Origin of the sequence: Paucibacter sp. KBW04, assembly GCF_003852425.1 — a bacterium.
Lineage (GTDB): Bacteria > Pseudomonadota > Gammaproteobacteria > Burkholderiales > Burkholderiaceae_C > Paucibacter_A.
Window position 1 is genome coordinate 1 of sequence record NZ_QAJN01000021.1, and the last position, 54,353, is coordinate 54,353.

A 54,353-nucleotide genomic window follows, 5' to 3' on the forward strand; every position below is an offset into this window, starting at 1 on the left:
TCGTCAGGCTAATATCAAAGTCAAAACCCCTAGCTCGCAAGAGTTGGGGGTTTTTGCATTGGGGATTCGAATTTGGATGCCTCTGGCTTACGGTCTTGAGTCGGGGCTTAAATTCCAGCGGCCTAATTCTTCATAACGGTGCTTGCCGGTGTGGCTGTGGATCAGGCTGAAGTGTTGGACTAGGAAGCGGATCGGGCGAATTGCCTCTTCCGCGACGCGGTGATGACGGCTGTAAAGCAGAGTCATATGCGGAGTTCCGCGAGGATGGTTTGAAAAGCCATGTTGAATCAGAGCCCGCACCAAGTCGCAGCGGAAGTTGGTGAAGGGGCTTTCTCGTTTTGTGTCGCTGAGTACAAAGGCGCCGTTGCGCTGAAGGCTCAAGGCGTGATCGAGTTCGACTTCAAAGCTCTGGGCTTGAACTCGGGCCGCAACTTGGACTGCAGTTTCAATATGTTCGTCTGGGATGAGATCGGCATAGTTACCCAGCATGTGCAAGGTGATGTGTAGGCGCTCGGCTTCGATCAACCCTTCGGTCAATCGATGCTGCTGACGCAGGCCTTCCGCCCGCAGATGAATACGCTCGGCCTCCTCCGCAGCTGGGAAGATGGCGAAGAACAATTTGTGTTTGAAGCCCTGCGTTCCCTGTGGCTTGACGACAGGCGGCATGGCTCGTGGTGCCTCTGGGGCAAAGCCAGGCAGATTGAGCTGCGTGGGCATGGTTTTGTGCTTCGCTTGAGGATCAGTGGGCGGAGAGCTCCATTTCCGGGCTCATCTTCAATGCACCGTGATGGGCCAATTCTGTCAGTAATTCTTTTGTCCAGGCTTGTGCGTCGACTTGAGCAAAGTAGGCGCGCCACATGGCCAGGTGCACCGGGGTTTTGAGCAGCGATTCCACAAAATTGGCCTGCGGCTGTGGGCCCACTTCCAGCAAGCGAAACATGATCAAGGCCTTGGCCGCATGGCGGGCGTGGCGCTCGGGGTTTTGTCTGAAATAGTCCAGCTTCTTGCGCGCTCTTTGCAAGGCACCGGCAAGATCGCTGAACGCCGGGCCGTGGCCAGGGACGACCAAGCGTACTGGCAGCGTGTCGATCAGATTGAGGCTGGCCTCGACCTCGGCAAATCCCCGCTCGGTCTCCAAGCCCTCACCCGTGATGGCGGGGAACACGATGCCGAAGCCATGTTCCCAGAGGGCATCGGCCGAGACCAGGATGCCGGATTCGGGCTCAAACAAGATGATGGAATGTGGGTCATGTCCCGGGGCGGCCAGCACCTGCCATTGGCGCCCACCTTGCTTAATGAGTGTGCCTGGCCGGAGGACATGGTCGGGCTTGAAACGTGGGCAGCTTTGGCCGGTGGACTCGTAGCTGAGTGTCTGTTGATCCCATGCCAGGGCCGCATCAAATTCTCCCGGCGGGATGGCGATCTCGCAGCCAAAATGCTGGCTCAGCAAGGCGTTGCCGCCACAGTGGTCGGAATGCAGGTGAGTGTTGACTATCAGTCGCAAGCTCGGCATTCGCTGGGAGATCAAGGCATGTCGAACCAAGGCCAGGGTTTGCGCTTGATGGCTGCCGTAGCCGCTGTCCACCAGGACAGCGCCTTGGTTCTCGTCATGCAGCAGCAGGGAGTTGGAGGACAACCAGCCGCGCTCCAGCAGAGTGATGTCAGGTGGAAGCAAGCCCGCTTGGCTTGCGCTTGGAAGGTGGTTCATTCGGCTCAGCTGCTACGCAACTCGCGCCGCAAGATCTTGCCCACATTGCTCTTGGGTAACTCGTCGCGGAACTCGATGTACTTGGGGCGTTTGTAGGCGGTCAGCTGATCATGGCAGTAAGCACTGAGGTCTTCCTCGGCCAGGGCGGGGTCGCTTTTCACCACGAAGAGCTTGACGGCCTCGCCGGAGCGGGCGTCGGGCACGCCCACCGCCGCGCATTCCAGGACGCCCGGGTGCAGGCTGACGACCTGTTCGATCTCGGTGGGGTAGACGTTGAAGCCCGAGACCAGAATCATGTCTTTCTTGCGGTCGACGATGCGCACATAGCCTTGGGCGTCCATGATTCCGATGTCGCCGCTCTTAAAAAAACCGTCCGCGTCCATCACCAGGTCGGTCTCATCCGGTCGGTTCCAGTAGCCCGCCATCACCTGGGGGCCGCGAATGCAGATTTCGCCCCGCTCGCCCAGGGCCACATCATGGCCATCGTCATCGCGGATGGCGATCTCGGTCGAGGGCATGGGCAAGCCGATGGAGCCATTGAAGGTCTTCAGATCCAAGCGGTTGATGGTGGCCACCGGCGAGGTTTCAGACAGGCCATACCCTTCCACCACCGGGCAGCCGGTGATGCGCAGCCACTTCTCGGCCGTGGCCTGCTGCACGGCCATGCCGCCGCCGTTGGAGATCAGCAGTTCACTGAAATCCAAACGTGCAAACTGAGCGTCATTGGCCAGGGCGTTGAACAAGGTGTTCACGGCCGGGAAGATATGGACCTTGTGGCTTTGCAGGGTGCGGACGAAACCCGGGATGTCCCGCGGGTTAGGGATCAGCAGATTCATCATGCCCAGCCGGGCGCCGAGCATATAGCAGGCCGTCAGAGCGAAGATGTGATACAGGGGCAGGGCGCAGACGGTGGTCAGGGGCTTGTCGCCCAGGTCTTTGAGCGTGGGCGCGAACCAGGCTTCGCTTTGCAAGATATTCGCCACCACATTGCTGTGCAACAGTGTGGCCCCTTTGGAGACGCCGGTGGTGCCGCCGGTGTACTGCAGGAAGGCGACGTCCTTGGGCCCCAGCGCCACCTTCTTGAAGCTGAGGTCGCGTCCCTTTTCTACGGCCTTGTTGAAGCGGGTGACGCTGCGGCCGCCGTCCAGGGGCAGGCGGAACTCCGGCACCATCTTCTTCACATGGCGAACGGCGAAGTTCACCAGCGGGCCGCGCCACCAGCTCAGTTGATCGCCTAGCGAGGCCAGCACGACGTGGCGGACCTGAGTCTGCGCAATGACCTCTGCCAAGGTAGCGGCGAAGTTCTCCAGCACGATGATGGCTTCGGCGCCCGAGTCCTTCAACTGATGGGCCAACTCGCGTGGGGTGTAGAGCGGATTGGCGTTGACCACGATGAAGCCCGCTCGCAGGATGGCGGCAATCGCCACCATGTACTGCAAGACATTGGGCATCATGATGGCCACCCGCGCCCCCTTGGCCAGACCTTGGTTTTGCAGCCAGGCGCCCAGGGCCCGGGACTGCTCATCAACCTGGCCAAAGCTCAGTCGTTGGCCCATGCATTCCGCTGCATCTCTTGCTGCGTACTTGTGGAAGGATTCTTCCAACAAGTCCACCAAAGAGCCATAAACCTTGACGTCGATTTCAGCGGCCACGCCAGGCGGGTAGCTCTGCAACCAGGGTTTGGATGCCGAGCTCCTCGTTTGCGGACTTGCCTTGGCTTCAGCCAGGATCGCTTCAGTGTGCTGCACCATGCCTCCGATCAATTGCTTGTTCAGTCAATGGCGAAGCCATCTGCGGGCATGGTGGCCGGGCAGGCCTGGTGATGGCTAGGGTAATTGCCCTAGGGGTTCGTCACCTGCGGGACAGGGTGTGCTCGCCAATCTGGCCAAGGCCTCCGGCGCGAACAAGGCTTGTGCGAGCTGCGTCTCGCGCTGCTGAATCGTCTGCAGAAACTCCTGCGCACCCTTCATCGCCTTGAAGGTGTCGAAGCCGGTTTCGAGGAAGTTTTGTAACTCCGGCAGGCCGGCCGCCGTGGCCGGGCCCCGCATCATGCGCAGGGCTTGGCGCAGCAGGGGCTTGCGGGTCAGGTGTTCCAGCGATGCGCCGACATCCAGCGTTAGTTCGATCTGTCGCATGCGGCCCTCGGCCTCGCCGCAGGCCTGCCAGGCTTGTGCGTAATGCAGTGGGTTCAGCAACTCACTGCCTAGCAGCTGGGCCATGCGGGTATCCAGCTTTTCGGACAGGGCGTGCAGATGGGCCAGCTTGGCGACCGTGCTCACCACCTCGCTAGGGAAGATGCGAACCAAGGCCGGCACCACGCGGGCAAATTGCGCGTCGCGGCGGCTGAAATCGCCGGGCCCGTACAACTCCTGTAAGAAGAAGCGGGTGGCTTGAGCGTAGCGGGCGTTGGCCAGCAGGTCGGCATAGGTCTTGGAAAAGCGTTGCTGCTGGTAGCGTTTCAGGGCCTCCACCCGTGCCGCCAGCAAGGGCTGGCACTCACGCAGGCTGCGCTGCCGCTCGACCTCTTGCAGCTGGGTCAATATGCCGTCGGCAGAAACGTCTAAATCCATGGCATTGGCGTCAAAGTGATCAATCCATTGTGCCCGGCCCTTCTACACTGCCCGCATGAACGCGTGGATGCTTAGAGTGCAGCTCTTGCTGCGGGTGCTTCTCAGTGGGGCTTTGCTTGCTCATTTCTGGCTGCAGGGCCGGCCGGGTCTGGGCGGCTTGCTGGCCTTGCTGCTGTTTTTCGCCTATCCCATTTTGCTGCTGCCCAACTTCATGGCTCTGCGCTGGATCAACGCCGGCACGGGCTACTTGCCGCGGTGGTCTCAACTCATGCGCGCCTGGTGGCGGGAGGTGCCGGTCAGCGAACAGGTGCTGTCCTGGCAGCTGCCTTTTGCCGAGCATGCGGTGCCCGACTTCCTCCCCTCAAACGCTGCGCCTCGGCACGGTGTCTTGCTGGTGCATGGTTTTGCCTGCAACCGCGGTCTGTGGGCGCCCTGGATGCGTCGTTTGCAGGCGGAGGGCCATCCCTGCATGGCGCTGAGCCTGGAGCCGCTGTTCGGTTCCATCGACCACTATGCGGATCCCATCGAGGCCGCCGTTCAGCGCCTCAATGCTGCTTGTGGCGGCCGTCCTCCCATCCTGGTGGGGCACAGCATGGGCGGCATGGCGATTCGGGCCTGGTGTCGGCGTTACGGTGCGCCGGGCCGGGTGCGGCGTGTGATGACCTTGGGCACACCGCATGGTGGCACCTTGCTGGCCCAATTCTCGCCAGCGACCAACGCCCGTCAGATGCGGCCGGGCAGCCGCTGGCTGCGCGAGCTGGCCGCGCAGGAGGCTGCCGACTTTGGCGCTCAGTTTGATTGTTACTTAAGCCGCTGTGACCAGATGGTGTGCCCGGCCCAGACGGCCGTGCTGCCGGGATCAAAAGCCATCGAGTTGCCGTCCATCGGCCACTTGGCCATGGTGTTTGAGCCCCGGGTCTTGAGTGATCTCTTGCAGCATTTGCGCGAGGCCGACGCGCCATAAAAAAACGCCCTGAGCGCGGCGCGCGGCAGGGCGTTGATTGAGAAGCCGAGCGAGGGCTTAGGCCTTCTCGTCCTCCTTCAAAACACCGCGGCGGATCTGGTCCAGCTCGATGCTTTCGAACAAGGCTTTGAAATTGCCTTCGCCAAAGCCCTCGTTGCCTTTGCGCTGGATCAGCTCGAAGAAGATGGGGCCGATCACTTCCTTGGTGAAGATCTGCAGCAGCAATTCATTCGGGGCGTCCAGATGGGCGGCGCCGTCGATCAGGATGCGCAGGCGGCGCAGCTCGTCCACCGGCTCGCCGTGGCCGGGCAGGCGCTTGTCGATCAGGTCGAAATAGGTGTCGATGGTGTCTTGGAACACCACGCCCGTGGCCTTCATGCCTTCAACGGTGCTGTAGATGTGGTCGGTGCCCAGGGCCACGTGCTGGATGCCCTCGCCGCTGTACAGATGCAGGTACTCGGCGATCTGGCTCTTGTCGTCGCTGCTCTCGTTGATGGGGATGCGGATCTTGCCGCAGGGGCTGGTCATGGCCTTGCTCTTCAGGCCGGTCAGCTTGCCTTCGATGTCGAAGTAGCGCACCTCGCGGAAGTTGAACAGGCGCTCGTAGAACTCGGCCCACTCCTTCATACGACCGCGGAAGACGTTGTGCGTCAGGTGGTCGATATAGGTCAGGCCGTGGCCCACCGGGTTGGCATCCACGGCCTTACCGTCGGCGCCCAGCAAGGGCACGAAGTCCACGTCATAGATGCTGATATTGCCGATGGCGCCTTGCGGGGCCTCGTCCTTGCCCTGCCAGCGGTCCACAAAGTAGATCAGCGAGTCGCCGATGCCCTTGATGGCCGGGATGTTCAGCTCCATTGGGCCGGCCTTGTTGTCAAAGCCCCAGGCACCCAGTTCCAGGGCGCGCTTGTAGGCCTGAGCGGCGTCCTTGACGCGGAAGGCGATGGCGCAGATCGAGGGGCCATGCAGGCGCGCGAAGCGTTGAGCGAAGGAGTCGGCCTCGGCGTTGATGATGAAGTTCACACCGCCTTGGCGATAGAGCGTCACGTTCTTGTGGCGGTGCTTGGCCACGGCGGAAAAACCCATGGTTTCAAACAGCTTGCCCAGTTCGGCGGGGTTGGGGGCGGCGAATTCGATGAACTCGAAACCGTCGGTGCCCATGGGGTTGTCCCAAGGTGTGAATGGCATGTCTTGTCTCCGTTGGAAGTCTTGCGATAGGTCAAGACTGTAGAGCTTTGGGGGCGCAGGATTCATGCGATCTCTGGCGCCAGCCTGCGTGGCCGCGCAGGAATCCTGCGAGAATCTTTGCTATGGGAAGTGAAACACAGCTCGATACCATTGATCGGCGCATTTTGAGGGCGTTGCAGATAGATGGCCGCGTGACCTACGACGCGCTGGCCGCTCAGGTCAATCTCTCGGCCTCGGCCGTGCTGCGGCGGGTGCGGCGCTTGGAGGAGTCGGGCGTCATTTCGGCCTATGTGGCCCTGGTGCCGGCCGAGCAGGTCGGCCTGGGCCTGACGGCTTACATCAATGTGCGGCTGGAAAAGCACACCGAGAGCCACAAGCGCAACCCCATGGACTTGTTCCGCGTCGCCGTGCAGACTTGGCCCGAGGTGGTCGAGTGCGCGGCTCTGACGGGGGAGATGGACTATCTGCTGCGGGTGGTGGTGCAGGACATGGCCCACTACGCCCGCTTCATCACCGAGACCCTGCTCAAACACCCCAGCGTGCAGGACTGCAAGACCAGCTTTGTGCTGGAGCGGCTGAAGAACACGACGGCCGTGCCGGTCTAGATTCCGGTGTAAAGGCTAGCGCTTGCGCAGCACCACGGCCAACTCGGCCCAGCCACGCTCATGGCCTTGGGCCGTATAGGGCGGCGCGGGCCAATCCCATAATTCGGAGGGAAACAGCGCGCGCATGGCGTTGATGTCGCAGTGGTAGGGCGGGCCTTCGACCACACCCTGCTCGGCGCTCTCGCGCCGCGCCTGCATGAACAAGGCCAGCAGCAGGCCACCGGGTTTGAGCCAGCGGTGAATCTGCTGGGCATAGCGTTGCCAGTGATCGGGGTGCAAGGCGCACAAGCAGGTCTGCTCGTAGACGATGTCTTGGGGCGCGGGGCTTTGCCACTGCAGCACATCGGCCAGCTCGACCCGGCCGGGCAGAGCGCCCAGATTGGCGCGCGCCAGCTCGACGGCTGCCGGCGTGTAGTCCAGCCCCAGGGCAGCGATGCCCGCTTGGCCCAGCGCCACCAACTCATGGCCGCGCCCGCAGCCGGGCACCAACACCTGGGCCTGCGGCGGAATCAGGCCTGCCGCCAGCCAGAGCTGCAATTGCGGGTGGGCGCTGCCGCGGTCCCAGGGCGTTTGCCCGGACGTGAATTTCTCTTGCCAGAACTGGGTGCTGGGGCCGGCCATGTTTGCCTCGGTCAATAGCGTTGAAGTGCGCAAGTGTCGCCGCTATGCCTCAGGTCTGCAGGCGGCGCAGCACATCGCGCAGGCTCAAGAGATTGTTCACCACATAAGGCATATCGTTCAGCCCATCGAGAAAGCCGCGCATATAGGCGATCAAGGCATAGGCCGCGCCGGCGCTGAAGGCGGGCGAGTGGGTGAAGTCCCAGAGCATCAGGGCCAGGGCCGCCACGCTGGCGCCCTCGGTGATGGCCCAAACACCGGCCTGGCCGTCCGAAAGCGCCACCCGCCAACGCCGCAGCAGGGCGAAGTGTCGGTTCAGGCGCGGCGCTTGCGCGCTGGCCAGGGCATCGACCTCACGCTCGATCTGGCCGTTCAAAGCGCGTTGCAGGCGGGCTGCCTTGCGGCCGTTCCAGTAGTTGGCCGCGCCCATGGGCAGCAAGACGCAGGCCGCGATCCAGCCCGCCTCTCTGTCATAGCCAAACACCATCACCAGGGAACCGATCACCGCCAGCAGGTTTTGCGCGATGGCCGGCAACTCGTCTTCGAAGAAGTCCACCACCTCGCGCGCCAGGCCCACACGGCCGGCGACGCGGCTGAGACTCTCGCCGCGTTCCGACTGATCCATGGCCGTGTGCTGCGCCAGCTCGGCGTAGATGCCGGTGAACACGCGGGTGTCGTAGCACTGGCGGGCCCAGCCGAGGAAGAGCTGGGCGAGCCAGACCACAAGCAGGGTCAGCAAACCCCAGGGGGAGCGTGCCAGCAGCTCGTCGATGGCCAGGCCGGTGAGCGCGGGCAGGGCGAGCAGACAGGCCTTCTCGGCCACGGTCAGGCCATAGCTCAGGCTGATGCTGCCGCGATGGGCGCGGAAAATTTGACTCGGTCGCATGGCAAGTTCTGGGGTGAATGCCGGGCCTGGGCAAAGAGCCAGGCGGGCTGGCGCTGGCCTGGCCGATGTGGGGCCAGAGCCAAGCGCTTTGAGGGATGGGCGGCGGAGCGGGTGAAACGCGAGCTCAGTCGAATTCGTGCAGCAGGGTCAGGGTGGCCTCGGTGCTCAGATTGAGCAGCTCAGCGATCTCGCTCACATCGTCCGGGATGGCTTCATCGTCCCAGCCATCCGCCGTGTGGCGGGCCAGACGCACGGCCAGATTGACGCAACGCACCTGCGGGTCATGGGCGCGCTTGTCATCGGTGATGTGTTGAAGCAGTTCGGGCAGATGCCATTCCGCCATCAAGGCCTGCTCCAGATCGCTCAGCTCGATATTGAGCACGGCGCGCTGCACCTCGGCGCTGCGCAGCTGGCGGTCGGCCATCTGCCGCTTGCGGATCTCTTGCGCCAGCTCGGGCGCATGTACCCACAGCAGCATCTCGGCAAAGTCATGCAACAAGGCCGCGCTGTGAATCACCGGCGCATCCGGGTCCAGGCGATGGACGGCAAAGCCCAAGGCCAGGCGCGAGGCACGCTCGGCGCGTCGCAGCACCCGCTGCAGGCCTTGCAAGGCCCAGGGCTGGGCGGCCAGCTTGTCCTCCACGATGGGCTGCGGGCCGAACTCGCGAAAGAAGGGGGTGATGCCCATCAGGACCAGGGCGGCGATGACGGTCTCGGCATCGGTCTGCAATCGGGCCGAGCGATGCGTCGCACGCTGATGGGCGACATGGGCCAAAACCTTCAAACTCATCAGCGGGTCGCTGGCGATCATCTCGCCCAGATTGTTGGCGTCGGCCGCATCTTCGTTGGCACGCAGCAGCTCCAGCTTGTCCGCGGTTTCGCCCAGCACGGGAATTTCGGCCCTGGCGAACAAGGCTACCCAGGCGGCCAGATCGGGCAGAGGCGCGCTCAGGGCGAGGTTGGGCGAAGAACGGGCAGGTGAGGACGTCATGGCGGCGGAAATGGATCGTGAAGGCCTGGCGCTGAGCAGGCTGGGCGCATGGATGTTCATAGCTTCGCTCAGCTGGGCGGGCCTGGTCGACGAAAAAGCTTGGTGGAAGTTGGGCAATCCAGGCCTCCTGTTCGGCTGGGGCCCTGCCGCCGCTTCAGTGGGCGGCAGGGCCAGGACATCACAGGCGCTTGACGCCGGGCAAGGTGCCAAACAAATGGCCGTCCACATACAAAGCGCCTTCGGGCGCAGCGGCCTCACCGTAGAACTCCAGCTCGGGCCGACGACCGCGGCGCCCGTGCCGCAGACTCAAGCGGCAGGCCAAACGGGTCAATGCAGCGCTGGCCCACAGCAGGCTGCGCACCAGACGCAAACGCCACGCTTCGTGGCTCAGTTCACAGGCCTCGGCGCTGTCATGAGCGCCGTGCAAGTCTCTCACTCTCAACATGATCTTTCTCCTTTGCGGCGCGGCCTGGCTGGGCAGACAGGCGCCGCTACATCAGGGCCCGCCGTCTGGCGAGCCCAAGGTTTGAATTTGCTTTTGCAGATCGCGCTGGGCGCTCTGTCGCTGCTTGCCCTTGGTCTGCAGTCCGCCGTGGCGGCCGGCCAGGCGCATCAGCGCGGGGGCGACCAGGGGATTGCGAGGTTTGAGCAAGCGCTGGGCTTGGGGGCGAGGCGAGACGAATTGAGGCATAAAACAACTCCTGGCACGAGGTGCCTGTGCGGTTTGGGCAATGCGGCAGCGCGACTGCGGCGCGGCAGCGGAAACAAGTGCGAAAACACGGGGCGAGAAACGGGCCAGCACTCGCTTGGCAAGGCCTGCCTGGAGTACTTGTCGTTCAAGCCCGAGGGGCTAAGGGAACAGCGTCTGCTCAAGCTGCGCCGGGGACAAAAATGCAGCGGCTGGGCGGACGGTCAAGCCCCGATCAGCGCAAGGCTGCAGGGGCGGTGGTGCAGGGGGAGAAACCTCGTTGCGACGAGTCTCGTCACAACTTGCGCAGATGATAAACAATTGTTTATCAAGCGCAAGTTGTTTTTATCCAAAAAGATAAAGAATGCCAGAAGTTGGCATTCCGGGCTGAGGCTCAGCGCTTCTTGGGTTTGAGTGGTGCGATGCCTTGCTGCAAGCGCCGCCATTCGTCCAGTTCGGCCGCGCCGCCGGGGGCGGCCTTCGGTGCAGGCGCCGGGCCCGGTCGCGCCACAGCCCCGATTTTCACGGGGTTCTCGGCCTTGCCGGTCTTGGCTGCGGTGCTGGCGCTGCTGGGCGCAGGGGGGGCTGTGGCTGCTGCAGTGGGCGGGGTCAGCACCTCACCCAGCAGGTCCAGCAGACGGGTGCGGGCGCGCTGAGGGTGGCGGCGGTAGTAGGTAAGCACCAGGCCGACGATAAAGCGTTCATCATCATCTTGCGGCACGCTGGGATTGCTGTCGGCCGCCGCGGCAAGCTCGGCGCCCTTGCCCGAAGGGTCGGCGCCATGCGGCTGGTCCATCCAGTAAGGCGGCTTGTGAAACAGCTGCTCGAACTGTCGCGCCAGGCGCTCGCCGATCTGGCGTGAGCGGCTCTTGATCTGGCTCCAATAGCTGGGCTGGATTTGCAAACGCTCGGCAAAGCGCCGCTCCAGCCCACGCAAGGTGGCGGGATCGGGGTGCTTGACGGAGGCGGCGACGAATTCTTCAAACAGGAGCATCGCGTTGTCCAGACGGACTTGGGCGACGTCCACAGGCGCGGATGACATGGGCGAATGATAAAGCCTTGTTGATCCGCCCCTTTCTCAGGTCCTGGGCTTGGCCCTACTTCATGGGAATGGGCGTGGCCCGGTCCACCGGCACGGCCGTCACGCTGTTCTGGGGCGAACCTTCAATGACCCGATCGGAATAGGTCAGGTAGACCAGGGTGTTGCGCTTGAGATCCACCATGCGAACCACGCGCAGGCGTTTGAACACCAGGGATGCGCGCTCATTGAACACCTCTTCCTGCTGGGGCAGGGGCTTGTTGAAGCTGATAGGGCCGGTCTGGCGGCAGGCGATGGAGGCCTCAGACTTGTCCTCGGCCAGGCCGAATGCGCCCTTGATGCCGCCGGTCTTGGCGCGGGAGACATAGCAGCTGACGCCCTGCACCTTGGGGTCGTCATGGGCGTCGACCACGATTTTGTGGTCGGGGCCAATCAGCTTGAAGACGGTGTCGACCTCACCCACCGCATCGGCGCTGGCGTTGCTGCACAAGAGCAGGGGCAGGGCGATCAGAGTCAGAGTCTTTTTCATGCGTAGCGTCCGAGGCTGGAACAAGAAGCGCCAGTATCAGCCAGACGGGCCTGCCCCGCCGCCGCTTGCCTTTATGCTTGCACCATGATCAAAAAACTGCCCACCGCCTTGCCCGTCTGGACTCTTATTGCCCCGGTGCTTGCCGCAGGGCTCTTGCTGGGTATGGGAGGGGCCAGTTTGTCGGCTTGGGCCTTGGGCCTGGTGTCGGCGGCCTTGATCGCGGCGGTGCTGGCCGCCGTCCACCACGCCGAGGTGGTGGCGCATCGGGTGGGCGAGCCGCTGGGCTCTTTGTTGCTGGCGGTGGCGGTGACGGTGATCGAGGTGGCGCTGATCGTGTCTCTGATGCTGGCCGGCGGCGAGGGCACCAATGCCCTGGCGCGCGACACGGTGTTCTCGGCCATCATGATTGTCTGCAACGGCATCGTCGGCCTGTGCATCTTGCTGGGCGGCGTGCGCTACAAAGAGGTGGCCTTCAAGGTTGAGGGCACCAGCCCCGCCCTGGCCGTGCTGGTGGCACTCAGCGTGCTGACGCTGGTGCTGCCTAGCTTCACGACCAGCTCACCCGGTCCGACGTTCTCGAACGCGCAACTGGCCTTTGCCGGTGTGGCTTCGCTGCTGCTTTACGGCGTCTTCGTGTTCGTGCAGACCGTGCGCCATCGCGACTACTTCCTGCCCGCCGATGGCGCGGACGACGACGCCCATGCGCCGCCGCCGTCCACGGCCGTGGCCTTGATCAGCCTGGTCTTGCTGATGATTTGCCTGGTGGGCGTGGTGGGCCTGGCCAAATTGCTAGCGCCCTCCATCGAGGCCGGCGTGCGCCAAGCCGGCGCCCCTCTGGCGGTGGTGGGCGTGATCATCGCCTTGCTGGTGTTGCTGCCCGAAACCCTGGCGGCCGTGCGCGCGGCCATGGCCAATCGCCTGCAAACCAGCCTGAACTTGGCCCTGGGCTCAGGCATCGCCAGCATTGGCCTGACCGTTCCCGCCGTGGCCCTGCTGTCGCTTTTCCTGCCCACTTCCCTGGTGCTGGGCCTCTCAAACACCCATATGGTCTTGCTGATGCTGACCTTTGGGGTCGGCACCCTGACCTTGGGCACGGGCCGGGCCACCGTGCTGCATGGCGCGGTGCACCTGGTTTTGTTCGCCGTTTTCCTCTTTTTGGCCGTGGTTCCCTAACTGTTTATTTGTGCGTCTTGGCCGTCCCCAGATAGGTCTCGATCACCCGCGGGTCACGGGCCAGCTCGGCGGCCGGGCCTTGCAGGCCGATCTCGCCGGTCTCCAGCACATAGCCGTAGTCGGCCACCTCCAGCGCGGCGCGGGCGTTCTGCTCGATCAAGAGGATGGCCACACCGGTATCGCGTAGGCGCGAGACGATGCGGAAGATCTCTTTGACGATCAGCGGCGCCAAGCCCAGCGAGGGCTCGTCCAGCATCAAGACTTTGGGCTGGGCCATCAGAGCCCGACCCACGGCCAGCATCTGGCGCTCGCCGCCCGACAAGGTGCCCGAGAGTTGCTCGCGCCGCTCCTTCAGGCGCGGGAAGAGGGCGTAGACCTTTTCCAGGCCCTCGCGCCAATCGCGCTGGCCCAGGCGCATGGGCCGGTAGCCGCCGAGGACCAGGTTGTCCTCCACACTCATGGTGGTGAAGAGCTCGCGCTTCTCAGGCACCAGGGCCAGGCCCTTCATCACCCGCTCCTCCAGCCCTAAGCGGCTGATGTCCTCGCCCGCCAGTTTGATCTGGCCTTTGGCTGGCAAGACACCCATCAAGGCATTCAGCGTCGTGCTCTTGCCCGCGCCATTGGGGCCGATGACGGTCACGACCGAACCTTCGGGCAGGCGCAGGCTTAGATTGCTCAGCACCTCGGCACGGCCGTAGCCGGCGTGCAGGCCTTGGACTTCCAGTAAAAGATTGCTAGTCATGCTTCAGTGCTCCGTCCCGAGGTAGGCGGCCCGCACGATGGGGCTGGCCTGGATCACCTCCGGCGTGCCCTCGATCAGCTTGGTGCCGAATTCCATCACGACGATGCGGTCGGTCAGGCCCATCACAAACTCCATATCGTGTTCCACCAGCAGCACGCTCATGCCTTCCTGGCGCAGCTGGCGCAAGACATCACCCAGCGCCTGCTTTTCCTTGTGGCGCAGGCCGGCGGCAGGCTCGTCCAGCAGCAGCAGGGCCGGGTCGGTACACAGGGCACGGGCGATCTCCATCAGGCGCTGCGGGCCCAGGGCCAAATTGCCGGCCAGCTCGAACATCTGCTCACCCATGCCTATGCGTTGCAGCTGGCGCTCGGCCTCGGCAAACAGGCGCTTTTCTTCCTCGCGGTCCAGGCGTAGCAGGGCTTGCACCGTGTCCTTGCTGCTGCGCAGATAGCCGCCCAGGGCGACGTTTTCCAGCACCGTCATATCGGCAATCATCTTCACATGCTGGAAGGTGCGCGACATTCCGCTGCGGGCGATCTCCCGCGAGGGCTTGCCGCCTATGGCCTGGCCACGGAAGGAGACATTGCCGCTGCTCAGGGGCAGCACGCCGGAAATCAGATTGAAGGTGGTGGACTTGCCCGCGCCATTGGGGCCGATCAGGCCGATGATCTCGCCGACATGGATCTGGAAGGACACATCGTTCACCGCCACCAGGCCGCCAAACTGCTTGCGCACCTTGTCCACATCCAGCAGCAGCTCCTTGGGGGCGGGCTTGGGGCGGGCGGCCAGGGGCGCGGCGTCTTGCCAGTCGCGCTGGCGTGGTTCGGCTGGGAACCAGCGTGCCAGGGCCGCGGTGGCATAGGGCCAGATGCCTTTGGGCGCGTACTTGATGATGAGCACCAGCACGATGCCCAGCACGATGATTTCGAAATTGCCGCTGCTGCCCAGCAAGGCGGGCAGGATTTCCTTCAGTTGGTCTTCGATGATCTTGAACACGCCCGCGCCCACAAACGCGCCCCACACCGTGCCTACGCCGCCGACCACGGCCATGAAGAGGTACTCGATGCCCATCTTCAGACCGAAGGGGCTGGGGTTGACGGTGCGTTGCAGGTGGGCAAACAGCCAGCCCGAGACCGAGGCCAGCAGGGCTGCCAGCACAAAGATCACCACCTTGTAGCGGAAGGTCGAGACGCCCATGGCCTCGGCCATGGTGGTGGCGCCGTTGAGGGCGCGAATGGCGCGGCCGGGGCGGGAATCGAGCAGATTGCGCAAGCCCCAGGCCGCCAGCAGTGCGATCACCCAGATCAGGTAGTAGATGGCCCGACCGTCCTGCAAGCTGATGCCCAAAAAGTAGATGGGCGGCAGACCCTGGATGCCGTCGTACTTGCCCAGGAACTCCATATTCGCCATGGTGTAGTTCAGGCTCAGCGCCCAGGCGATGGTGGCCAGGGGCAGGTAATGGCCCGACATGCGCAAGGTCAGCAAGGCCAACATCAGGGCGACCACGGCGGTGATGGCCAGCCCGACGAGCAGGCCCAGCCAGGGCGAGAGCGCGTAATGGGTACAGAGCACAGCCGTGGTGTAAGCGCCCAGGCCCACGAAGGCGGCTTGGCCGAAGGAGGTGAGGCCGCCGACGCCGGTCAAGAGCACCAGGCCGGCGCTGACCAGGGCAAACAGGCCGATGTAGTTGAGCTGGGTGATCCAGAACTCGGGCACCGGCAGCAAGGGCAGGGCGAACAGCAGGACCAGGCCCGCCAGGGGGGCGATTTTTCTCAGGTTCATATCAATTGAGTACCCAGTCAGTTGGGGACAGACCTTGCTGAGTACAGCAAGGTCTGTCCCGCAAGTCTTAAGATTCTTCTGAATGCGGGTTGCGCAGCGAGCGCCACAGCAGCACGGGCAGGATGGAGGTGAACACGATCACCTCCTTGAAGGAGCTGGCCCAGAAGGAGCTGAAGGACTCCAACAGACCCACCAGCACGGCGCCCAGCGCGGCACCGGGATAGCTGGCCAGGCCTGCAAAGACGGCGGCCACAAAGCCCTTGAGGCCGATCAGAAAACCGCTGTCGTAAAAGATGGTGGTGGTGGGGCTGATCAAGACGCCCGATAGCGCGCCGATGAAGGCTGCCATGGTGAAGGACAGACGCCCGGCCGAGCTGCTGGAGATGCCCATCAGGCGCGCACCCAGCTGGTTCACCGCCGTGGCCCGCAAGGCCTTGCCGTAAAGGCTGCGCTCGAAGAACAACCACAGCATGACGATCAAGGCCAGGGAGCTGAGGATGATGATCAGGGTCTGGCCCGAGATCAGCAGGGGGCCCAGATTGAAGCTGGCGTCCCAGAAGCTGGGGTTGCGCGAGCCCTCGGCGCCGAAGAACACCAGACCCAGGCCGGTCAGGGCGAAGTGCACGCCCACCGAGACGATCAAGAGCACCAGCACCGAGGCATCGGCCAGGGACTCATAAGCCAGGCGATAAAGCAGGGGGCCCATGGCGGTGACGATGGCCAGGGTCAGCAGCACCTGCAAGACCAGGGGCAGTTGTTGCGGCGCCGCCCACAGTGCGAGGCCGCCAATCAGCGCGGGGGCGATGGCCGCACGCAGCACGCGAGCCAGCACATGGCTCACAGGCTTGCCGGCGCGCAGGCCGGCCACCAGATCCAGCAGGGCGACCAGGGCCGTCATGCTCAACAGGAAGGTGATGGTGCCGGGCGTCTTGCCCATTTGCAGGCCGGCCAGGGTCAGGGCGCCAAAGGCCACGAACTCGCCCTGGGGAATGAAGATGATGCGTGTCACAGCGAACACGAGCACCGTGGCCAGGGCCAAGAGCGCATAGATCGCGCCATTGGTCAGACCGTCGAGCATCAGGATGCTGGCGATTGAGAAATCCATGGAAAGACCTGTCTCCGGGTAATTTTCAGCGTTTGACCCACTCTAATCAAAAACTTGAGTAGTCCTCTTGGTGCAGCGCCGCATTGACAAAACACAAAACTTCCGCCCGACCGGTCGGGCGAAAATACTTTTGGCCTTGTTTGCTCCGGCGCTCTCGGCCCCTGCTCACGCCGCCCTTGGGTCTGGAAGGCGGGTGCTAAGCTTGCTCTCCCTATGTCCGGACACGCCCCCACCCTAGAGCTCGAAGGCTCCCTCGCCCGCATCACCCTGCGCCGCCCGCGCCTGGCGAATCGCCTGGAAATCGAAGACTTGCAGACCCTGCGCGAGCAGCTCCGCCAAATCAACGCCAGCCCCGAGATCCGCGTGCTGCTGCTGCAGGGCGAAGGGCGGCATTTCTGCAGCGGCTTCAATATCGGCGCCGTGCCCGGGGTCGACGCGGGCGCCTTGTTCGAGGCCTTGTCGGATGACTGGGAGGCGGCGCGCCCCATCACCGTGGTCGCCATCCAGGGCGGCGTCTACGGCGGAGCCACCGATCTGGCCCTGGCTTGTGACTTCCGCCTGGGCCTCGCCCGCAGCGAGATGTTTGTGCCCGCCGCCCGACTTGGGCTGCATTTCTACCGCGGCGGCTTGCAGCGCTATGTCAGTCGCCTGGGCCTGCAACAGGCCAAGCGGGTGCTGCTGGCGGGCGAGACCCTGCGTGGCCCCGAGATGCTGGCTTGTGGATTCTTGGACCGCATGCTGGAGGAGCCCGCCGAACTGGAGGCGGCCACCCAGCAGTTGCTAGATCAATTGCTGGCCATGGCGCCGCTGGCCCTACTGGGCATGAAGAAACACCTTAACGCCATCGCCCGGGGGGACTTGGACCGCCAGGCCTTGCAGGCCGATATTGCGCAGGCCAATGCCTCGGCCGATCTGGCCGAGGGCGTGGCCGCCTGGAGTGAGCGTCGAACCCCCCGGTTTATGGGGCGATAAGCGCTATTTGAGGGGGTTTTGGGGGCGGCATCAGGGAATCCCCTGTCATGTCAGGCCTCAAGTCGCCCAAAGCCGTTCCCGACGCAAGCCCAGAACGTGGGAAAATAGAGGAGTTGGCACATGCGTCAGTGCCCCAGTCGAGGAAAGCTGGGTCACTGATCGTTTTGGCACTCTCATTAACTCACTATCAGGACCAACGTGGCCAAGGACAGTACTAAAACGACCATCGAAGCCGATGGTCTGCGCTACCGCTCTAAAGCACCGGGCTCGCCTTTTGCAGCGACCTCATCCTTTGGTGCAGCAACCATGTCGTGCTTTTTGTGCGGCAAACATCGTCCGCGTGCGATGCTCAAGTCCAAGAAGCTCTTGGGCAAGTCTCAACCCGTTTGCGCCCCTTCCTGCAAGGAACTGGACGAACAACTGGCCAAGCCTTGATTCAGCAACCCTGAATTGAGCATTCCAGCAAAGCAGGCCAGCGCGTGAGCGTTCTGGCCTGTTTTTTTGTGCCCCTGAGCCGCTTCAGTTCTGCCTGAAGCAGCGGCCACACACCGAGCGGTAGCGCGCATTGCCGCCGATCTCGACCTGCTGCCCCTCGGTCACCTTGCGGTTGCTGGCATCCACCCGCATATTCATTGTCGCCTTGCGGCCGCAGTCGCAGATGGTTTTCATCTCGTCCATCTCGTCGGCCAGGGCCAGCAGGCTGGCCGAGCCGCTGAACAACTCGCCCTGGAAGTCGGTGCGCAGGCCGTAGCAGATGACCGGCACATTGTGCAGATGGGCCAGCTCGTGCAGGGCCCAGACTTGGGCTTTCTGCAGAAACTGCGCCTCGTCGATCAGGATGCAGGCAATCTTCTCGCCGGCATGGAAGAGGGCCAGAAAGTCCGTGTCGGGCTGGAACAGCTCGGCCTCGCGATGGGGCCCCAGGCGCGAGGTGATCTGGCCACGGCCGTAGCGGTCGTCCACCTGGGCGGTGAACAGACGCACCCGGTGGCCGCGCTCCTCGTAGTTGTAAGCGACCTGCAAAAGCGCCGTGGACTTGCCGGCATTCATGGCGGCGTAGCGGAAGAACAGTTTGGCCATGGCTGAGGTGGGCAGGGCGGGGCGCGCCAAAAAAGAGAAAAAGAAGAGAAAAAGCTTGGCCCGGGCAATTGCTGAAAAAGAGGCAATCCGGGCGGGCTTAGCCGGTTTGCACCGGCTGCTTCGTCGAATCCCCCTATTTAGGTGTCCGGCGGACCGCGATTGTGACAAAACCTGGGGCAAGCGAGCTAGTCAAATGTCGGATCGCGGGCCTACTATTGTCGGGAGGGCTGAATGTAGTCAAGGCAATCTGCGCCACCTGCGCCCCTCGCGCCGGTGGTCTGTTCCGCGAACCAGTGACATCAATGACCAAAGACACCTACACCGCCGTGAGCGACAACGGCCTGCGTTATGAGTCCAAGCTCGGTGGCTCTCCTTTCCTCGGCAGCGGTCATACCCGATCCTGTTTCAAATGCGGCAAGCACCGCACGCCCAGTAACTTGCAGTCCAAGCGGGTTCTGGGTCGTACCGAAGTGGTGTGTAAGCCGGCCTGCGCCAAGCCCAAAGACGCGGCCTGAAGCGGGCGCTATCGCCCAGTTTTCCTAGGCCCGGTGCGTGCAGCGCACCCGGCAAAGATTCCTTTCGTGAACGATGTCATGGCCGCCCACAATGCGGCCTTTTTGTCATGTCGATTCACCTAGACTCGCGCGCATGAAGCTCACCCCCTCCCCCAACACCGCCAGGTCCGCGCTGCCCCCCGCGCCCCTGGCAATGCCCTTGGTGCTGGCCTTGGCCGCCCTGCTGGGCAGCGCGGCCGCGCAGGCCCAGCCCTTCAGCATCGTCATCAACCCCGGCGACCAGGCCGAGCAGTCGCGTTACTCGGTGTACAGCGACTGGAAAGCCGGTCTTGAGCAAGGTCTGCGCCGAGAACGCGGTCTGGGCCTGCAGATCAGCCAATCCAGCGACGCCACGGCCGACCTCAGCGCCACCCGCGCGCGCCTGAACGATCTGGTGGTGGGCCCCGCCCATGTGGTGGGCAGCGCCATCCGCTCCGGCTATCTGCCTTTGGCCACGGTGGAAAAGCCGGTGCAAGCGGTGCTGGTGGCTTCGCAGAGCAGCCCCATCAACAGCCTGGCCGAGGCGGCCGGCAAGCGCCTGGGCCTGCCTCAGCAGGACAGCGTCGTCACCTATTTGTTGCGCGGCGAGGTCAATGCCGCCAACAGCACGCTCAAAAAGCATTTCAGCACTCTGGTGGAAAGCCGCTACCAGGACGCCTTGCTGGTGTGTTTGCAGATCCGCCGCTGCGATGTGGTGGCGGTGGAGCGCAGCGTGTTCGAGCGCTGGCAGGCCGGCGGCGAGCCGCTCAAGGCCGTCATGCAGAGCAAGGCCGTGCCAGGCCTCAGTGTGGCGATCAAGCCGGGGGTCTTGCCCTCGGTGGAAGGCTTGCGCACGACGCTCAGCGCCGCCACCGGCAATTCGCCTCTGGCCAGCTTGAAGCTGCAACCGGTGGCGGCCGAGGCCTTTGAATATGTGTCCACCCTGGGTTATTTCACGCCGCGCGCCCTGCCCGGCGCGACGGTGGTGGACGCCGCTGCCGTCGCCAAGCTGCTGCAGGGCGGTGCCCTGCTATTCGACACCCGGGCCGAGAGCGAATACAAGGCCGGCCATGTGGCCGGTGCCAAGTTGCTGCCCTATGGCGAGAAGAGCGCCAAGGAGGCGGACTTCAAGGCTGAGGACGATAAGTTCGAGCTGGCCAAGCTGCCGGCCGACAAGGCCCAGCCCCTGGTCTTCGCCTGCAATGGGGCGGAATGCTGGAAGAGCTTCAAGGCCAGCCATGCTGCGCTTAAGGCCGGCCACAGCAAGGTGTTCTGGTTCCGTGGCGGCTTCCCCGAATGGCGGGCCGCGGGCTACAAGATCGAGACGACGCCTTGATTAGCGCTGACTGCCGGGCGCGCCTCAGGTCAAGTCGGCCTTGATGATGTGTTTGACGCCGGCCTGGCCCAGCCTTTCCAGCAGGGTCTGATCGGCGCGGACGTCCGTCACCAGGCAATCGATGCTCTGGCTGTTGCAGACCTGCACCCGGCTGCTGCCGCCCAGCTTGTTGGCGTCGGCCAGCAAAAGGGTGCGGCCGGCTTGCGCCATCATGGCGCGGGCCACGGCGGCTTCCTGCCAGTCATAGTCCATCGCGCCTTGCTCGGGGTGGAGTGCGGTGGGTGAGCTGATGGCCCAGTCCAGGCGGTAGCGGGCAATCTCGGCCAAGGTGGCCTCGCCATAGGTGGCGGGCACATCGCGGGCCATGGAGCCGCCCAGCAAATGGACTTGTAAGTCGGCCCGGCCCCGCAAGCTGATGGCCACATCGACGGAGTTGGTGACGATGAGCAGGTCCCGAACGCTTTGCAGGGCCTGGGCCAGGGCGTGGGTGGTGGAGCCGGCGTCGATGAAGCAGGACTGGCCGGCTGCGATCAAGTCGGCTGCGGCCGCCGCAATGGCGCGCTTTTCGGGCAAGAACAAGGCCGTACGTTCGGCATAACTTGCTTCCGGGACGGCGCTGCAAGGCACGGCCCCGCCATGCACACGGCTGAGCTTGCCGCTGTGCTCCAGCTCGATCAAGTCCCGGCGTATGGTCTCCTTGGACACGCCCAGCTCGGCCGCGAAGGCATCGGTGGTCAGGCGCTGGCGCTGCTGCAATAGAGCGAGGATTCTTTCGTGCCTTTCGGGCGTCCACATGGGGGCTTTGTGCATGACTGGCGGGCTGACTCGGGTGTCCATCGCCCGAATTAGACGAGGGGCTTGATGACAAAGCCGTGACGGCCTGTGGTTTTCTGTGCGTGTTTGTGGGTGCTTCAGTTTTGATCCTCGCCCAGCAAGCTGGCGATGGATGTCGGCTGCAAAGGCAGGCGCATGCCGCGCTCGCCCGCCTGCGCCGGCCAGCCCAGAACGTCCTGGGCAATGGGCCCGCAGACGCGGCCCTGGCAGGCGCCCATGCCGCAGCGGGTCTGCAGCTTGGCGCTGCGCCAATTGGCAAAGGGCTTGAGCTCGCCCAGGCTCACGTCCTCGCAGCGGCAGATCAGGGTGCGGGCCTCGGCCAGCTTGAAGAGTTCGGGCCGCAGGGCAAACTGCTGGGCCAATAGACGGGCGTGCTGGCGAGCCAGACTCAGGGCGCGGGTGTTGCTGCGGCCGCCTTGGCCCAGCATTTGCCTGGCGGCCTGCTGGCCCTCCAGCACGGCCTTGTCTACCCCGCCCACGCCGGTGCATTCGCCTGCCGCGTAAACACCGGGCCTTGAGCTTTGCTGGCTAGCGTCCACCTGGATCGCTCCGTCCACGATCTCGCAGCCCAGCAGGGCCGCCAACTCGGTATTGGGCAAGAGCCCAAAGCCCAGACACAGGGCCTCGCAATCCAGAGTCCAACTGCTTTGGCCATTGCTGATCTGCACGGCCTCCAGCTTGCGCTCGCCCAGGGCTTGGCTCACCCAGCAGCCGGTCTTGTAGGGTGTGCCGCGCAAACGCCAGGCCAGGCTTGCAGTTTGGCGCCAATGCTGAGAGCCCAGGCGCAGGCCAAAGCCCAGCAAGGCGCTGCGCGGCGCCTGCTCGATGATTTGCAGCAATTGCGCGCCCGCCGCCCGGGCCGTGTCGGCTGCGGCCAAGAGCAAGGGGCCGCTGCCCGCCAGCACGACTCGCTGGCCACCGATGGGCCAGCCACTTTTGATCAAGGCCTGCAGGCCGCCTGCGCCGTGCACGCCGGGCAGGGTCCAGCCCGGCAGGGGCAGAAAGCGCTCGCGAGCACCCAGGGCCAGCAGCAGCTGAGCCGCAGTGACCACCTTGCCCGGGGCCAGCGGGTCTTGCAGGCTGCTCAGCCGCAAGCGCTGTTCCTGGGCCGAGCAGGCTTCCACGCCGATCACCGCATGGCCGGGCAGAAATTGCAGCAAGGGGCTGGCCAAGGCCTGCTCCAGGCGCTGGCGCCAAGGGGCGGCGACTTGCGCGCGCCAGATCTGGCCACCGGCGCGCAGGCCTTGGTCCACCCAGATGACGGAGCGCCCGGCCTGGACGAACTCACACACCGCCGCGATGCCGGCTGGGCCCGCGCCCACCACCAGCAGATCGGCCTTCAAGCGCAGGCTCATGCGAAATCGCCCTCGATTTGCATGCCGTCTTTCACTTGCGTTAGGCAGGCCAGCCGGTGCGGGATGCCGTCGATTTGCACGCGGCATTCCTGGCAGATGCCCATGCCGCAGAAGGCCGCGCGGGGCTGAGCGCTTTCGGACAAGCGGGTGCTGCTGAGACCGGCCCGAGCCAGGGCGGCGGCCACCGTGGAATCGGCCGCCACCTGCAAGGCCAGGCCGTTGATGTGCAGGGTGATCTGGCTCATGGCTGGGGCGAGGGAGAGAAGAAACGTTGGGGCGACCAGGCCTCGGGCGCCAGCGTGCAGGGCTGTTGCAAGCTCTGTTGGGCCAGCAGCTCGGCCGTGGCCAGGGCGGTAGTGATGCCCAGACCCTCATGCCCCGTGGCCAGCCAGACGCGCGGCAGGCTGGGGTGGGCACCGATCAGGGGCTGGCCATCGCGGCTGGCGGGGCGCAGGCCCGTCCAGCTGCGCAGCAAGCTCATCTGCGCGAGCGGGGGCAGATAGTCGCAGGCATGGGCCAACATCTGGCGCAGCAAGGTCAGATCCAGCGCGGCGTCGGCCTTGCCGATCTGGCGGGACGAGCCGATCAAGACCTGACCCCCGGGACGCGGCTGCACATTGAAGGACACCGTGTCCTGGTCCAGCAAATGGGCTTTTTTGATATAGCCCAGCTCCACCAGCTGATGCTGGATCAGGCCAGGGTAGCGCTGGGTGATGGCCAGCTGGCCCTTCTTGGAAATCAGCGTGCCGGGCGGCAGCCAGCGCTGGCAGGCCAGGCCGGCGGCCAGCACCGTCAGCGCGCCCCAGAGCCGGCGACCGTCTTGCAAGATCACTTCGCCGGCCCGGCCAAAACCTTGCACCTGGCCTTGGATGATTTCGGCGCGGGCTTCCTGCAACCAGGCCGCCACCACCTTGGGCGGGTAGAGCCGGGCGTCATCGGGCACGCGCAAGGCGCCGGCCAGGCCGGGGCGCAGCAGGGGCTCGGCACGGGCCAGGGCTTGCGGGTCCAGCAGCTCGGCCTTCAATCCACGGGCTTGCAGCCACTGCTGCTTGCGCTGGGCCAAGGCCAGTTCTTCGGCGTCGGCGGCAATCCACAGCGTGCCGCAGCGGCTGTGTTCGGCCAGGCGTGGGTGGGCCTCGGAGGCGTCTAGCCATTCGCGCCAAAGTTCGCTGCCGCGTCGCGTCAGTGCGAACTCGGCGTTCGCGCCTGCGTCGCCGTCTTGCCCCTCGGCGTCGACCACCAGCAGATGGCCCATGGAGGCACCGGTGGCGCCGCCACCCAGGGGGGCGGGCTCGATCACCGCCACACTCAGGCCTTGGCGAGCGAACTCACGAGCGCAGGCCGCGCCGATGATGCCGCCGCCCACGATGAGTACATCGGCTGTGCGCTGCGTCTTCAAACGGGAATGCCCCAGGCAAAGGGGTCCTCGGCTTGCAGCACGAGCTGAGCGTCCAGATTGATGAAGGCGCGGCCGCTGATCTGAGGCAAGACCTGACCCTGTTCATTCAATTGATAGCTGGCGGCGAAGCTGCTGCCGATGACGCTTTCCTGCTGCCAGAGCTCGCCCGGCGCCAGCTTGCCATCGGCCGCCAGGCAGGCGATCTTGGCGCTGGTGCCGGTGCCGCAGGGCGAGCGGTCATAGGCCTTGCCGGGGCAGAGCACGAAGTTGCGGGCGCTTTTCTTGGGATCGTGAGCGGGGTTGCGCGAGGGGGCGATCAGCTCGATGTGGTCAATCTCTTCGCCCTGGCTGCCGCGCACACCGGCCTCGGTCAATGCTGTGCGTATGCGCCAGGCCAGCTCGGTCAAGGCCTCGGCATTGCTGATTTCCAGACTTTGGCCATGGTCCTCGCAGAGAAAGAACCAGTTGCCGCCCCAGGCCACATCGCCATGCATCCGCCCATGGCCGGGCACATTGACGGCCACATTCTTGGTCGCACGGAAGCTAGGCACATTGGCCAGCGTCACCTGGCCATCGCTCGCCAGCGTCGCGGTGATGGCGCCCACCGGGGTCTCGATCTTGTGCGTTCCCTGCACGATGCGGCCTAGGTGTGCCAGGGTCGCGATCAGGCCGATGCTGCCGTGGCCGCACATGCCCAGATAGCCGACGTTGTTGAAGAAGATCACGCCGCAGGCGCTGTCCGCGGCTTGCGGCTCGCAGAGCAGGGCGCCGACCAGCACCTCCGAACCGCGCGGCTCATTGACCAGGGCGCGACGCCAGTGATCGTGCTGGCTTTGCAGCAATCGCAGGCGCTCGCTCATGGGGCCGGAGCCCAGCTCGGGCCCGCCGGAGACCAGCACCCGGGTGGGCTCGCCGCCGGTGTGGGAGTCGATGATGCGGATGGGCGTGTTCATTGGGAGGTGAGAGCTTTCAAGCGATGACGGCCTGGGCAAAGCCGCGCAAATAATCCATCAGCGCCTCGCAGGCTTGGGTGGCCGCCTCCGGCTCACCCAGGGCAATCGCCTGGGCAAGCGCCAGATGCAGCTGGGCGCCCAAGGCCATATCGCCCTGGTGCTGGTAGGCGTACCAAAAGCGGCGGCATTGAATCGCCATGGGAATGACGGCGGCGACGGCCGCTGGATTGCGGCAGGCGGCGTGGATGACGCGGTCCAGGGCCTGGTCGGCCGCCATATAGCCGTGCAACTCGCCGCGGGCGGCGGCGGCCGTCATGGCCTCGGCACAGGCCAGCAGTTCCTCGCGCTGATGGGGTGCGGCGCGGCGGGCGGCGGTGGCGGCGATCAATCGCTCCAGTGCGCGCCGGGCTTCGATCAGGTCCAAATGTTCGGCCAGGCGGATCTCGCTCACCTGCAGGCCACGGCGCGGCTGCTGGGTGATCAGACCGCAGCTGACCAGACGCATCAAGGCCTCGCGGGTGGGCGTGCGGCCCAGGCCGGTCAACTCGATCAGCTGGGCTTCCACGATCGGGGCGCCGGGCTTGAGCCGCAAGGTGGCGATCATGGACTCCAAGGCGTCATAGGCTTGGTCGGCATAGCGGCGTCGGCCGGCGTCCGCGGCATCGCCGCTTTCCTCCTCGCTGACCTGGGTCAAAGACTTCTTGCTCATGGCCGCATCATCGCAGGCGCGGCGCCTGCCCATTTAAAACAGGCCGCTCAAATCGGGCCGGGTGTTGATGCCGTGTTGAATGATGGTGGCCACCTGTTCGCGCTCCGCACCGACCAGGGGCAGGCGGGGGCGCCGCACGTTTTCATTGCCCACACCGACCATGGCCTCGGCCAGCTTGATGTTTTGCACCAGCTTTGGGCTTACATCCAGGTGCAGCAGGGGTGTGAACCATTGGTAGATCTTCAGCGCTTCGTCATAACGCTTGGCTTGCATCAGCTTGTAAATGGCCACGGTCTCGGCCGGGAAGGCGTCGCACAGGCCGGCCAGCAGTCCGTCGCAGCCAATCGCCAGGCCTTCAAAGCTGAGGTCGTCCACGCCGATGAAGAGCTGGTAGCGCGTGCCCAGGGTGTTGCGCAGATCGGTGATGCGGCGGATGTTGTCGGTCGATTCCTTGATGGCGACCAGCCAGGGGCAGTCCGCCAGTTCGGCGAAATGTTCGGGCCGCAGATCAACGCGGTAGGACACCGGGTTGTTGTAAACCATGGTGGGCAGGGCGGCGGCGTTGGCCACCGTGCGCACATTGGTCATGGCCTCACGCGCGTCCGCGCCGTAGAGCAGGGCGGGCATCAGCATCAGGCCTTGCACGCCCAGCTTGGCGGCGCCCTCCACATAACGCAGGGCGGCCCGGGTGCTGGACTCCGACACATTGGCCAGCACCGGCACGCGCCCATTCGAGACGCGCAGGGCGATGGCGGCGACTTCCAGTTTTTCTTCCAGCGTCAGGGTGCTGGCCTCGCCCAGCGAGCCGCAGGTGACCAGGCCGTCCACGCCGTTCTCGATCTGGAATTCGAAATGCCGCTCCATCGCGGCCACATCCAGCTCTTCATTGGCATGGAATTTGGTGGTGACGGCGGGGAAGACACCTCTCCAGCGGGGCAGGGCGGAAGTCGCGGGCATTGAAATCTCCGGTATATGGTTAATATATTTAGACGATAGTCTTGCCTTGCGGGCTTGTCAACACCAGTTATCGCTTCGCGTGCCAGGTGCTGGCTGGACAACCCATCCAAGAGCCGTGCTGGCGAAGGTGCGCATGCCGGGGCGTTTGGCCGCCGCAGGGCGCGTCGGCGGAAGTTCCGCGCGCATACAATCCGCAGTTCTTTCGCCTGCATCGCCGCATTGGCTGCGCTGCAGAGCCTTCATTCCAAAGGGATCCGACGTGTTTATTTCCAATGCCTTCGCTCAAGCCGCCGCCGCTCCCGGCGGAGCCGAATCCAGCCTGCTGAGCATGCTGCCCCTGGTGCTGATGTTTGTGGTGCTCTATTTCGTGATGATTCGTCCCCAGATGAAGCGTCAGAAAGAGCACAAGGCCATGATCGAGGCCATCGTCAAGGGCGACGAGGTGGTCACCTCCGGCGGCCTGTTGGGCAAGATCAGCAAGGTCGGCGAGAGCTACCTGACGCTGGAAGTGGCGGCTGGTGTTGAGTTGCAAGTGCAGCGCGGCGCCATCGTGCAAGTGCTGCCCAAGGGCACCGTCAAGTAAGTCGTACCGACTTGGCTGGGCTTGATTGGGGCGAGGCCTCGGTCAGCCCTAGATTCCCGTCAATCAAAGACCGACGACCCCGTCTGCCGGCCACGCGCCGCGTCCCGATCTGCCTGAGCCGGCATGCAGCCTGAGTGCTGCCGCCGGCCGTGGCCCGGGGCCTGAGAGGAAGCACCATGAACCGTTACCCGCTGTGGAAATATGCGATGCTGGTGATCGCACTTCTGTTCGGCTTTATCTATACGCTGCCGAACTTCTTCGGCGAGGCCCCGGCCGTGCAGGTTTCTAGTGCCAAGGTCACCATCAAGGTCGACGAGGCGCTGCGTGCCCGGGTCGAGGCGGCCTTGAACGAGGCTCAGATCAAGCCTGACTTTGTGGAACTGGACGGGACGTCCATCCGCGCTCGCTTCAGCGAGTTGGATCACCAAATCAAGGCCAAGGACGCGATCAACAAGGCGCTCAACCCGAACGAGGCCGAGCCCACCTATATCGTCGCCCTGAACCTGCTGTCGCGCTCGCCCAAGTGGCTGTCCAAGCTGCATGCCACGCCCATGTATCTGGGCCTGGATCTGCGTGGCGGCGTGCACTTCCTGATGCAGGTCGATATGAAGGCCGCGCTGAGCAAGAAGGCAGAGTCCTTGAGCGGCGATGTGCGTACGCTCTTGCGTGAAAAGAATATCCGTCATTCCGGCATCAGCCGGGATGGCAATTCGGTGGTGATCGCCTTCCGCGACGCCGCCACCCTGGCTCAGGCCGAGGCCTTGCTGCGCGAAAAATCGCCCGAGGCACAGTGGACCCCTGTGGTCGATGCGACGCCTGGCGCCGAGCCCCGTTTGAGCGGCTCGCTCAAGCCCGCCTCCATGGTGGCGGTGCAGGACGCGGCCCTGAAGCAGAACATCACCACGCTGCACAACCGGGTCAATGAACTCGGCACGACCGAGCCGGTGATTCAGCAACAAGGCCTGGATCGCATCATCGTGCAACTGCCTGGCGTGCAAGACACGGCCAAGGCCAAGGACATCATCGGCCGCACTGCCACGCTGGAAGTGCGCATGGTGGACGACAGCGCCGAGGCCCAAGCCGCCCTGGCCGGCACCGGCCCCGTGCCTTTCGGCACCGAGCGTTTCATGGACCGCGGCTTTGGTCCCATCATCGTCAAGCGCCAAGTGGTTTACACGGGTGACAACCTCACCGACGCCCAGCCTGGCTTCGACGAGAACCACCAGCCCTCGGTGGACCTGACGCTGGACGCCAAGGGCGCCCGCATCATGAAGGATGTGTCGCGTGACAATATCGGCAAGCGCATGGCCATCATCTTGTTTGAGAAGGGCAAGGGCGAGGTCGTGACCGCGCCGGTGATCCGCAGCGAGATCGGCGGTGGCCGGGTCAAGATCAGCGGCGCCATGACCACGCAGGAAGCCAACGATACGGCCTTGCTGCTGCGCGCCGGCTCGCTGGCCGCACCGATGGAAATCATCGAAGAGCGCACCGTCGGCCCCAGCCTGGGCAAGGAAAACATCGAGCGCGGCATTCACAGCGTGATCTGGGGCTTTGCCGCCGTGGCCGTGTTCATGTGTGTTTACTACATGCTGTTCGGCCTGTTCTCCTCGCTGGCACTGGGCTTCAATCTGCTCTTGCTGGTGGCCTTGCTGTCCCTGCTGGGCGCCACGCTGTCGCTGCCGGGCATTGCGGCGATCGCCCTGGTGCTGGGTATGGCGATTGACTCCAATGTGCTGATCAACGAGCGCATCCGCGAGGAGTTGCGCGCCGGGGTGTCGCCACAAGCGGCTATCAACCTGGGTTATGAGCGCGCCTTCGCGACGATTCTGGACTCCAACGTCACCACCTTGATTGCCGGTGTGGCCTTGCTGGCCTTCGGCTCCGGCCCGGTGCGTGGCTTTGCCATCGTGCACTGCCTGGGCATCCTGACCTCCATGTTCTCCTCGGTCGTGTTCTCACGCGGCTTGGCCAACCTCTGGTACGGACGCCAGAAGAAGCTGAAATCCCTGTCGATTGGGCAGATCTGGAAACCCACGGCCGAGGGCGAGCAGCCCGTGGCCAAGGCCTGAGACATTTAGGAAGCCAAGAATCATGGAACTCTTCCGCATCAAACGGGACATCCCGTTCATGAAGCACGCGTTGATCTTCAACGTGATCTCCTTCCTGACCTTCGCCGCCGCCGTTTTCTTCCTGATCACCCGGGGCGTGAACTGGTCCATCGAGTTCAAGGGCGGCTCGGTCATCGAGGTCGAATACGCGCAGGCGGCCGATCTTGAAAAGACCCGCCACGTGGTCGAGAAGATGGGCTTTGGCGAGGTGCAGGTCACCAACTTCGGCAGCTCGCACGATGTGATGATGCGCCTGCCGCTGAGCCCCAATATCAAGCAGACCGAGCAGGTCGGCCAGGTCTTTGCCGAGTTGTGCAAGGCCGAGTCGGGCAGCATCAGCCAGCGTCAAATCGTCAGCGACAAGGGCGAGGCCATCAGCAAGCAGGTCTGTACCACTGCCGCCGGTGCCGAGCCGGTCAAGCTCTCGCGCAGCGAGGTGGTGGGCCCCGCCGTCGGTGAAGAGCTGGCACGCGATGCCGCCTACGCCTTGGGTGCCACGGTGATCGGCATCATGATCTACCTGGCCTTCCGCTTCGAGTGGAAGTTCTCGGTCGCCGGCATCATCGCCAACTTGCACGACGTGGTGATCATTCTGGGTTTCTTCGCCTTCTTCCAGTGGGAGTTCTCGCTCACTGTGCTGGCGGCGATTCTGGCCGTGCTGGGCTACTCGGTGAACGAGTCGGTGGTGATTTTCGACCGGGTGCGCGAGGGCTTCCGCAAGTACCGCAAGTTCGACACCCCCCAGGTGATCGACCACGCCATCACCAGCACCATGAGCCGCACCATCATCACCCACGGCAGCACCCAGCTGATGGTGCTGTCCATGCTGATTTTTGGCGGCCCGACCCTGCACTACTTCGCGGTGGCGCTGACCATCGGCATCTTGTTCGGTATTTACTCCTCCGTCTTTGTGGCTGCGGCCATCGCGATGTGGTTGGGCGTGAAACGTGAAGACTTGGTGCAAGCCCCGGTAAATCGTGAAGACCCGGACGATCCGAATGCCGGCGCGGTGGTGTAGAGTCAGCTTGACTCCAACGTTCGGCCTGCCCATTCCTCCATGACCGACACTGCCCGCAACAAGGCTCTGGCCTCTCAGGCGCGGCGGATCTATGTCGAAGCTTTGGTGCGCGGCATGGCCGGCGTGGTTCAGGCCCTCAATGAAGCGGCGGCCCTGCTGCTGCAGCAAGGCGCCGAACACCCGGTGATGATGGCGCGCCGCGACGGCGTGCAAGCCTGGAATCGTCTGGGCCCGGCCTAGTCGGTCGGGGTGGTCAGCGGCCTGAGGCATGCAGCCGTCTACGGCATTCTTGAAACCTCGCGGGCGGGCGCCAATGCCTCCACCGGCTCGGCCGCATCGGCCTCCAAACCCAGTGGCGAGGCCGCGGGCGGCAGCGCTGGCCTGAGCCTGGTGGATGACGACACCATCGAGCGTGAGATCACCGCCTCCCGCCTGTCCTTGGCCATGATGGACAAGGCCACCTGGGAGTTCACCGATCTGCGCACCCGCATGCAGGTGCTGGAGCGCCAGGACGATCTGGCCACCAGCGATTTGCTGCGCGCCAATGTGGTGGCCAAGCTGATTCTGGATGCCTGGTCGCGCAGCGGCCTGGGCGTGTCCGAGTGGCAAATGCTCCGAGTCTCCTTGCACGAGGAGTTCTCACTCCTGTTGGGCGAGGCCTACCACGAGGTCAACCGCTGGCTGATCTCGCAAAGCGTGTTGCCCGAGGTGGATTTGCGGCCGTTCATTCGGCGCTCACTCAACACCGGCAGCGCCTTGGCTGGCAGTGGCCATGCGATGGCGCCCGCGGCTTCGGGGGCGCAGATTCGGGCGTCTTCGGGCTTGGCCGATGCGCGCGGTGTGGGTGCTGCTGCCACAGCACACGCGGACGCGAGGCCGGTGCAGAGCCCGTCCAGCAGCCAGGCCGAGGAGGTCTTGCAACTGCTGCAGCGCATTGTTGGCCGGCAGGTTCCAGCGTTTGCAGTCAGCTCTCGAGCGGCGGGTGCGCAGGGCGGGGCGCCAACCGATTTTGAGAAGACTGGCGCTGCTTCGGGTGGCGTCCTGGAATCTGCGCCACGCCTTGATGCGGCGATCAAGCATGCGCAGCAAGCGATGCAGGAGCAGGGGTCGCCGCTGGACTTGAATCTGTCCAGTGATGTGGCCCAGCTGCCGCCGGCACCGCAGGTGCTGGAAGATTTGCAGCAGCGCAATCACAGCGTCAAGCAGGTGCTCAAGCAGGCGGCCGATACTCCGGCTGAGCGCGCCACCATCGAGCTGGTGGCGATGATGTTCCAGAGCATCTTGATGGAGGACCATATCCCGGCCGCCGTGCGGGTTTGGTTCGCCCGTTTGCAGATGCCGGTTCTGCGGGTTGCGGTCAGCGAACCCGACTTCTTCGCCACCACCGACCATCCCGCCCGCCAACTGATCGACCGCATGGGCTCCTGCGTGATGGGCTTCAGCACCACATCAGGCAATAGCAGTCATTCGACGGCCGGCGATCCGCTGGAGCGCGAAATCAAACGGGTGGTGCAGGTTGTGGAGGCCTACCCCGACACCGGCCGGCGCGTGTTCCAGACCGTGCTGACCGAGTTCGAGAAATTCCTCGACAACTATTTCGAGAACGAGAACCAGAACACCCGTCATGGGGTCTCCCTGGCCCAGCAGGTGGAGCAGCGCGAGACCCTGGCCATCCAGTACACCATCGAGCTGCGCAAGATGCTGGCCGAGGTGCCGGTGCAGGACGGCATCCGGGAATTCCTGTTCCAGGTCTGGGCCGATGTGCTGGCCGTCACGGCGGTGCGCAGCGGCGCTCAGTCCGAGAGCATCAAGCAGATGAAGCGGGCGGCGGCCGATCTGATCTGGTCGGCCAGTGCCAAGGTCTCCCGCGAGGAGCGGGCCGAGGTCATTCGGCGCTTGCCGCCCCTGCTCAAAACCTTGCGCGAAGGCATGGGCTTGGCCGGCTTGCCGCTGGACAAGCAAGACGACCATGTGCGCAGCCTTAACAACGCCCTGGCCGCGGCCTTTACCGCCAAGACGGCGGTGATCCCGCGCGAGCGTCTGGAAGAGTTGATGGACCAGTTGGAAACGCTGGAGGCCATGCTGCCCGAGCCGGGCGCCGATGGGCGCGGCGAGGTGGAGATCAACCAATCTCTGGTGCGCGATCTCTCCGGCCATGAAACTGAGGGCCTGGAGGTGGTGTCCGAAGGCGGCTCCGCCCCGACCCCGGCCATGCTGGCCTGGGCGCGCGAGCTGCAGGTGGGCGGCTGGTATATGTTGGACTACCGCCATCGCAATGAGGCGGTGCAACTGGCCTGGCGTGGCCATCGCCGTCAGATGGCTTTGTTCGTCACGACCCAGGGTCGTGGCGTGCTGTTCCCATTGACCCGCATGGCGGCGTTTTTGCAGGCCGGTTTGCTACTGCCGGCGCAGGATGAGGCGCTGACCGTCAAGGCCACGCGCAATGCTCTGGCCAAGCTGGATGTGGACCCTGATCGTTTGCTGAACTAAGCCTAAGAGTTCCCGCAGAACTCAGTGAATCAGTCGGTCTTCGGGTGCTACAAAGAGTTCATCCAGGATCAGGGCATCGGGCTCTTGGCCACGGCTCCAGAAAACCATCAGCACGATGATTTTGAGGTCTTCCAGATCCAGGGGCTCGCCGGGCACGACCATGGCGCGGTCGATCACCATCTCGCGCATGGGCGGGGGCAGCACACCGGCCGATTCCAAGAAGCTGATGAAGCCCACCGAGGGCTCGCCCAGATGGTTCAGCTCGGCCTGGGAGTAAACGCGCAGGCTCAGCGGGCCTTGCTCGCCCTGGTAGGCGCTGGCGCTGGCGGCCAAGCCGTCCAGCCAAGTCAGCGCTTCCTTGATCTCATCGCTTTCAAAGCCCACCGCCGACAGCTTGCGCGTCAGCTGAGCATGATCCGGACAGGCATCAGGCCGCCAATAGGTTTCGTAGAGATAGACCAACACATCGAGCATGGCGGCATGATAACTCAGGCCCATGAGCGGCCTGGCTGTAAGCCCTGGCGCTTCAAAGCCCTTGGGCAGGGCTCAAACAGGGGCTGCAGGACGTTTTTCAGGCCCTGGCGCGACGCTGAAACAGTTGGCCGGCCAGACGCGCGACCTCGCCCAGCAGCTCCAACTCCAGCAGGTGGGCGCTCAAGTCCGCGGCCGCCCAGCCACCGCGCGCCATCAGCTGATCCAGCGAAACCGGCTCGAAGCCCATCAAGGCCAAGACCTGGGCCTGGGCGGGCGGGATGCCGTCGGTTTGGGGCGTCAGCGGCGTTGTTTCGGCAGCCGGATTTGGCGCGGCGGAGCCAGGCAAGGGTGGCAACTCGTCCAGCACATCGGCGGCGGTCTCCACCAATTTGGCGCCTTGCCGGATCAAAGCATGGCAGCCCCGGCTTTGCGGTGAGTGGATGGAACCCGGGATGGCGAAGACCTCGCGGCCGGCCTCGCTGGCCAGACGGGCGGTGATCAAGGAACCGGATTGCAGGGCGGCTTCCACCACCAGGCAGCCCAGTCCCAAGCCGGCAATGATGCGGTTGCGGCGCGGGAAGTTGGGGGCCAGGGCGGGCGTGCCCAGTGAGTACTCGCTGATCAAGAGGCCTTGCGCCTTGATCTCGGCGGCCAGGCGCTGGTGGCGCTTGGGGTAGATCTGGTCCAGGCCCGTGCCCAGCACGGCGATGGTGCTGCCGCGGCCGGCCAGGCCGCCTCTGTGAGCGGCCCCGTCCACGCCCAAAGCCAGGCCGGAGACGATGGTCAAGCCCTGTTCGCTGAGGGCCTGGGCGAAAGCCTGGGCATTGTCCTGACCCTGGGCGCTGGGGTTGCGGCTGCCCACCACCGCCAGGGCCGGGCGAGCCAGCAGTTCGCGTTGGCCCTCCAAGTACAAGAGCAGCGGCGGGTCGGCGGTGGCGAGCAAGGCCGGTGGGTAGTCCGCATCGCCGAGGATCAGCAGGCTGCGGGCCTCGTCCTCCTGCAGCCACTGCCAGGTGCGCGCAAGCAAGTCCGGCAGATGGGTCGGCTCCCGACTCAAGGCCAAGGCTTGCTTGGGGCTGAGCAAGTCATGCCAGGCCTGGCCCGGCAGATCGAAGACCGCTTGCGGCGAGCCCAGGGCTTGCAGCAGGCGTTGGGCGGTCTCCCAGCCTATGCCGGGTGTTTCCAGCAGGCGCAGCCAAGCGGCCAGTTCCGCGTACTCAATAGGGTTTGAGCGCACCGGAGTTGTCCTTCACGCTTATCTGTCTCAGCCGCAATGCATGGAATGCTGTTCGGGCCGAGCGCCGGGCCGCCCCAAGCCGGCCCGCCTGAGGCCGTCTGCGGCTCAATGCCGCATACGGCCTAGTCCCCGCGGGGGACCGACCAGGCTCGCCCGCGTTCAGCGTGGCGAGACTGGGCGAGGGGCATTCCATCTCAAGGTTGGCTGAAACGGTCACCGGCCTTGACCGGCTCTTTTACCGAGATGATCAGCGCATAGGACACGCGCGAGTAGGTCTGGAAGACGAACAGCACGCCGTGTTTTTCATCGGGCAGGCGGATGTCTTCCTTGCGCTCGCCGGTGCGGTCGACGGCCTGGCGCCCCTTCAGCCACAGGGACAGCACATGGCCGCGCTCCAGGCCGTCCTGGCTGCCGCGGTTGAGGGCGACGATCTGGTTCTGGCCGGCGTTCAGGCCATCCCCGTAGATGGAGACGATCTGGCCCGATATGTCTTTGCTGGGTGCATGCGGTACATAGCGCAGAAAGCTGCGCTGCAGCACCGGCGCTAGGCGGTCACCCACGCCGATTTCCTGGCGTACCGTCTTGATCGTCAAGGTGGTGGGGACGATCTCGGGCTTGCCTTGGTCGTTCACTCTTTGCTCGCCGGGCCGGGTCAGCTCGGCCGTGCCGAGGTAGCGGGCTTCGTAACCGAGGATTTCCTTGGTCGTCGGGTCGCGCAAGGGCTGGGTGTTGCGGAACACGCGGTAATCGCTGGCCTGGCTGAAGTCGCCGCGCGCATAGGCGATGTCACCGTTGGACAGATTCACCCGGCCTTCGGGTGCGGCCACGATGCGGGGGGCCTTGGCCAGGGCGTCGGAGTCGAACACCACCGCGTCGTTGAGAAAGGGTTCGATCAGATTGAGCGGGATGGCCGCGATCGCGGCCAGCAGATTGTCCGAGGCGCGGATGCGCGGCGAGAGCTTTGCCGAGGCGCTGTTGCTGCCGTTGCCTTGACCGAATTCCTGCGCCAGTTGCAAGCGAGCCATGCCGTCTTGCTTCACCAGCATCAGGGTCTGGCCGGGGTAGATCAGATGCGGGTTGGCGATCTGCTCGCGGTTCATGCCCCACAGTTCGGGCCAGCGCCAGGGGCTCTTGAGAAAGAGCTGGGAGATGTCCCACAAGGTGTCGCCAGTCTTGACGGTATAGGTCTCGGGCGCATTGGGCGCCAGCTCGGACAGCGGCACGCCGGCCTGGGCCACGCGCTCGGCCGTGGCGCGCTGGGCGTCGGTGACGGGCAGGGGGGCGGCCTGAGCGGCGCCTAGCGCGCCCAAGCACAAGAGCGGGATCAAGGCCAGACGCTGGGCGGAGCGACGCGAAGCGCGACGGGGGGAGTTCAATGTTTCAGGGACAGGCATGGGCTTGGAGCGGGGCATCAAGGGCTCTCTACCGCAAGACATCGCGGCTTTTATGTGTGGGCAGAGTCCTGCTTCTTTGACTAAGCAAGGCCCTGACTTGTTGGGTTTTGGGCAGCGATCCATGGGGCCGATCCAGTGCCTTCGTGCCGCTGTGCAGCAATTCGGCGAAAATCGGGCTCATGCGCGGCGATTCTGCCCCCAAAAAAGGGTGCTCGCAACGAACAAAGCGGGGGCTTTTGGGCTCTTGCATGTACTTACAAACTCATTCGCGTTGTGCTGAGTCCACATCGCCCCCTCCATGGCCATTCTGAATATTCTTCGTTATCCCGATCCCCGTCTGCACACCGTGGCCAAACCCGTGGCTCAGGTGGATGAGCGCATTCGCCGTCTGGTGGACGATATGCTGGAAACCATGTACGACGCCGAGGGCGTGGGCCTGGCCGCCACCCAGGTGGATGTGCATGAGCGGGTGTTGGTGATCGACACCTCCAACGACCGCGACACCCCGCGCGTCCTGATCAACCCCGAACTGGTCAAGACCAGCGCCGAGTTCACCGAGGGTGAAGAGGGTTGCCTGTCGGTGCCGCAGATTTTTGACAAGGTGCCGCGTCATTCGCGCGTTACGGTGCGCGCCCTCAATCGCGAGGGTGAAACCTATGAGTTCGAGGCCGAGGGCCTGCTGGCGGTGTGCGTCCAGCATGAGATGGACCATCTGATGGGCAAGGTCTTCGTCGAGTATCTGAGCCCGCTCAAGCGCGAACGCATCAAGACCAAGATGATCAAGAAGACCCGCGAAGAGCAGGCGCACAAGCGCTGATCGGACACCGATGAGCCAGACACCCTCCATGCGTGTGATCTTCGCCGGTACGCCGGAATTTGCTGCCGCCGCCCTGGCTGATCTGCTGAAGGCTGGTTTTAGCGTGCCCCTGGTGCTGACCCAGCCGGATCGCCCGGCCGGCCGCGGCATGAAGCTGCAGGCCTCACCGGTCAAGGCCTTGGCCTTGCAGCATGGCATCCCGGTGGCGCAGCCGCGTAGCCTGCGTTTGGATGGCAAATTCCCTGAGGACGCGGCGGCCGCTCGCTTGAGTCTGCTGGATGCTCGGGCCGATGTGATGGTGGTGGCCGCCTACGGCCTGATCTTGCCGCAATGGGTTTTGGATCTGCCGGCGCGTGGCTGCCTGAACATCCACGCCTCCTTGCTGCCGCGCTGGCGCGGCGCTGCGCCCATCCATCGCGCGATCGAGGCGGGCGATGCCGAGACCGGCATCACCATCATGCAGATGGACGCGGGTCTGGATACCGGCGACATGCTCTTGATCGAGCGTTTGAAGATCGCCGCCGATGACAGCACCGGCAGCCTGCACGATAGACTGGCCCGCTTGGGTGGCCGCATGATTGTGGAGGCGCTGGAGCTGGCAGCCTGTGGTGGCCTGACCCGCACGGTGCAGCCCAGCGATGGCGTCTGCTATGCGCACAAGATTGAGAAGGCCGAGGCACAGATCGATTGGACGCAAGATGCGGCTCAGATCGAGCGCCGTCTGCGGGCTTTTGACCCCTTCCCCGGTGGTTTGAGCTTGTTGGACGGTGAGGCCATCAAGATCTGGCGGGCCGAGCTGGCCGAGGGCCAAGGCCCCAAGGGTCAGGTCTTGCGGGTGGATGAGGCCGGTGTCGTCGTGGCCTGCGGCCAGGGGGCTTTGCGCTTGACCGAATTGCAAAGAGCCGGTGGCAAGCGCCTGCCCGCGGCGGTGTTTTTGCAGTCGCGGCCGATTGCGCTTGGGGCTCACTTCGGCGGCGATTCGAGCCTTGCATCGGCACCAAAGTCTTGAAGCGAGGGCGTTTGCCCTGATCTGATGGGGGAGGGCAGGCCGCCGCGCAGCATTGCTGGTGCCTGGCCCTCGTTTTTCACGTTCCTTCGTTTCAACAAACCCAAAGGACTCAAGCCATGTTCAATCTGATGAAGACCGCCATCCTGATGGCCGCCATCACTGCCTTGTTCATGGCCCTGGGCGCGATGGTGGGCGGCCGCTCCGGCATGATGCTGGCGCTGCTCGTGGCGCTGGGCATGAACTTTTTCAGCTACTGGTTCTCCGACACCATGGTGCTGAAGATGTACAAGGCACGGGAGGTGGACGAAAGCTCCGCGCCGCAGTTTTACGGCATGGTGCGCGAGTTGGCGCAAAAAGCTCAGCTGCCCATGCCGCGCGTCTATGTCATCGACGAGAACGCGCCCAATGCCTTTGCCACCGGCCGCAACCCTGAGCATGCGGCCGTGGCCGCGACCACCGGCATCATGCGGGTCTTGTCCGAGCGCGAATTGCGTGGCGTGATGGCCCATGAATTGGCCCATGTGAAGCATCGCGATATCTTGATCAGCACCGTCAGCGCCACCATGGCAGGTGCCATTTCCATGCTGGCCAATTTCGCCATGTTCTTTGGCGGGCGCGACAGCGAGGGCCGCAGCAGCAACCCTTTGGTCGGCATTCTGGTGGCTGTGCTGGCCCCCATCGCAGCCAGTGTGATCCAGATGTCCATCAGCCGTGCGCGTGAGTTTGAAGCCGACCGTGGCGGTGCCGAGATCTCCGGCGACCCGGCCGCCCTGGCCTCGGCCTTGGAGAAGATCCATCGCATTGCCCAGGGCATTCCTTTGGAAGCGGCCGAGCGCCACCCCGAGACGGCGCAGATGATGATCATGAACCCCTTGTCGGGCCGCGGCTTGGCCGGCTTGTTCAGCACCCACCCGGCCACCGAGGAGCGCGTGGCACGTCTGCTGGAGATGGCGCGCGGCTCTTGAACGCCCCCAGACCTGCCGCTTCGCGTCAGGCCCCCCGAGGGGGAGGAGAAACAACTTGGGGCGGCCCGGCCTTGTTTCTCATGAGCCAAGCCGTGGTCAAGACTTGGCGGCAATGGCCGATATGGTGGTGATGAAGCCAACTCTCTTCGCGCGCCCGCTGCTGGGTTTGAGTCTGTGTGCCGCCTTGGCAGGCCTGGGCGGTTGCGACCAACTGGGCATTGAAGACCCCGCCAAGATCCAGGCCGCCAAAGAAGCCGAGGGCAAGGCCATTGGCAGCGCCTGCCGCCATGCCATGCGCGCCATCGAAGACTGCTACACCCTCAACCCCAAGGCTCACAAGGCCTCGGTGTTTGCCGGTTGGCGTGAGATGGACGAGTACATGCGGGAGAACAAGCTAGAAGGCGTGGCGCCGGTTGTGCCGCGCCCCGAGCCCCGCAAACCGGCCAATGCCAACGCTGATGAGGCAGACGGCCATGGCGCTGAGAAGCCGGCTGACAAGGCCGCCAGCAAGGAAGAGGGCAAGGCTGCTGCCAAGCCCAAGGCCAAGGCCGAGCACTAAGAACTTGTCCGAGCTTGGCTGAACGCCGCGCTGAACCGTCCCCGCCGACCGTTCACCGCGGCGTTTTTGCATTTGGTGCCGTCGTTCTTGCAAGCGGTCGAATGCGCTTTGCTCCCTTGGGTGGCGCTGGCGAAGATGCCTGCACATCAACAAACTTGCTCTGCAGGAGGCTCCCCATGATTCAACGCCGTTTCTTTGCCGTTGCCGCGCTCACCACCGCCTTTGGCCTGGCCGCTGCTGCGGCGCCGACCCAGGCCTGGAGCTGGAATTGGGGCTCGGAGCAGGTGCGTGGTTCCGGCGAAGTGGTCAGCGAGGCGCGCGATCTGGGCAGCTTCGACGCGGTCAGCATGTCGGGCGGTTTTGTGGTCACCGTGCGGCAAAGCCGCAATGCCAAGGTGGAGGTGCGTACCGACCGGAATCTGCAGTCCCTGCTGGAGACCCGCGTGGTCGAGAACGGCAAGGGCCGCACCTTGGAGATCGCCCCCAAGAAGGGCTACAACCTTTCCGGCTCGGTGCGACCGCAAATCGTTGTGGAGCTGCCCGAGTTGCGCGCCGTCACGATCGGTGGTTCGGGCGATATCAAGGTTGAGGCGATGAAGAGCCCGCGCATCGATGCCAGCGTGGGCGGCTCCGGTGACATCAAGTTTGCCCAGCTGGAGACCGAGCAACTGGTGCTCAGCGTGGCCGGCAGCGGCGATATCTCGGCCGCGGGCACGGCCCAGGTTTTGAAACTGTCGGTGGCCGGCTCCGGTGATGTGCATGCTCGCGAGATGCAGGCCGATGAGGTCAAGGCCAGCATCGCCGGCAGCGGCAGCGCCCAGGTGAATGCGCGCAAAAGCCTGAGCATCTCCATCGCGGGCTCGGGCGATATCGGCTATGTCGGCAACCCCCAGGTCAGCACCTCGGTGGCGGGCAGCGGCCGCATCAAGAAGCTGGACTGATTGATCCTCTGGCAAGACTTGACCCGGGCCTGATGCAAGCCCTTGGGTCAGACCAGATTTGGGGCCCATAGGACAATCACGCTTATGGGTCCTTCTTTTTCGTCCGCCTCCCCTTCTGCGCCAAGGCCAATCGTGCCGATGTGGCGTGATCCCGAATTCAAGCGAGGGGCCCGCGAGATGGTGGCCATCAGCCTGGGCATCTCGGCCTGGGGCTTGGTGACCGGCGTGGCCATGGTCAAGAGTGGGCTGAGCGTCGGCTTGGCCTTGCTGATGAGTTTTGTGGTCTTTGCCGGCAGCTCGCAACTCGCGGCCCTGCCTCTAATCGCCAGTGGCGCGCCGCTGTGGGTGCTGTGGGCCACGGCCTTTTGCGTCAATCTGCGCTTTGTGATTTTCAGCACCCAGTGGCGCATGTACTTCGGCCATCTGCCTCTGCTGCGCCGCATGTCCATCGGCTACTTCGCCGCCGACCTCAATTACGTGACTTTTTTGAAGCGCTGGCCTGATGGCAAGCCTGCGCCCGAGCAAGAGCCGTATTACTGGGGCGGCGTGTCGCTGAACTGGTTGTCCTGGCAAGTGCCTTCGGTGGCTGGCATTTTGCTAGCCGAGCGCGTGCCTACCGAATGGGGTCTGGGCTTTGCCGGTGTGCTGGCCTTGCTAGGCCTGGCCTACTCCCTGCTGCGCGACCGCAATACCTGGGTCTCGGGGGCGGTCGCTGCCTGTGCGGCGGTGGCGGCCTACGGCCTGCCGCTGCGACTCAATATCCTGGTGGCCATCGCTGCCGCCGTGGCCATGGGCTTGCTGATGGAGTACAGCTTCCCCGAGAAAAGGAAGCAAGCATGAGCACCTGGGAAATCGTCTTGGGCATCCTTGGCATGGGTCTGATCACCTTGCTGACCCGCAGCTTCTTCCTGCTGCCGAAAAAGGAGATCCCCATGCCCGACTGGGCCAAGCAAGGCCTGCGCTATGCGCCTTTGGCGGCCCTGGCGGCCGTCATCGTGCCGGAGATCGTGATGAGTCATGGCGTGCTCATCGACACCTGGAAGGATGCCCGCCTCTACGCCACGGCCGTGGGCACGGCTTACTTCTTCTGGCGGCGCGACATTTTGGGCACCATTTTGAGCGGCACGGCGGTGATGCTGGCGCTGCGCATAGGCCTGGGCTGGTGAGCCCGGCGGGCTTGGTAAGCTTCGCCCTTGATGCAGGGCTGTGCACTTTTCTTGCTAGTCCTGGCCGGAGTTTCTTGCTTTTCCAAAACCAACCCGATTCGCTACGAATCCTTCCGAGACAGCCATGAACGTTATCCGTTTCAATGATTTGATCAGCAGCGGCCAGGTGGCCAATAAGCGCGTCTTCATCCGCGCCGACCTCAATGTGCCGCAGGACGATGCCGGCAACATCACCGAAGACACCCGCATCCGCGCCTCCATCCCCTGCATCGAGGCGGCCCTGAAGGCCGGTGCCGCGGTGATGGTGACCTCGCATCTGGGCCGCCCCACCGAGGGTGAGTTCAAGCCCGAGGATTCGCTGGCCCCCGTGGCCAAGCGCCTGGGTGAGTTGCTGGGCCGTGAAGTGCCCGTGCTGGCCAACTGGGTGGACGGCGTGACGGTGGCCCCCGGCCAGCTGGTGCTGCTGGAAAACTGCCGCGTCAACAAGGGCGAGAAGAAGAACGACGAAGCGCTGGCCAAGAAGATGGCCGCTTTGTGTGACATCTTCGTCAACGATGCATTTGGCACCGCCCATCGCGCCGAAGGCACGACCTATGGCATCGCCCAGTTCGCGCCCATCGCCTGCGCTGGCCCCTTGCTGGCGGCCGAGATCGATGCCATTGGCAAGGCCTTGAGCGCGCCCAAGCGCCCCCTGGTCGCCATCGTGGCTGGCTCCAAGGTTTCCACCAAGCTGACCATTTTGAAAGCCTTGTCCGAGAAGGTGGACGGCCTGATCGTCGGCGGCGGCATCGCCAACACCTTCATGCTGGCGGCTGGCCTGAAGATCGGCAAGTCGCTGGCGGAGCCGGATCTGGTGGCCGAGGCCCAAGCCGTCATCGACGCCATGAAGGCCCGTGGCGCGGCCGTGCCTATTCCTGTTGACGTGGTGGTCGCCAAGCGCTTTGCTGCCGATGCGCAAGCCTCGGTCAAGGCCGCTGCCGATGTGGCGGATGACGATTTGATTTTGGACATCGGCCCGCAAACGGCTGCGCTGCTGGCCGAGCAGCTCAAGGCCGCCGGCACCATCGTGTGGAACGGCCCGGTCGGCGTGTTCGAGTTTGATGCCTTTGCGAACGGTACGGAAACCATTGCCCGCGCCATCGCGGCCTCCAGCGCCTTCTCCATCGCAGGCGGCGGTGACACCCTGGCGGCCATCGCCAAATACGGCATCGAGAAGGATGTGGGTTATATCTCCACCGGCGGCGGCGCCTTCCTGGAAATCTTGGAAGGCAAGACCCTGCCTGCGTTTGAGATCCTGGCCAAGCGCGCCGCGGCCTGAGGCCGCAGCGGCGCCTGGTGCAGGCGCCGCAAGACTGAGTCGCAAAAACGAAAGCGCCGGAGTCGGCTGACTCCGGCGCTTTTCTATTTGGAACGCGTCAGCGCTGGCTTATTTGGCGCTGCGGGTCTTGCGGCGCGCCGCGACGACGGCCCCCAGGCCCAGAGCAAACAGGGCGAAGGTGGAGGGCTCGGGCACGGCCGTCACCGACACGCTGTCCAGCAAGGCGAAGGGCGGCACGCCGTTCGGGCCACCGCCGGCCAAGAAACTCAGCACCGCATTGCCTGCGCCCACGGTGAAGGTCATGGTTTCATGCTTCCAGCCGGTGAAACCATGGCTGGGGTTGTTGAAGGTCACGGTGGATTGCGAGGCGGCCGAGCCCAGCTTGACGGTCCAGGACTCCCAGGTATCACCGGTGTAGCCGTACTGCTGGGCGGCGGCCCAGTCAAAACTGACTTGGTAGGTGCCGGCGGCCAGATTCGTCAAGGTTTGAGTCAGCGGGCCTTGCGTACCCCAGACCGGGTCGGCAGCGAAGAAGTTGCCGCCCGTCGGGCTGTTCGAGGCCAGGGCGCTGCCGCCATTGCTGCCGTTCCACAAGCTCAAGGGGCCCGAGTTGCCGCTGACGGTGGCGCTGATGTCCGAGAAGACAAAGCTGTAATTGCCCGAGGGCACGGACCAGCCGGTTAGATTGGTGTTGTAACCCACCTGCTTGTTCGTGCCATTGGTGGTGGAGGAGAAGCTGCCGTTGGTGACCAGTTCCAAAGCCTGGGCTTGCGGTGCGGCGCAGGCCAAGCTCAAGAGCAGGCCAGTGGCGCTGAAAAGGTTTTTGATAAACATGCTGCGGTGCTCCGAAATCATTGGGTGAGCCCATTCTTGGCGGGATCCCATGCAGGCGTCACCCCGTGACTCAGGTGCTGGCGGCATGGCTCGTGATGGAGCGCACACTTGAGCACCGACCTGTCCCGTCTTCGCGCTACGCCGCATCGGCATACCTTCTTGCGTTCTTTGCATGGGTGTACGGAGTGTCCGCAGTGGAGGGTGGGAATTGGCGGGGTAAATTCGACCCCCCGAGTTTCGGCACGCCCTCTGGACGACCCAGGGCCGGGCCGAACCCACAAGACGGAGACATTGATGAGCGAGATCACCAAAAAGGACAAGACCCTGTCCCCGGCCGAAGCGGCCTTGCGCGAGGCCGCGCTGGACTATCACCGCGCGCCCACGCGCGGCAAGATCGCCGTCACTCCCACCAAGGCCTTGTCCAACCAGCGCGACCTCTCGCTGGCCTACTCGCCCGGCGTGGCCTATGCCTGCCTGGCGATTGAGGAAGACCCCTCGCTGGCGGCCGACTTCACTTCGCGTGGCAATTTGGTGGCGGTGATCACCAATGGCACGGCCGTGCTGGGCCTGGGCGATATCGGCCCGTTGGCCTCCAAGCCGGTGATGGAAGGCAAGGGCTGCTTGTTCAAGAAGTTCGCCGGCATCGATGTGTTTGATATCGAGCTGGCCGAGCGCGACCCCGACAAGCTGGTGGACATGATTGCCGCCATGGAGCCAACGCTGGGCGGCATCAATCTGGAGGACATCAAGGCGCCCGAGTGCTTCTATATCGAGAAGAAGCTCAAGGAGCGGATGAATATCCCCGTCTTCCACGACGACCAGCATGGCACGGCCATCATCTCCAGCAGCGCTTTGCTGAACGGCCTGGAGCTGGTGGGCAAGGACATCGCCAGCGTCAAGCTGGCCGTGTCGGGCGCGGGGGCTGCGGCCACCGCTTGTCTGGACCTGATGGTAGGCCTGGGTGTTAAACGCGAGAACATCTTTGTCTGCGACTCCAAGGGCGTGATTCAGGACCAGCGCGAGGACGCGAAGGCCGGCAAGCTGGACGAGAGCAAGCAGCGCTATTGCCAGGTCACGACCAAGCGCAGCCTGGCCGATGTGGTCGATGGCGCCGATGTGTTCCTGGGTTGCTCGGCCGCTGGCGTGTTGACGCAAGACATGGTCAAAACCATGGCGCCCAAGCCCATCATCCTGGCCCTGGCCAACCCCGAGCCCGAGATCCGCCCCGAACTGGCCAAGGCGGTGCGCCCGGACTGCATCATCGCTACCGGCCGCTCGGACTACCCGAACCAAGTCAACAACGTTCTCTGCTTCCCCTACATCTTCCGCGGTGCGCTGGACTGCGGTGCTAGCAAGATCACGGAGGAAATGAAGCTGGCCTGCGTGCGCGAGATCGCCGCCCTGGCCAAGGCCGAGACCAGCGACGAGGTGGCGGCTGCCTACGCCGGCGAGGTGCTGGCTTTTGGTGCCGACTACCTGATCCCCAAGCCCTTCGATGCGCGCCTGATTCTGCGCATCGCCCCGGCCGTGGCCAAGGCGGCCGAGGCCTCCGGCGTGGCCGCACGCCCCATCAAGGACTTGGACGCTTACCGTCAGTCGCTGGAACGCTTTGTCTACCAGACCGGCATGTTCATGCGCCCGGTCTTCACGGCCGCCAAGGCCAACCCAGCGCGTGTGATCTATGCCGAGGGTGAGGACGAGCGCGTGCTGCGCGCCGTGCAAGTGGCGCTGGACGAAGGCATCGTCAAGCCCACCCTGATCGGCCGCCCCGAAGTGATCCAGACCCGCATAGCACGGGCCGGCCTGCGCCTCAAAGTGGGCGTGGATGTGGCGGTGATCGACCCCGACAACGATGCCCGCTTCCGCCAGTACTGGGAGGCCTACCATCAGGTGATGGGCCGCCGTGGCGTGACGCCGGACATGGCCAAGGCGGCGGTGCGCCGTTCGGCCACCACCATCGGCGCCCTGGCCATCAAGCTGGGTGATGCGGACGCGATGATTTGCGGCATGGTGGGGCGCTTCGACAGCCATCTGGAGCATGTCAACGACCTGATCGGCCTCAAGCCCGGCGCCAAGACCCTGGCCACCATGAATGCGCTGATGCTGGAGCAGCACACCCTGTTCCTGACCGACACCTTCGTCAATGACAGCCCGGACGCCGAGCAATTGGCCGAGATCGCCGCCATGGCCGCCGAGGAGGTGAAGCGCTTTGGCCTGCCGCCCAAGCTGGCCTTTGTTTCGCACAGCATGTTTGGCTCCAGCAAGCGGCCTTCGGCGCTGAAGATGCGCCAGGCTTATGAGTTGTTTGCGGCCGCCAATCCGGAAATCGAGGCCGAGGGCGAGATGCATGGCGATGCAGCCTTGTCGGAATCGGTGCGTTCCAGCTTCCTGCCGGACAGCCGCCTCAAGGGCGCGGCCAATCTGCTGGTGCTGCCCACGCTGGACGCGGCCAACATCCTCTTCAATGTGCTGAAGATCAGCAGCAGCCATGGCGTGACCGTAGGCCCCATTCTTTTGGGCGCGGCCGCGCCGGTGCACATCCTGACGCCCTCGGCCACGGTGCGCCGCATCGTCAATATGACGGCGCTGGCGGTGGCCGATGTGCTGGCCGAGCGGGGCGCGAAATAAGCGCTCTTGAGCGCTGAAGCCAGCGCTTGAAACCTGCTTGAATTCAAAGGCCCGGCATTGCTGGGCCTTTGTCGTTTGGCGCCGGCGGCGATTCGCGCACCGGGCTTGCATTGGTAACCCGCTGTAATCGACTTTCCCCCGATTTGCGCTCCATAATCGCTCGCCTGTAACTTTATTTCAGCGAGAGCCAGCTATGTCCCGTGCCACCAAGATTGTTGCCACCCTCGGCCCCGCGTCGTCGTCGCCGGAGATCCTGGCGCGAATGATCGCGGCTGGCGTCGACGTGGTGCGGCTGAACTTCTCGCATGGCAAGGCGCAGGACCATATCGACCGCGCCAAGCTGGTGCGCGAGGCGGCCGCCCTGGCGGGCAAGTCGGTGGCCATCATGGCCGATCTGCAGGGCCCCAAGATCCGCGTCGGCAAGTTTGAGAACGGCAAGATCGAGCTGGTCAACGGCCGCCCCTTCATCCTGGACGCCGACCGCACCGAGCTGGGCAATGAAGACATTGTTGGCCTCGATTACAAGGAACTGCCGCGCGATGTGAAGCCTGGCGATACCTTGCTACTGAACGACGGCCTGTTGGTGCTGACGGTGGAAGCGGTGCGCGGTGCGGCCGTGCACACCATCGTCAAGATGGGCGGCGAGCTGTCGAACAACAAGGGCATCAACAAGCAGGGCGGCGGCCTGACCGCGCCGGCCCTGACGGGCAAGGACATGGAAGACATCAAGACCGCGATGAGCTTCCAGTGCGAATACCTGGCGGTGAGCTTCCCCAAGAACGCCACCGATATGGAGATGGCGCGCCAGCTGGCCAATGTGGCCGGCGAGCCCTATCGCCACAAGCCCGGCATGATCGCCAAGATCGAGCGTTACGAAGCCATCCCCCATCTGGAAGCCATTCTGAAGGCCAGCGACGGCATCATGGTGGCGCGTGGCGACCTGGCCGTGGAAGTGGGTAATGCGGCCGTGCCGGCCCTGCAAAAGCGCATGATCAAGCTGGCCCGTGAGCTGGACAAAGTGGCCATCACCGCCACCCAGATGATGGAGTCCATGATTGTCAACCCGGTGCCCACCCGCGCCGAGGTGTCCGACGTGGCCAATGCCGTGCTGGACGGCACCGACGCCGTCATGCTCAGCGCCGAAACCGCCGCCGGCAAGTTCCCGGTCGAGACCATCGAGCAGATGGCTGCCATCGCCCTGGAAGCCGAGCGCGCCGAGTTCGTCACCCTGGACACCGATTTCGCCGGCCGCCAGTTCGCCCGCATTGACCAGTCCATCGCCATGGGTGCCTTGTTCACCGCCCATCACCTGGGCTGCAAGGCCATCCTGGCCCTGACCGAGTCGGGCTCGACCGCCTTGTGGATGAGCCGCCATCGCATCCAAGTGCCTATCTTCGCGCTCACCACTACGGCGGTCAGCCAGCGCAAGATGTCGCTCTACCGCAATGTGCGCCCCTTGCTGATGCCCAAGTACGAGGACAGGGACACGGCCCTGGCCGCGGCGGAACAGATCCTGGTCGATATGGGCGTGCTGATGCCGGGCGACACCTATGCCATCACCTGCGGTGAGCCCATGGGCTATCCAGGCGGTACAAATATGCTGAAAGTCTGCCGCGTCGGCGGTTGATCGGCTTATTCGGGCTTTGACCCGGGCCTGGCGGGGCGAGAATAGGGCCACTCTTTTGTAAAAAAGTCCCATTTGTCTTGGGGCTTGCGAACATGAACCCTGCCTCTGCGCCCGAAAGGGCCGGAACCGCCACCCTGCTCCAGCGGCGCCAGCTTCTTTGTGCCGCTGTCGGGGCGGGGGCGGGCTTGGCTGGGACGTCTATGCCGGCTCGCTCGACCGAGCGCCTGCAAGTGCCCATAGGCTTGGGCAGCAAAGGGCCTCGCCCCTTTGTGGGCAAGCTCTTGGACCTCATCGCACAGGCGGCCAATATTGAATGGCAGCCGCAGTTCGTGCCTTTTGCCCGTCAGGTTTTGATGGCTGAACGTGGCCAATGCCTGGCCTTCGGGCTCTCTCGCAGCGAGCCTCGAGAGTTGGTGTTCGAGTTCTCCGAGCCCTTGTTTGTGAATCATGCTTGGCTGGTGGTGCGGCGCGACAAGGTCTTCAATTACCGTGGTGTCGAAGATCTACGGGATCGCGTGCTCTGCCTGCCGCGAGGCGTGGTCATGGGGCCCGAGTTGGAGGCGGCGCGTGGCAGCCTGATCCAGGTCAAGCAAACCGATGTGGACATCGCCGCCCGAGTGCGCATGGTGGTGGCCGGGCGCTGTGATCTCTTGTTGGCTACCTACCGCAGTGCACGGCCGGAGTCCCTGGCGCGCATGCTGGGCCTGCCTCCCGGCAGCGCGTCTGAGCTCACTTATCTGCCCAAACCGGTCGAGGTCAGCCCGGTTTACTTGGCCGCCGCGCGCGGCAGCGATCTGGCCCAGCGCGCACTGCCTCGCATCAACATCGCCTTGCGCCAGCAGGCCAAGGCCATCGAGGCCTTGGCCAATAGCGATATCTGAGAGCGAAAGCTGAGCGCTGTTTCGCGCGCTGTTTCGTGGGGCTAGGCCGTTGCCGTCGCGCTGTCTTGCGCGCTCTTGATCAGTGCGGCGATGCGCGGAGTCGTATGGGTGGGGTGCAGTTCCACGCCGGGGTTGGCGCGGGCGAACACGCGGAACAACTCGTCGACAAAGCCATGGCCCACATCTTCGACGCCGCTGAAATTGATCTCGGCGCGGCGGAAGGTCGTCAAGCGGGCGGCCACCCGGCGCGCTTGAGCGCGGCTGTCCAGGGGCTGGCCGGGCCCGGCCAGCAGCTGCAGAGAAATCACGGTTTGATCAAACTCGATGCCGCTGCCGTCCAGGCTCCAGGCGCCCATCACCTGGTCCAGGGTGCGCTGGGTGTCCAGGGCGATGGCCATATAAATTGAGCTGCCCTGGCGCGGCATGGGGCGACCCGGGCGCCAGCCACTGGATTCCCATGCACGGCGCTGGAAGGCCGTGCCATTGGCGTGGATGTCGAATACATCGGCCAGTTGGGAGCTGAAGAAGAGGCCGCGGCCGGTGTGCGCCTCAGGTTGGCTGGTCAGCCGGCCTTTGCTGAGTTCCAGCATGGCGTGCTGGGCATCTTCAATCTCAAAAGCCTGGCAGATCTTGTCGAAAACGCCACAACCGTCATCCGAAACCAGTAACTGCACATGGCTGGGCGTTTGGCGCAGCGACACAGTGACGCTGCTGCCGCCGCTGTGGTCGGCCGCGTTGTTCACCAGCTCGGTAAAGCCGTGGCGAATCATGCGGCCCACATGGGCGGGCAGGGCGAAATGGGGCGCGAAATCGCGCTGCCAGGGCAGGTCTTCCTGCAGGCCATACAAGGTATAGGAGCGGGCCACTTGGCGCAAGGCGCCGGGGCTGTAGACGGGGCGGCGATCGCTGCCGCTGCGGCTCAGCCATTGGGCATCGACCAGGCGGCGCAGGGCGGCGAGTGCGGCGCGGCGGCTGGCGCCGGTGCGTTCCTCGATATGGCTGGCCAGGTCCAGCGAATGCTCGCCGGCCGCGGCGGTGATCCAAAGCGTGAGGTGATCGATAGAAAGTCGTGTCGACATGCAGGGCTCCCTGGCTGTGCGTCCCGGCCCACGCGGCAAGCCCAGGAAAAAGTGTGTCGCGGCAGCCTAATCGCTTGCTTGGGCGGTAGCAATAGCCATTGCCCCCGGTTCGGGCGCCTGGAGTCGACATGAGCTGCCGCTAGAATCAAACGAGTTACAGAGCGGTTACAGCGGCAAACTGGTAGTGGGTCGCCGTGGCCAGCGCCTGAAAAAGCATTTCAAACTCCCGGAGAACTTCATGGCTCTCGTTTCAATGCGTCAATTGCTGGATCACGCGGCCGAGCACGGCTACGGCATCCCAGCCTTCAACGTCAACAATCTCGAACAGGTGCAGGCCGTCATGGCAGCGGCCGACGAGGCCGGTGCGCCGGTGATCCTGCAGGCCTCGGCCGGTGCGCGCAAATACGCGGGTGAAAGCTTCATCAAGCATTTGATTCAGGCCGCTGTCGAGGCCTATCCGCACATCCCTTTGGTGATGCACCAGGATCACGGTCAAACCCCGGCGATCTGCCAAGGTGCCATCGACCTGGGCTTTAGCTCGGTGATGATGGACGGCTCCCTGCAAGCCGACGGCAAGACGCCGGCCAACTTCGATTACAACGTGGACGTGACCCGCCAGGTCGTTGCCCTGGCCCACAAGGTCGGCGTCACCGTCGAGGGCGAGCTGGGCTGCCTGGGTTCGCTGGAAACCGGCGAGGCGGGTGAGGAAGACGGCATCGGCGCCGTCGGCAAGCTGGATCACAGCCAGATGTTGACCGACCCGGAGGAAGCCGCCCAATTCGTCAAGGCCACCGGCCTGGACGCGCTGGCCATCGCCATCGGCACCAGCCACGGCGCTTATAAATTCACCCGCAAGCCCACTGGCGACATCCTGGCGATCTCGCGCGTGAAGGAGATCAATGCCCGCATCCCCAACACCCATCTGGTGATGCATGGGTCCTCCAGCGTGCCGCAAGAGCTGCTGGAGCAGATTCGCCAGTACGGCGGCGCCATGAAGGAAACCTATGGCGTGCCGGTCGAAGAGATCCAGGAAGCCATCAAGTACGGCGTGCGCAAGATCAATATCGACACCGATATCCGTCTGGCCATGACCGGTGCGGTGCGCAAATTCCTGGTCGAGAACCCCGACAAGTTCGACGCCCGCGAATGGCTCAAGCCCGCGCGCGAGGCCGCCAAGCTGGTCTGCTTGCAGCGCTACCGCCAGTTCGGCTGCGAAGGCCAGGCCGGCAAGATCAAGGCCCGCAGCCTGGTCGATGTGGCCGCTGCCTATGCCCGTGGCGAGCTGAATCAAGTCGTTCAGTAAGTCTTAGGCGCCGGCAAAAGCCGGCTCGTCTAGAGAGTAAAGCCCGCCCGCGCTCCCGCTGGCGGGCTTTTTGCTTTGAATGCCGCCTAAAATCCCTCCTCTTTTGCCCTCTCCCCGCCCATCATGACCGCAGCTCTCCTGAATTCCTCGCTGACTTCCTTGCCTCTGATCGCTCGCGGCAAGGTGCGTGAAAACTATGCGGTCGGCGAGGATCGCATCCTGATGGTGGCCAGCGACCGCATCTCGGCCTATGACGTGATCATGGGCGAGCCCATCCCCGGCAAGGGCGCCTTGCTGACCCAGATGGCCTTGTTCTGGTTCCAAAAGCTGGACGGCATCGTGCCCAATCATCTGACCGGCGAGGACCCGCTGTCGGTGGTGGGCGAGGCCGACAAGGCTCAGGTCAAGGACCGCTCCATGCTGGTCAAGCGCCTGAAGCCCCTGCCCATCGAGGCTGTGGTGCGCGGCTATCTGGCCGGCAGCGGTTGGGCCGAGTACAAGCAAAACGGCGAGGTCTGTGGCGTCAAGCTGCCGGCCGGTTTGCAAAACGCCAGCAAGCTGCCCCAGCCCATCTTCACCCCCGCCACCAAGGCCGAGATGGGGGACCATGACGAGAACATCAATTTCGAGCGCTGCGTGGAAATCATCGGGCAGGACCTGGCCGAACGCGTGCGCGACATCTCCATCCAGCTCTATCAGCGCGCCGCCGACTTCGCGCTGAGCAAGGGCATCATCATTGCCGATACCAAGTTCGAGTTCGGACTGGATGCCGACGGCACCCTGACTTTGATGGACGAGGTGCTGACGCCCGACTCCTCGCGCTACTGGCCGGCCGAGAGCTATGCCGTGGGCAGCAACCCGCCCAGCTATGACAAGCAGTTCCTGCGCGACTGGCTGGAGCAAGCCCAGGTGGATGGCAAGCCCTGGGGCAAGGTGGCGCCGGCGCCGGCCTTGCCGGCCGAGGTGATCGAGAACACGGCCGCCAAGTACGGCGAAGCCCTGCAACGCCTGACCCAATGAAGGCCATCAAAAGCCGCTTGCTCAAGCGCCTGGAGGTCGAGATTGCGGCCTCCAAGACCTTGGCCAAGACCTCCTGCCTGCGCGCTCAGCGGGCCCTGCTGTTTGCCCGCCATGGCCATATGGCCGAGGCGCGCGAGCAGCTCACCGATCTGCATCAGCTGGCTTTTCAACACCCGCACCCCGAGGTCGGGGCCTGGCTGCATTTCGCCGAAGGCCTGATGAGCTATTACACCGATTTCAGCAGCGCCGCGCAGGAGAAGATTGCCCGCGCCCATGCGATTGCCAAGTCGGTGGGCTTGAACAATCTGGAGGCTTTGAGCGCCGCCTGGCTGGCCCAGCTCGCTTACGTGCGCCACGATCTGCCCGAGATGCTGCGCCTGGCCCAAGCCTGCGATGAAAGCGCGGCGGGCACCGATTTCAGCGCCCGTTACCGTCTGTGCACCGTGCTGGGTCTGTCGCATCACTTTGCCAATCAAGAGGAGCAGGCGCGGCTTTGGTATGCCAAGGCGCGCACCCATGCGCAGGCCGAGGGCGATGACGCGGCCCTGTCCGCCCTGATGTACAACATGGCGGAGATGCGCACGGCCCAGGCCCGGCGTGAGTCTCTGGCCAGCCGATTTGCGCCGGGCGCGGTGGCAAGCTCGGGTCTGCTGCTCGGCGCCGACTCGATCAAGCATTACGACGAGGCGGTGGGCGGCTCGGTCAAGCCCGATCTGACCCCGGTGCTGCGTGCTCAGATCCTGACGGTGGAAGGCGATTTTGAGCAGGCAAGGCTGTTGTTCGAGGCCTATCTGCCCAAGGCCATGTCCACTGGCTTGGCCCGCCTGGGCAGCAGCTTGCTGGCCGATCTGGCCTGGTGCCGGGTCAATACCGGCCAGACCGAGCATGGCTTGCAACAGGCCAAGGAGGCGGAGATCGAGCTCGACCCGCTATGCGATGTGGACGACCGCGCCATCACCCACAGCCGCTTGGCCCAGGTTTACGGCCTGGTCGGTGATGCGACGGCCGCCGAGCGCCATGCGCAAAGCGCGGCCGCCGAATGGCAGGAATTTGCCCAACAGCAAAGCGCCTGGGCGGAGGCCTTGGCCGCGGCTCAGCTGCAGCCGCGTTAAAAAGACGCTCAGTTGAGCGCCATGCTCAGCTTGCGGCGGTACTGATCCAGCAGCGGGTCGGAGGGCGGCAGCACCGTGTGGCCGGCCAGTTGCAGGCCGCTCTTGGCGTCGTCGGCGGTGGCTTTGCCGGCCGGGGCCTTGGGCACCGGCTTGGTCATCAACTCAAGAATCGCCACATAGCTGATGCGGGCCAGGCCCTCATTCCAGCTCTTGTCGCGCATGATGATCTCCAGCAGATCGTCCATGGCGCCGGTGAAGTCGTGCGCGGCCCAACGGGCTTGGGCGAGCGTGAAGCGGGCCTCGAAATCGCGCTTGTTGCTCGCGATGGCGGCCTGCAGGGCGGCGGCGTCAATGCCTTCGCTGGCGCGCTGGCAGGCCCTCAGCCAATGCCCCAGGGCGGCAAAGCGGGCGTGGCGGGTGATGGTGTCGGCGGCCTTGGCGGCCACGGGTTCAAACGCTTGTTGGGCGGCAGCCAAGTCGCCCAGTTCCAGCAAGGCCTTGATGTAGTCGAAGCGGGCGGTCTCGTTGCTCGGGTCGGCTTCGACCGCGTGCTGCAGCTTGACCAGGGCCGATTCCACATCGCCTTCGGCCAGCAATTCCTCGGCCGCGGCCACTTCTTCCTGTGCCTCCAGGGCTTCGCCGCTGGGCACATGCTTGTCCAGGAATTCGCGGATCTGGGCCTCGGGCACATTGCCCACAAAGCCGTCCACCGGCTGGCCGCCGGCGAACATCACGCAAAAAGGAATGCTGCGCACGCCAAACATCTGGCTCAGCTGATCGCTGATCTGCGGCACCTCGTCGGCATTCACCTTGGCCAGCTTGAAGCGGCCGGCGTAGGCCACCTCCAGCTTTTCCAGCACCGGGCCCAGCACCTTGCAGGGGCCGCACCATGGCGCCCAGATGTCCAGCAGCACGGGCTGCTGCAAGGAGCCCTCGATCAATTCGGCTTGGAAGTTCTGTAGGGTGATATCGATCATGGCGGTGGGCAGCGGGCAGGGTTCTGATGGCGCTTGGGTGGCGTCAAGGTTTGTAAAAGCGAGGGCTCAGTGCGGGCAGGTGGCGGCGGCCGCCTAC

The 54,353-nt window shown here is 64.3% G+C and carries 55 protein-coding genes; 26 read left to right on the plus strand and 29 right to left on the minus strand.

What is annotated here, in order from left to right; all coding sequences use genetic code 11:
• Positions 1 to 87: 87 nt before the first annotated feature.
• The 4 genes from DBR47_RS23070 to DBR47_RS23085 form a co-directional block, all read right to left on the minus strand.
• Positions 88 to 717 (minus strand): 2'-5' RNA ligase family protein, encoded by a 630-nt coding sequence (locus DBR47_RS23070; RefSeq protein WP_124454590.1) that lies wholly within the window; start codon positions 715 to 717, stop codon positions 88 to 90.
• 22 nt (positions 718 to 739) lie between these two features.
• The gene (locus DBR47_RS23075; RefSeq protein WP_124454592.1) at positions 740 to 1,708 is read right to left on the minus strand and encodes an MBL fold metallo-hydrolase; all 969 of its coding nucleotides are present in this window, start codon (positions 1,706 to 1,708) and stop codon (positions 740 to 742) included.
• A 5-nt stretch (positions 1,709 to 1,713) separates the two neighbouring features.
• The gene (locus DBR47_RS23080; RefSeq protein ID WP_124454594.1) at positions 1,714 to 3,459 is read right to left on the minus strand and encodes a long-chain-fatty-acid--CoA ligase; all 1,746 of its coding nucleotides are present in this window, start codon (positions 3,457 to 3,459) and stop codon (positions 1,714 to 1,716) included.
• Between the two features lie 75 nt (positions 3,460 to 3,534).
• On the minus strand, positions 3,535 to 4,278 hold the full coding sequence (locus DBR47_RS23085; protein WP_197047240.1) for an FFLEELY motif protein: 744 nt from the start codon (positions 4,276 to 4,278) through the stop codon (positions 3,535 to 3,537).
• A gap of 55 nt (positions 4,279 to 4,333) precedes the next feature.
• Between DBR47_RS23085 and DBR47_RS23090 the strand changes: the two genes are divergently transcribed.
• Positions 4,334 to 5,242: a triacylglycerol lipase gene (locus DBR47_RS23090; RefSeq protein WP_124454596.1), complete on the plus strand. Its 909-nt coding sequence runs from the start codon at positions 4,334 to 4,336 to the stop codon at positions 5,240 to 5,242.
• 57 nt (positions 5,243 to 5,299) lie between these two features.
• Here DBR47_RS23090 and hppD read toward each other — a convergent pair whose 3' ends face one another.
• A complete protein-coding gene (gene hppD / locus DBR47_RS23095; protein ID WP_124454598.1) occupies positions 5,300 to 6,430 on the minus strand; it encodes a 4-hydroxyphenylpyruvate dioxygenase in 1,131 nt (376 codons plus the stop codon).
• Between the two features lie 122 nt (positions 6,431 to 6,552).
• On the opposite strand from hppD, the gene DBR47_RS23100 reads away from it, so the two are divergent.
• Complete coding sequence (locus DBR47_RS23100; protein ID WP_124454600.1) at positions 6,553 to 7,035, plus strand: Lrp/AsnC family transcriptional regulator; 483 nt, start codon at positions 6,553 to 6,555, stop codon at positions 7,033 to 7,035.
• Between the two features lie 15 nt (positions 7,036 to 7,050).
• On the opposite strand, the gene DBR47_RS23105 is transcribed toward DBR47_RS23100, so the two are convergent.
• The 7 genes from DBR47_RS23105 to DBR47_RS23135 all read right to left on the minus strand — a co-directional run bounded on the left by DBR47_RS23105 (position 7,051) and on the right by DBR47_RS23135 (position 11,786).
• Entirely contained in the window at positions 7,051 to 7,656 is a 606-nt protein-coding gene (locus DBR47_RS23105; protein ID WP_124454602.1) for a methyltransferase domain-containing protein, read from the minus strand.
• 49 nt (positions 7,657 to 7,705) lie between these two features.
• Positions 7,706 to 8,539 carry an ABC transporter six-transmembrane domain-containing protein gene (locus DBR47_RS23110; protein ID WP_124454604.1) on the minus strand — a complete coding sequence of 278 codons (834 nt, stop codon included), beginning with the start codon at positions 8,537 to 8,539 and terminating at the stop codon, positions 7,706 to 7,708.
• Positions 8,540 to 8,663: 124 nt separating this feature from the next.
• Positions 8,664 to 9,530, minus strand: a complete 867-nt coding sequence (locus DBR47_RS23115; protein WP_124454607.1) for an HDOD domain-containing protein — start codon at positions 9,528 to 9,530, stop codon at positions 8,664 to 8,666.
• A gap of 178 nt (positions 9,531 to 9,708) precedes the next feature.
• Positions 9,709 to 9,975 (minus strand): hypothetical protein, encoded by a 267-nt coding sequence (locus DBR47_RS23120; RefSeq protein WP_124454609.1) that lies wholly within the window; start codon positions 9,973 to 9,975, stop codon positions 9,709 to 9,711.
• Between the two features lie 51 nt (positions 9,976 to 10,026).
• The gene (locus DBR47_RS23125; protein ID WP_124454611.1) at positions 10,027 to 10,221 is read right to left on the minus strand and encodes a hypothetical protein; all 195 of its coding nucleotides are present in this window, start codon (positions 10,219 to 10,221) and stop codon (positions 10,027 to 10,029) included.
• 391 nt (positions 10,222 to 10,612) lie between these two features.
• On the minus strand, positions 10,613 to 11,260 hold the full coding sequence (locus DBR47_RS23130) for a hypothetical protein (RefSeq protein ID WP_124454613.1): 648 nt from the start codon (positions 11,258 to 11,260) through the stop codon (positions 10,613 to 10,615).
• A 55-nt stretch (positions 11,261 to 11,315) separates the two neighbouring features.
• On the minus strand, positions 11,316 to 11,786 hold the full coding sequence (locus DBR47_RS23135) for a CreA family protein (protein WP_124454615.1): 471 nt from the start codon (positions 11,784 to 11,786) through the stop codon (positions 11,316 to 11,318).
• Between the two features lie 84 nt (positions 11,787 to 11,870).
• On the opposite strand from DBR47_RS23135, the gene DBR47_RS23140 reads away from it, so the two are divergent.
• Entirely contained in the window at positions 11,871 to 12,959 is a 1,089-nt protein-coding gene (locus tag DBR47_RS23140) for a calcium:proton antiporter (protein WP_124454618.1), read from the plus strand.
• A gap of 4 nt (positions 12,960 to 12,963) precedes the next feature.
• Here the strand turns inward: DBR47_RS23140 and DBR47_RS23145 are convergent, their stop codons facing one another.
• From DBR47_RS23145 to DBR47_RS23155, 3 genes are all read right to left on the minus strand, one after another.
• Positions 12,964 to 13,701, minus strand: coding sequence for an ABC transporter ATP-binding protein (locus tag DBR47_RS23145; RefSeq protein ID WP_124454620.1), 738 nt, complete (start codon positions 13,699 to 13,701; stop codon positions 12,964 to 12,966).
• A 3-nt stretch (positions 13,702 to 13,704) separates the two neighbouring features.
• A complete protein-coding gene (locus DBR47_RS23150) occupies positions 13,705 to 15,483 on the minus strand; it encodes an ATP-binding cassette domain-containing protein (RefSeq protein ID WP_124454623.1) in 1,779 nt (592 codons plus the stop codon).
• A 67-nt stretch (positions 15,484 to 15,550) separates the two neighbouring features.
• Positions 15,551 to 16,588, minus strand: coding sequence for a branched-chain amino acid ABC transporter permease (locus DBR47_RS23155; protein WP_124454625.1), 1,038 nt, complete (start codon positions 16,586 to 16,588; stop codon positions 15,551 to 15,553).
• 213 nt (positions 16,589 to 16,801) lie between these two features.
• Between DBR47_RS23155 and DBR47_RS23160 the strand changes: the two genes are divergently transcribed.
• A complete protein-coding gene (locus DBR47_RS23160) occupies positions 16,802 to 17,560 on the plus strand; it encodes an enoyl-CoA hydratase/isomerase family protein (protein WP_124454627.1) in 759 nt (252 codons plus the stop codon).
• 198 nt (positions 17,561 to 17,758) lie between these two features.
• Positions 17,759 to 17,995 carry a hypothetical protein gene (locus DBR47_RS23165; RefSeq protein WP_124454629.1) on the plus strand — a complete coding sequence of 79 codons (237 nt, stop codon included), beginning with the start codon at positions 17,759 to 17,761 and terminating at the stop codon, positions 17,993 to 17,995.
• 84 nt (positions 17,996 to 18,079) lie between these two features.
• On the opposite strand, the gene DBR47_RS23170 is transcribed toward DBR47_RS23165, so the two are convergent.
• Complete coding sequence (locus DBR47_RS23170) at positions 18,080 to 18,640, minus strand: thymidine kinase (RefSeq protein WP_124454631.1); 561 nt, start codon at positions 18,638 to 18,640, stop codon at positions 18,080 to 18,082.
• A gap of 302 nt (positions 18,641 to 18,942) precedes the next feature.
• On the opposite strand from DBR47_RS23170, the gene DBR47_RS23175 reads away from it, so the two are divergent.
• Both DBR47_RS23175 and DBR47_RS23180 read left to right on the plus strand, forming a co-directional pair.
• The gene (locus tag DBR47_RS23175) at positions 18,943 to 19,155 is read left to right on the plus strand and encodes a hypothetical protein (RefSeq protein WP_124454633.1); all 213 of its coding nucleotides are present in this window, start codon (positions 18,943 to 18,945) and stop codon (positions 19,153 to 19,155) included.
• Positions 19,156 to 19,288: 133 nt separating this feature from the next.
• Entirely contained in the window at positions 19,289 to 20,509 is a 1,221-nt protein-coding gene (locus DBR47_RS23180; protein WP_231512468.1) for a rhodanese-like domain-containing protein, read from the plus strand.
• Positions 20,510 to 20,533: 24 nt separating this feature from the next.
• Here the strand turns inward: DBR47_RS23180 and DBR47_RS23185 are convergent, their stop codons facing one another.
• The 7 genes from DBR47_RS23185 to DBR47_RS23215 form a co-directional block, all read right to left on the minus strand.
• Positions 20,534 to 21,304, minus strand: a complete 771-nt coding sequence (locus tag DBR47_RS23185; RefSeq protein WP_124454635.1) for a DeoR/GlpR family DNA-binding transcription regulator — start codon at positions 21,302 to 21,304, stop codon at positions 20,534 to 20,536.
• A 116-nt stretch (positions 21,305 to 21,420) separates the two neighbouring features.
• Positions 21,421 to 22,698, minus strand: a complete 1,278-nt coding sequence (locus DBR47_RS23190) for an FAD-dependent oxidoreductase (RefSeq protein ID WP_231512469.1) — start codon at positions 22,696 to 22,698, stop codon at positions 21,421 to 21,423.
• Positions 22,695 to 22,934 (minus strand): (2Fe-2S)-binding protein, encoded by a 240-nt coding sequence (locus DBR47_RS23195; RefSeq protein WP_197047253.1) that lies wholly within the window; start codon positions 22,932 to 22,934, stop codon positions 22,695 to 22,697. Before DBR47_RS23195 ends, DBR47_RS23190 begins: the two co-directional genes overlap by 4 nt.
• Positions 22,935 to 22,939: 5 nt before the next feature.
• On the minus strand, positions 22,940 to 24,097 hold the full coding sequence (locus DBR47_RS23200; RefSeq protein WP_197047242.1) for an FAD-binding oxidoreductase: 1,158 nt from the start codon (positions 24,095 to 24,097) through the stop codon (positions 22,940 to 22,942).
• Positions 24,094 to 25,050: a proline racemase family protein gene (locus DBR47_RS23205; RefSeq protein WP_124454641.1), complete on the minus strand. Its 957-nt coding sequence runs from the start codon at positions 25,048 to 25,050 to the stop codon at positions 24,094 to 24,096. The genes DBR47_RS23200 and DBR47_RS23205 overlap by 4 nt, the downstream gene beginning before the upstream one ends.
• Positions 25,051 to 25,066: 16 nt before the next feature.
• The gene (locus tag DBR47_RS23210; protein WP_124454644.1) at positions 25,067 to 25,759 is read right to left on the minus strand and encodes a GntR family transcriptional regulator; all 693 of its coding nucleotides are present in this window, start codon (positions 25,757 to 25,759) and stop codon (positions 25,067 to 25,069) included.
• 33 nt (positions 25,760 to 25,792) lie between these two features.
• Positions 25,793 to 26,716: a dihydrodipicolinate synthase family protein gene (locus DBR47_RS23215; protein WP_124454646.1), complete on the minus strand. Its 924-nt coding sequence runs from the start codon at positions 26,714 to 26,716 to the stop codon at positions 25,793 to 25,795.
• A 259-nt stretch (positions 26,717 to 26,975) separates the two neighbouring features.
• On the opposite strand from DBR47_RS23215, the gene yajC reads away from it, so the two are divergent.
• The 5 genes from yajC (at position 26,976) to DBR47_RS23235 (ending at position 32,915) form a co-directional block, all read left to right on the plus strand.
• Positions 26,976 to 27,299 carry a preprotein translocase subunit YajC gene (gene yajC / locus DBR47_RS23220; protein WP_124454648.1) on the plus strand — a complete coding sequence of 108 codons (324 nt, stop codon included), beginning with the start codon at positions 26,976 to 26,978 and terminating at the stop codon, positions 27,297 to 27,299.
• Positions 27,300 to 27,475: 176 nt separating this feature from the next.
• The gene (gene secD / locus DBR47_RS23225; protein ID WP_124454650.1) at positions 27,476 to 29,368 is read left to right on the plus strand and encodes a protein translocase subunit SecD; all 1,893 of its coding nucleotides are present in this window, start codon (positions 27,476 to 27,478) and stop codon (positions 29,366 to 29,368) included.
• Positions 29,369 to 29,390: 22 nt separating this feature from the next.
• Positions 29,391 to 30,425 carry a protein translocase subunit SecF gene (gene secF / locus DBR47_RS23230; RefSeq protein ID WP_124454652.1) on the plus strand — a complete coding sequence of 345 codons (1,035 nt, stop codon included), beginning with the start codon at positions 29,391 to 29,393 and terminating at the stop codon, positions 30,423 to 30,425.
• Between the two features lie 39 nt (positions 30,426 to 30,464).
• Positions 30,465 to 30,665: a hypothetical protein gene (locus tag DBR47_RS25185; RefSeq protein ID WP_231512470.1), complete on the plus strand. Its 201-nt coding sequence runs from the start codon at positions 30,465 to 30,467 to the stop codon at positions 30,663 to 30,665.
• A 9-nt stretch (positions 30,666 to 30,674) separates the two neighbouring features.
• The gene (locus DBR47_RS23235) at positions 30,675 to 32,915 is read left to right on the plus strand and encodes a DUF1631 family protein (protein ID WP_231512471.1); all 2,241 of its coding nucleotides are present in this window, start codon (positions 30,675 to 30,677) and stop codon (positions 32,913 to 32,915) included.
• 21 nt (positions 32,916 to 32,936) lie between these two features.
• On the opposite strand, the gene DBR47_RS23240 is transcribed toward DBR47_RS23235, so the two are convergent.
• The 3 genes from DBR47_RS23240 to DBR47_RS23250 form a co-directional block, all read right to left on the minus strand.
• The gene (locus tag DBR47_RS23240; protein ID WP_124454834.1) at positions 32,937 to 33,389 is read right to left on the minus strand and encodes a DUF494 family protein; all 453 of its coding nucleotides are present in this window, start codon (positions 33,387 to 33,389) and stop codon (positions 32,937 to 32,939) included.
• 97 nt (positions 33,390 to 33,486) lie between these two features.
• Positions 33,487 to 34,611 carry a DNA-processing protein DprA gene (dprA, locus tag DBR47_RS23245; RefSeq protein WP_124454836.1) on the minus strand — a complete coding sequence of 375 codons (1,125 nt, stop codon included), beginning with the start codon at positions 34,609 to 34,611 and terminating at the stop codon, positions 33,487 to 33,489.
• 209 nt (positions 34,612 to 34,820) lie between these two features.
• Positions 34,821 to 36,020, minus strand: coding sequence for a LysM peptidoglycan-binding domain-containing protein (locus DBR47_RS23250; RefSeq protein ID WP_124454654.1), 1,200 nt, complete (start codon positions 36,018 to 36,020; stop codon positions 34,821 to 34,823).
• Between the two features lie 298 nt (positions 36,021 to 36,318).
• Here DBR47_RS23250 and def point away from each other — a divergent pair, with 298 nt between their 5' ends.
• The 8 genes from def to DBR47_RS23290 all read left to right on the plus strand — a co-directional run bounded on the left by def (position 36,319) and on the right by DBR47_RS23290 (position 42,795).
• The gene (def, locus tag DBR47_RS23255; protein WP_124454656.1) at positions 36,319 to 36,837 is read left to right on the plus strand and encodes a peptide deformylase; all 519 of its coding nucleotides are present in this window, start codon (positions 36,319 to 36,321) and stop codon (positions 36,835 to 36,837) included.
• Between the two features lie 28 nt (positions 36,838 to 36,865).
• Entirely contained in the window at positions 36,866 to 37,846 is a 981-nt protein-coding gene (gene fmt, locus DBR47_RS23260; RefSeq protein WP_124454838.1) for a methionyl-tRNA formyltransferase, read from the plus strand.
• Between the two features lie 116 nt (positions 37,847 to 37,962).
• Complete coding sequence (gene htpX, locus DBR47_RS23265) at positions 37,963 to 38,811, plus strand: zinc metalloprotease HtpX (RefSeq protein WP_124454658.1); 849 nt, start codon at positions 37,963 to 37,965, stop codon at positions 38,809 to 38,811.
• A gap of 121 nt (positions 38,812 to 38,932) precedes the next feature.
• The gene (locus tag DBR47_RS23270; RefSeq protein ID WP_370454953.1) at positions 38,933 to 39,370 is read left to right on the plus strand and encodes a hypothetical protein; all 438 of its coding nucleotides are present in this window, start codon (positions 38,933 to 38,935) and stop codon (positions 39,368 to 39,370) included.
• A 176-nt stretch (positions 39,371 to 39,546) separates the two neighbouring features.
• Positions 39,547 to 40,311 (plus strand): head GIN domain-containing protein, encoded by a 765-nt coding sequence (locus DBR47_RS23275; protein ID WP_197047243.1) that lies wholly within the window; start codon positions 39,547 to 39,549, stop codon positions 40,309 to 40,311.
• A gap of 138 nt (positions 40,312 to 40,449) precedes the next feature.
• Entirely contained in the window at positions 40,450 to 41,151 is a 702-nt protein-coding gene (locus DBR47_RS23280; protein WP_124454662.1) for an AzlC family ABC transporter permease, read from the plus strand.
• The gene (locus DBR47_RS23285; RefSeq protein ID WP_124454664.1) at positions 41,148 to 41,477 is read left to right on the plus strand and encodes an AzlD domain-containing protein; all 330 of its coding nucleotides are present in this window, start codon (positions 41,148 to 41,150) and stop codon (positions 41,475 to 41,477) included. Before DBR47_RS23280 ends, DBR47_RS23285 begins: the two co-directional genes overlap by 4 nt.
• Positions 41,478 to 41,601: 124 nt before the next feature.
• Positions 41,602 to 42,795 (plus strand): phosphoglycerate kinase, encoded by a 1,194-nt coding sequence (locus tag DBR47_RS23290; protein WP_124454666.1) that lies wholly within the window; start codon positions 41,602 to 41,604, stop codon positions 42,793 to 42,795.
• Positions 42,796 to 42,903: 108 nt separating this feature from the next.
• Here the strand turns inward: DBR47_RS23290 and DBR47_RS25190 are convergent, their stop codons facing one another.
• On the minus strand, positions 42,904 to 43,629 hold the full coding sequence (locus tag DBR47_RS25190; protein ID WP_231512473.1) for a PEP-CTERM sorting domain-containing protein: 726 nt from the start codon (positions 43,627 to 43,629) through the stop codon (positions 42,904 to 42,906).
• Between the two features lie 294 nt (positions 43,630 to 43,923).
• Between DBR47_RS25190 and DBR47_RS23300 the strand changes: the two genes are divergently transcribed.
• The 3 genes from DBR47_RS23300 to DBR47_RS23310 all read left to right on the plus strand — a co-directional run bounded on the left by DBR47_RS23300 (position 43,924) and on the right by DBR47_RS23310 (position 48,765).
• The gene (locus tag DBR47_RS23300; protein ID WP_124454668.1) at positions 43,924 to 46,257 is read left to right on the plus strand and encodes an NADP-dependent malic enzyme; all 2,334 of its coding nucleotides are present in this window, start codon (positions 43,924 to 43,926) and stop codon (positions 46,255 to 46,257) included.
• A gap of 193 nt (positions 46,258 to 46,450) precedes the next feature.
• Entirely contained in the window at positions 46,451 to 47,884 is a 1,434-nt protein-coding gene (gene pyk, locus DBR47_RS23305; RefSeq protein WP_124454670.1) for a pyruvate kinase, read from the plus strand.
• A 200-nt stretch (positions 47,885 to 48,084) separates the two neighbouring features.
• The gene (locus DBR47_RS23310) at positions 48,085 to 48,765 is read left to right on the plus strand and encodes an ABC transporter substrate-binding protein (RefSeq protein ID WP_197047244.1); all 681 of its coding nucleotides are present in this window, start codon (positions 48,085 to 48,087) and stop codon (positions 48,763 to 48,765) included.
• A gap of 41 nt (positions 48,766 to 48,806) precedes the next feature.
• Here DBR47_RS23310 and DBR47_RS23315 read toward each other — a convergent pair whose 3' ends face one another.
• Positions 48,807 to 49,844 (minus strand): STAS-like domain-containing protein, encoded by a 1,038-nt coding sequence (locus tag DBR47_RS23315; RefSeq protein ID WP_124454674.1) that lies wholly within the window; start codon positions 49,842 to 49,844, stop codon positions 48,807 to 48,809.
• 238 nt (positions 49,845 to 50,082) lie between these two features.
• Between DBR47_RS23315 and fba the strand changes: the two genes are divergently transcribed.
• The 3 genes from fba (at position 50,083) to DBR47_RS23330 (ending at position 53,279) form a co-directional block, all read left to right on the plus strand.
• Complete coding sequence (gene fba, locus DBR47_RS23320) at positions 50,083 to 51,147, plus strand: class II fructose-bisphosphate aldolase (protein WP_124454676.1); 1,065 nt, start codon at positions 50,083 to 50,085, stop codon at positions 51,145 to 51,147.
• 123 nt (positions 51,148 to 51,270) lie between these two features.
• Positions 51,271 to 52,167: a phosphoribosylaminoimidazolesuccinocarboxamide synthase gene (locus DBR47_RS23325; RefSeq protein WP_124454678.1), complete on the plus strand. Its 897-nt coding sequence runs from the start codon at positions 51,271 to 51,273 to the stop codon at positions 52,165 to 52,167.
• Positions 52,164 to 53,279 (plus strand): hypothetical protein, encoded by a 1,116-nt coding sequence (locus DBR47_RS23330; protein WP_124454680.1) that lies wholly within the window; start codon positions 52,164 to 52,166, stop codon positions 53,277 to 53,279. The genes DBR47_RS23325 and DBR47_RS23330 overlap by 4 nt, the downstream gene beginning before the upstream one ends.
• Before the next feature lie 8 nt (positions 53,280 to 53,287).
• Here the strand turns inward: DBR47_RS23330 and DBR47_RS23335 are convergent, their stop codons facing one another.
• Positions 53,288 to 54,256, minus strand: coding sequence for a tetratricopeptide repeat protein (locus DBR47_RS23335; RefSeq protein ID WP_124454682.1), 969 nt, complete (start codon positions 54,254 to 54,256; stop codon positions 53,288 to 53,290).
• Positions 54,257 to 54,353 lie beyond the last annotated feature (97 nt).

What these genes read in the sequence shown, in the direction of transcription:
- DBR47_RS23310 (WP_197047244.1), top strand. Translation starts at nt 48,085, where the DNA reads ATGCCGGCTCGCTCGACCGAGCGCCTGCAAGTGCCCATAGGCTTGGGC.
- DBR47_RS23210 (WP_124454644.1), bottom strand. Translation starts at nt 25,759, where the DNA reads ATGAGCAAGAAGTCTTTGACCCAGGTCAGCGAGGAGGAAAGCGGCGAT.
- DBR47_RS23110 (WP_124454604.1), bottom strand. Translation starts at nt 8,539, where the DNA reads ATGCGACCGAGTCAAATTTTCCGCGCCCATCGCGGCAGCATCAGCCTG.
- DBR47_RS23105 (WP_124454602.1), bottom strand. Translation starts at nt 7,656, where the DNA reads ATGGCCGGCCCCAGCACCCAGTTCTGGCAAGAGAAATTCACGTCCGGG.
- DBR47_RS23290 (WP_124454666.1), top strand. Translation starts at nt 41,602, where the DNA reads ATGAACGTTATCCGTTTCAATGATTTGATCAGCAGCGGCCAGGTGGCC.
- DBR47_RS25185 (WP_231512470.1), top strand. Translation starts at nt 30,465, where the DNA reads ATGACCGACACTGCCCGCAACAAGGCTCTGGCCTCTCAGGCGCGGCGG.
- DBR47_RS23075 (WP_124454592.1), bottom strand. Translation starts at nt 1,708, where the DNA reads ATGAACCACCTTCCAAGCGCAAGCCAAGCGGGCTTGCTTCCACCTGAC.
- secD (WP_124454650.1), top strand. Translation starts at nt 27,476, where the DNA reads ATGAACCGTTACCCGCTGTGGAAATATGCGATGCTGGTGATCGCACTT.
- DBR47_RS23170 (WP_124454631.1), bottom strand. Translation starts at nt 18,640, where the DNA reads ATGGCCAAACTGTTCTTCCGCTACGCCGCCATGAATGCCGGCAAGTCC.
- fmt (WP_124454838.1), top strand. Translation starts at nt 36,866, where the DNA reads ATGCGTGTGATCTTCGCCGGTACGCCGGAATTTGCTGCCGCCGCCCTG.
- DBR47_RS23150 (WP_124454623.1), bottom strand. Translation starts at nt 15,483, where the DNA reads ATGAACCTGAGAAAAATCGCCCCCCTGGCGGGCCTGGTCCTGCTGTTC.
- DBR47_RS23100 (WP_124454600.1), top strand. Translation starts at nt 6,553, where the DNA reads ATGGGAAGTGAAACACAGCTCGATACCATTGATCGGCGCATTTTGAGG.
- DBR47_RS23145 (WP_124454620.1), bottom strand. Translation starts at nt 13,701, where the DNA reads ATGACTAGCAATCTTTTACTGGAAGTCCAAGGCCTGCACGCCGGCTAC.
- DBR47_RS23315 (WP_124454674.1), bottom strand. Translation starts at nt 49,844, where the DNA reads ATGTCGACACGACTTTCTATCGATCACCTCACGCTTTGGATCACCGCC.
- DBR47_RS23080 (WP_124454594.1), bottom strand. Translation starts at nt 3,459, where the DNA reads ATGGTGCAGCACACTGAAGCGATCCTGGCTGAAGCCAAGGCAAGTCCG.
- fba (WP_124454676.1), top strand. Translation starts at nt 50,083, where the DNA reads ATGGCTCTCGTTTCAATGCGTCAATTGCTGGATCACGCGGCCGAGCAC.
- DBR47_RS23215 (WP_124454646.1), bottom strand. Translation starts at nt 26,716, where the DNA reads ATGCCCGCGACTTCCGCCCTGCCCCGCTGGAGAGGTGTCTTCCCCGCC.
- htpX (WP_124454658.1), top strand. Translation starts at nt 37,963, where the DNA reads ATGTTCAATCTGATGAAGACCGCCATCCTGATGGCCGCCATCACTGCC.
- pyk (WP_124454670.1), top strand. Translation starts at nt 46,451, where the DNA reads ATGTCCCGTGCCACCAAGATTGTTGCCACCCTCGGCCCCGCGTCGTCG.
- DBR47_RS23285 (WP_124454664.1), top strand. Translation starts at nt 41,148, where the DNA reads ATGAGCACCTGGGAAATCGTCTTGGGCATCCTTGGCATGGGTCTGATC.
- DBR47_RS23325 (WP_124454678.1), top strand. Translation starts at nt 51,271, where the DNA reads ATGACCGCAGCTCTCCTGAATTCCTCGCTGACTTCCTTGCCTCTGATC.
- DBR47_RS23240 (WP_124454834.1), bottom strand. Translation starts at nt 33,389, where the DNA reads ATGCTCGATGTGTTGGTCTATCTCTACGAAACCTATTGGCGGCCTGAT.
- DBR47_RS23190 (WP_231512469.1), bottom strand. Translation starts at nt 22,698, where the DNA reads ATGAGCCTGCGCTTGAAGGCCGATCTGCTGGTGGTGGGCGCGGGCCCA.
- DBR47_RS23140 (WP_124454618.1), top strand. Translation starts at nt 11,871, where the DNA reads ATGATCAAAAAACTGCCCACCGCCTTGCCCGTCTGGACTCTTATTGCC.
- DBR47_RS23175 (WP_124454633.1), top strand. Translation starts at nt 18,943, where the DNA reads ATGACCAAAGACACCTACACCGCCGTGAGCGACAACGGCCTGCGTTAT.
- DBR47_RS23155 (WP_124454625.1), bottom strand. Translation starts at nt 16,588, where the DNA reads ATGGATTTCTCAATCGCCAGCATCCTGATGCTCGACGGTCTGACCAAT.
- DBR47_RS23275 (WP_197047243.1), top strand. Translation starts at nt 39,547, where the DNA reads ATGATTCAACGCCGTTTCTTTGCCGTTGCCGCGCTCACCACCGCCTTT.
- DBR47_RS23300 (WP_124454668.1), top strand. Translation starts at nt 43,924, where the DNA reads ATGAGCGAGATCACCAAAAAGGACAAGACCCTGTCCCCGGCCGAAGCG.
- DBR47_RS25190 (WP_231512473.1), bottom strand. Translation starts at nt 43,629, where the DNA reads ATGTTTATCAAAAACCTTTTCAGCGCCACTGGCCTGCTCTTGAGCTTG.
- DBR47_RS23250 (WP_124454654.1), bottom strand. Translation starts at nt 36,020, where the DNA reads ATGCCTGTCCCTGAAACATTGAACTCCCCCCGTCGCGCTTCGCGTCGC.
- DBR47_RS23090 (WP_124454596.1), top strand. Translation starts at nt 4,334, where the DNA reads ATGAACGCGTGGATGCTTAGAGTGCAGCTCTTGCTGCGGGTGCTTCTC.
- DBR47_RS23135 (WP_124454615.1), bottom strand. Translation starts at nt 11,786, where the DNA reads ATGAAAAAGACTCTGACTCTGATCGCCCTGCCCCTGCTCTTGTGCAGC.
- DBR47_RS23115 (WP_124454607.1), bottom strand. Translation starts at nt 9,530, where the DNA reads ATGACGTCCTCACCTGCCCGTTCTTCGCCCAACCTCGCCCTGAGCGCG.
- def (WP_124454656.1), top strand. Translation starts at nt 36,319, where the DNA reads ATGGCCATTCTGAATATTCTTCGTTATCCCGATCCCCGTCTGCACACC.
- secF (WP_124454652.1), top strand. Translation starts at nt 29,391, where the DNA reads ATGGAACTCTTCCGCATCAAACGGGACATCCCGTTCATGAAGCACGCG.
- DBR47_RS23270 (WP_370454953.1), top strand. Translation starts at nt 38,933, where the DNA reads ATGGTGGTGATGAAGCCAACTCTCTTCGCGCGCCCGCTGCTGGGTTTG.
- DBR47_RS23130 (WP_124454613.1), bottom strand. Translation starts at nt 11,260, where the DNA reads ATGTCATCCGCGCCTGTGGACGTCGCCCAAGTCCGTCTGGACAACGCG.
- DBR47_RS23330 (WP_124454680.1), top strand. Translation starts at nt 52,164, where the DNA reads ATGAAGGCCATCAAAAGCCGCTTGCTCAAGCGCCTGGAGGTCGAGATT.
- hppD (WP_124454598.1), bottom strand. Translation starts at nt 6,430, where the DNA reads ATGCCATTCACACCTTGGGACAACCCCATGGGCACCGACGGTTTCGAG.
- DBR47_RS23085 (WP_197047240.1), bottom strand. Translation starts at nt 4,278, where the DNA reads ATGGATTTAGACGTTTCTGCCGACGGCATATTGACCCAGCTGCAAGAG.
- DBR47_RS23280 (WP_124454662.1), top strand. Translation starts at nt 40,450, where the DNA reads ATGTGGCGTGATCCCGAATTCAAGCGAGGGGCCCGCGAGATGGTGGCC.
- DBR47_RS23125 (WP_124454611.1), bottom strand. Translation starts at nt 10,221, where the DNA reads ATGCCTCAATTCGTCTCGCCTCGCCCCCAAGCCCAGCGCTTGCTCAAA.
- DBR47_RS23180 (WP_231512468.1), top strand. Translation starts at nt 19,289, where the DNA reads ATGAAGCTCACCCCCTCCCCCAACACCGCCAGGTCCGCGCTGCCCCCC.
- DBR47_RS23160 (WP_124454627.1), top strand. Translation starts at nt 16,802, where the DNA reads ATGTCCGGACACGCCCCCACCCTAGAGCTCGAAGGCTCCCTCGCCCGC.
- DBR47_RS23205 (WP_124454641.1), bottom strand. Translation starts at nt 25,050, where the DNA reads ATGAACACGCCCATCCGCATCATCGACTCCCACACCGGCGGCGAGCCC.
- DBR47_RS23335 (WP_124454682.1), bottom strand. Translation starts at nt 54,256, where the DNA reads ATGATCGATATCACCCTACAGAACTTCCAAGCCGAATTGATCGAGGGC.
- DBR47_RS23070 (WP_124454590.1), bottom strand. Translation starts at nt 717, where the DNA reads ATGCCCACGCAGCTCAATCTGCCTGGCTTTGCCCCAGAGGCACCACGA.
- DBR47_RS23185 (WP_124454635.1), bottom strand. Translation starts at nt 21,304, where the DNA reads ATGTGGACGCCCGAAAGGCACGAAAGAATCCTCGCTCTATTGCAGCAG.
- DBR47_RS23120 (WP_124454609.1), bottom strand. Translation starts at nt 9,975, where the DNA reads ATGTTGAGAGTGAGAGACTTGCACGGCGCTCATGACAGCGCCGAGGCC.